Annotated in this window: 52 protein-coding genes (2 of these 52 cut by a window edge); 31 read left to right on the top strand and 21 right to left on the bottom strand. The window is 71.4% G+C overall.

The genetic code is table 11. The features are described 5' to 3' along the window. From MKK55_RS25110 to MKK55_RS25095, 4 genes are all read left to right on the top strand, one after another. On the top strand, nucleotides 1-624 hold the 3' portion of the coding sequence (locus MKK55_RS25110) for a histidine kinase dimerization/phosphoacceptor domain -containing protein (protein ID WP_147729460.1). 498 nt of this gene lie to the left of the window's left edge; only the last 624 of its 1,122 coding nucleotides appear in the window; its start codon lies off the left edge, out of view; the stop codon is at nucleotides 622-624. Further along, on the top strand, nucleotides 621-1,070 hold the full coding sequence (locus MKK55_RS25105) for a response regulator (RefSeq protein ID WP_147729461.1): 450 nt from the start codon (nucleotides 621-623) through the stop codon (nucleotides 1,068-1,070). The genes MKK55_RS25110 and MKK55_RS25105 overlap by 4 nt, the downstream gene beginning before the upstream one ends. A gap of 162 nt (nucleotides 1,071-1,232) precedes the next feature. Continuing rightward, on the top strand, nucleotides 1,233-1,601 hold the full coding sequence (locus tag MKK55_RS25100) for a ComEA family DNA-binding protein (protein WP_243933067.1): 369 nt from the start codon (nucleotides 1,233-1,235) through the stop codon (nucleotides 1,599-1,601). 822 nt (nucleotides 1,602-2,423) lie between these two features. Then, entirely contained in the window at nucleotides 2,424-3,047 is a 624-nt protein-coding gene (locus MKK55_RS25095) for a ribonuclease D (RefSeq protein ID WP_147730061.1), read from the top strand. Between the two features lie 67 nt (nucleotides 3,048-3,114). On the opposite strand, the gene MKK55_RS25090 is transcribed toward MKK55_RS25095, so the two are convergent. From MKK55_RS25090 to MKK55_RS25080, 3 genes are all read right to left on the bottom strand, one after another. Continuing rightward, nucleotides 3,115-3,495, bottom strand: coding sequence for a hypothetical protein (locus MKK55_RS25090; RefSeq protein ID WP_147844773.1), 381 nt, complete (start codon nucleotides 3,493-3,495; stop codon nucleotides 3,115-3,117). A gap of 289 nt (nucleotides 3,496-3,784) precedes the next feature. Next, complete coding sequence (locus tag MKK55_RS25085; RefSeq protein ID WP_243933071.1) at nucleotides 3,785-4,447, bottom strand: response regulator; 663 nt, start codon at nucleotides 4,445-4,447, stop codon at nucleotides 3,785-3,787. Nucleotides 4,448-4,601: 154 nt separating this feature from the next. After that, nucleotides 4,602-6,764: a molybdopterin-dependent oxidoreductase gene (locus MKK55_RS25080; RefSeq protein WP_243938213.1), complete on the bottom strand. Its 2,163-nt coding sequence runs from the start codon at nucleotides 6,762-6,764 to the stop codon at nucleotides 4,602-4,604. Between the two features lie 591 nt (nucleotides 6,765-7,355). Here MKK55_RS25080 and MKK55_RS25075 point away from each other — a divergent pair. From MKK55_RS25075 to MKK55_RS25065, 3 genes are read left to right on the top strand one after another with little or no spacing between them, the layout of a single operon-like run. Then, a complete protein-coding gene (locus tag MKK55_RS25075; protein ID WP_147725363.1) occupies nucleotides 7,356-7,649 on the top strand; it encodes a hypothetical protein in 294 nt (97 codons plus the stop codon). Nucleotides 7,650-7,679: 30 nt separating this feature from the next. Next, complete coding sequence (locus MKK55_RS25070) at nucleotides 7,680-7,934, top strand: hypothetical protein (RefSeq protein WP_243933075.1); 255 nt, start codon at nucleotides 7,680-7,682, stop codon at nucleotides 7,932-7,934. A 38-nt stretch (nucleotides 7,935-7,972) separates the two neighbouring features. Continuing rightward, nucleotides 7,973-10,528 carry a CheR family methyltransferase gene (locus MKK55_RS25065; protein ID WP_243938210.1) on the top strand — a complete coding sequence of 852 codons (2,556 nt, stop codon included), beginning with the start codon at nucleotides 7,973-7,975 and terminating at the stop codon, nucleotides 10,526-10,528. Between the two features lie 235 nt (nucleotides 10,529-10,763). On the opposite strand, the gene MKK55_RS25060 is transcribed toward MKK55_RS25065, so the two are convergent. Continuing rightward, nucleotides 10,764-10,943: a NepR family anti-sigma factor gene (locus MKK55_RS25060; RefSeq protein ID WP_147725361.1), complete on the bottom strand. Its 180-nt coding sequence runs from the start codon at nucleotides 10,941-10,943 to the stop codon at nucleotides 10,764-10,766. Between the two features lie 171 nt (nucleotides 10,944-11,114). Here MKK55_RS25060 and MKK55_RS25055 point away from each other — a divergent pair, with 171 nt between their 5' ends. The 6 genes from MKK55_RS25055 (at nucleotide 11,115) to MKK55_RS25030 (ending at nucleotide 18,048) form a co-directional block, all read left to right on the top strand. After that, entirely contained in the window at nucleotides 11,115-11,456 is a 342-nt protein-coding gene (locus MKK55_RS25055) for a hypothetical protein (protein ID WP_147860203.1), read from the top strand. 202 nt (nucleotides 11,457-11,658) lie between these two features. After that, a complete protein-coding gene (fdnG, locus tag MKK55_RS25050; RefSeq protein ID WP_147728353.1) occupies nucleotides 11,659-14,739 on the top strand; it encodes a formate dehydrogenase-N subunit alpha in 3,081 nt (1,026 codons plus the stop codon). Nucleotides 14,740-14,754: 15 nt separating this feature from the next. Beyond that, nucleotides 14,755-15,690, top strand: coding sequence for a formate dehydrogenase subunit beta (fdxH, locus tag MKK55_RS25045; RefSeq protein ID WP_147728352.1), 936 nt, complete (start codon nucleotides 14,755-14,757; stop codon nucleotides 15,688-15,690). A gap of 183 nt (nucleotides 15,691-15,873) precedes the next feature. Beyond that, complete coding sequence (locus tag MKK55_RS25040; protein WP_147728351.1) at nucleotides 15,874-16,593, top strand: formate dehydrogenase subunit gamma; 720 nt, start codon at nucleotides 15,874-15,876, stop codon at nucleotides 16,591-16,593. Between the two features lie 4 nt (nucleotides 16,594-16,597). Beyond that, on the top strand, nucleotides 16,598-17,605 hold the full coding sequence (gene fdhE, locus MKK55_RS25035) for a formate dehydrogenase accessory protein FdhE (RefSeq protein WP_243938209.1): 1,008 nt from the start codon (nucleotides 16,598-16,600) through the stop codon (nucleotides 17,603-17,605). Between the two features lie 167 nt (nucleotides 17,606-17,772). Further along, nucleotides 17,773-18,048 carry a hypothetical protein gene (locus MKK55_RS25030; RefSeq protein ID WP_147860201.1) on the top strand — a complete coding sequence of 92 codons (276 nt, stop codon included), beginning with the start codon at nucleotides 17,773-17,775 and terminating at the stop codon, nucleotides 18,046-18,048. A gap of 112 nt (nucleotides 18,049-18,160) precedes the next feature. On the opposite strand, the gene MKK55_RS25025 is transcribed toward MKK55_RS25030, so the two are convergent. The 6 genes from MKK55_RS25025 to MKK55_RS29120 all read right to left on the bottom strand — a co-directional run bounded on the left by MKK55_RS25025 (nucleotide 18,161) and on the right by MKK55_RS29120 (nucleotide 23,649). Then, nucleotides 18,161-19,240: a glycosyltransferase family 61 protein gene (locus MKK55_RS25025; protein WP_243938207.1), complete on the bottom strand. Its 1,080-nt coding sequence runs from the start codon at nucleotides 19,238-19,240 to the stop codon at nucleotides 18,161-18,163. Between the two features lie 42 nt (nucleotides 19,241-19,282). Then, nucleotides 19,283-19,612, bottom strand: coding sequence for a hypothetical protein (locus MKK55_RS25020; RefSeq protein ID WP_147860202.1), 330 nt, complete (start codon nucleotides 19,610-19,612; stop codon nucleotides 19,283-19,285). Nucleotides 19,613-19,789: 177 nt separating this feature from the next. Continuing rightward, complete coding sequence (locus tag MKK55_RS25015; RefSeq protein ID WP_147729221.1) at nucleotides 19,790-20,263, bottom strand: SRPBCC family protein; 474 nt, start codon at nucleotides 20,261-20,263, stop codon at nucleotides 19,790-19,792. Between the two features lie 146 nt (nucleotides 20,264-20,409). Next, nucleotides 20,410-21,456, bottom strand: a complete 1,047-nt coding sequence (locus MKK55_RS25010) for an aldo/keto reductase (RefSeq protein ID WP_243938205.1) — start codon at nucleotides 21,454-21,456, stop codon at nucleotides 20,410-20,412. 297 nt (nucleotides 21,457-21,753) lie between these two features. Further along, a complete protein-coding gene (gene argE, locus MKK55_RS25005) occupies nucleotides 21,754-22,920 on the bottom strand; it encodes an acetylornithine deacetylase (RefSeq protein WP_243938203.1) in 1,167 nt (388 codons plus the stop codon). Between the two features lie 102 nt (nucleotides 22,921-23,022). Further along, the gene (locus tag MKK55_RS29120; RefSeq protein ID WP_279596351.1) at nucleotides 23,023-23,649 is read right to left on the bottom strand and encodes a CatB-related O-acetyltransferase; all 627 of its coding nucleotides are present in this window, start codon (nucleotides 23,647-23,649) and stop codon (nucleotides 23,023-23,025) included. A gap of 250 nt (nucleotides 23,650-23,899) precedes the next feature. Between MKK55_RS29120 and MKK55_RS24995 the strand changes: the two genes are divergently transcribed. Continuing rightward, entirely contained in the window at nucleotides 23,900-24,223 is a 324-nt protein-coding gene (locus MKK55_RS24995; RefSeq protein ID WP_243938201.1) for a hypothetical protein, read from the top strand. 72 nt (nucleotides 24,224-24,295) lie between these two features. Here MKK55_RS24995 and MKK55_RS24990 read toward each other — a convergent pair whose 3' ends face one another. Then, a complete protein-coding gene (locus MKK55_RS24990) occupies nucleotides 24,296-24,550 on the bottom strand; it encodes a hypothetical protein (protein ID WP_147729101.1) in 255 nt (84 codons plus the stop codon). A 313-nt stretch (nucleotides 24,551-24,863) separates the two neighbouring features. On the opposite strand from MKK55_RS24990, the gene MKK55_RS24985 reads away from it, so the two are divergent. The 5 genes from MKK55_RS24985 to MKK55_RS24965 all read left to right on the top strand — a co-directional run bounded on the left by MKK55_RS24985 (nucleotide 24,864) and on the right by MKK55_RS24965 (nucleotide 30,923). Beyond that, nucleotides 24,864-26,525, top strand: a complete 1,662-nt coding sequence (locus MKK55_RS24985; RefSeq protein ID WP_243938199.1) for an ABC transporter substrate-binding protein — start codon at nucleotides 24,864-24,866, stop codon at nucleotides 26,523-26,525. Between the two features lie 253 nt (nucleotides 26,526-26,778). Then, nucleotides 26,779-27,753, top strand: a complete 975-nt coding sequence (locus MKK55_RS24980; RefSeq protein WP_243938196.1) for an ABC transporter permease — start codon at nucleotides 26,779-26,781, stop codon at nucleotides 27,751-27,753. Between the two features lie 86 nt (nucleotides 27,754-27,839). Continuing rightward, nucleotides 27,840-28,688: an ABC transporter permease gene (locus MKK55_RS24975; RefSeq protein WP_243938231.1), complete on the top strand. Its 849-nt coding sequence runs from the start codon at nucleotides 27,840-27,842 to the stop codon at nucleotides 28,686-28,688. 238 nt (nucleotides 28,689-28,926) lie between these two features. Further along, nucleotides 28,927-29,907 carry an ABC transporter ATP-binding protein gene (locus MKK55_RS24970; protein WP_243938194.1) on the top strand — a complete coding sequence of 327 codons (981 nt, stop codon included), beginning with the start codon at nucleotides 28,927-28,929 and terminating at the stop codon, nucleotides 29,905-29,907. Then, a complete protein-coding gene (locus MKK55_RS24965; protein WP_243938192.1) occupies nucleotides 29,904-30,923 on the top strand; it encodes an ABC transporter ATP-binding protein in 1,020 nt (339 codons plus the stop codon). The genes MKK55_RS24970 and MKK55_RS24965 overlap by 4 nt, the downstream gene beginning before the upstream one ends. A 486-nt stretch (nucleotides 30,924-31,409) precedes the next feature. On the opposite strand, the gene MKK55_RS24960 is transcribed toward MKK55_RS24965, so the two are convergent. Then, entirely contained in the window at nucleotides 31,410-32,099 is a 690-nt protein-coding gene (locus tag MKK55_RS24960) for a TetR/AcrR family transcriptional regulator (protein ID WP_243938190.1), read from the bottom strand. A 266-nt stretch (nucleotides 32,100-32,365) separates the two neighbouring features. Continuing rightward, nucleotides 32,366-33,955 (bottom strand): glucan biosynthesis protein, encoded by a 1,590-nt coding sequence (locus MKK55_RS24955; RefSeq protein WP_147863031.1) that lies wholly within the window; start codon nucleotides 33,953-33,955, stop codon nucleotides 32,366-32,368. Nucleotides 33,956-34,193: 238 nt separating this feature from the next. Between MKK55_RS24955 and mdoH the strand changes: the two genes are divergently transcribed. Next, nucleotides 34,194-36,155 (top strand): glucans biosynthesis glucosyltransferase MdoH, encoded by a 1,962-nt coding sequence (gene mdoH / locus MKK55_RS24950; RefSeq protein WP_243938188.1) that lies wholly within the window; start codon nucleotides 34,194-34,196, stop codon nucleotides 36,153-36,155. A 36-nt stretch (nucleotides 36,156-36,191) separates the two neighbouring features. Here the strand turns inward: mdoH and MKK55_RS24945 are convergent, their stop codons facing one another. Next, nucleotides 36,192-36,692, bottom strand: coding sequence for a hypothetical protein (locus MKK55_RS24945; protein WP_243937204.1), 501 nt, complete (start codon nucleotides 36,690-36,692; stop codon nucleotides 36,192-36,194). A gap of 141 nt (nucleotides 36,693-36,833) precedes the next feature. Between MKK55_RS24945 and MKK55_RS24940 the strand changes: the two genes are divergently transcribed. Then, nucleotides 36,834-37,061 carry a hypothetical protein gene (locus tag MKK55_RS24940; RefSeq protein WP_147729635.1) on the top strand — a complete coding sequence of 76 codons (228 nt, stop codon included), beginning with the start codon at nucleotides 36,834-36,836 and terminating at the stop codon, nucleotides 37,059-37,061. 197 nt (nucleotides 37,062-37,258) lie between these two features. Further along, complete coding sequence (locus MKK55_RS24935) at nucleotides 37,259-37,789, top strand: hypothetical protein (protein WP_243938186.1); 531 nt, start codon at nucleotides 37,259-37,261, stop codon at nucleotides 37,787-37,789. Between the two features lie 304 nt (nucleotides 37,790-38,093). Here MKK55_RS24935 and MKK55_RS24930 read toward each other — a convergent pair whose 3' ends face one another. Then, the gene (locus tag MKK55_RS24930) at nucleotides 38,094-38,450 is read right to left on the bottom strand and encodes a hypothetical protein (protein WP_243937208.1); all 357 of its coding nucleotides are present in this window, start codon (nucleotides 38,448-38,450) and stop codon (nucleotides 38,094-38,096) included. After that, on the bottom strand, nucleotides 38,447-39,919 hold the full coding sequence (zwf, locus tag MKK55_RS24925; RefSeq protein WP_147844613.1) for a glucose-6-phosphate dehydrogenase: 1,473 nt from the start codon (nucleotides 39,917-39,919) through the stop codon (nucleotides 38,447-38,449). Before zwf ends, MKK55_RS24930 begins: the two co-directional genes overlap by 4 nt. 321 nt (nucleotides 39,920-40,240) lie before the next feature. Between zwf and MKK55_RS24920 the strand changes: the two genes are divergently transcribed. Continuing rightward, nucleotides 40,241-40,525 carry a hypothetical protein gene (locus MKK55_RS24920; protein WP_147860344.1) on the top strand — a complete coding sequence of 95 codons (285 nt, stop codon included), beginning with the start codon at nucleotides 40,241-40,243 and terminating at the stop codon, nucleotides 40,523-40,525. 102 nt (nucleotides 40,526-40,627) lie between these two features. Beyond that, complete coding sequence (locus MKK55_RS24915; protein WP_243938183.1) at nucleotides 40,628-41,035, top strand: hypothetical protein; 408 nt, start codon at nucleotides 40,628-40,630, stop codon at nucleotides 41,033-41,035. Between the two features lie 39 nt (nucleotides 41,036-41,074). On the opposite strand, the gene MKK55_RS24910 is transcribed toward MKK55_RS24915, so the two are convergent. Continuing rightward, entirely contained in the window at nucleotides 41,075-41,536 is a 462-nt protein-coding gene (locus MKK55_RS24910) for an Lrp/AsnC ligand binding domain-containing protein (protein WP_243937212.1), read from the bottom strand. Nucleotides 41,537-41,669: 133 nt separating this feature from the next. Here MKK55_RS24910 and putA point away from each other — a divergent pair, with 133 nt between their 5' ends. Together putA and MKK55_RS24900 are read left to right on the top strand one after the other, a co-directional pair. Beyond that, a complete protein-coding gene (gene putA, locus MKK55_RS24905) occupies nucleotides 41,670-45,437 on the top strand; it encodes a trifunctional transcriptional regulator/proline dehydrogenase/L-glutamate gamma-semialdehyde dehydrogenase (protein ID WP_243938181.1) in 3,768 nt (1,255 codons plus the stop codon). Between the two features lie 244 nt (nucleotides 45,438-45,681). Then, nucleotides 45,682-45,987: a hypothetical protein gene (locus MKK55_RS24900; RefSeq protein WP_243938179.1), complete on the top strand. Its 306-nt coding sequence runs from the start codon at nucleotides 45,682-45,684 to the stop codon at nucleotides 45,985-45,987. An 88-nt stretch (nucleotides 45,988-46,075) separates the two neighbouring features. Here MKK55_RS24900 and MKK55_RS24895 read toward each other — a convergent pair whose 3' ends face one another. Both MKK55_RS24895 and MKK55_RS24890 read right to left on the bottom strand, forming a co-directional pair. Further along, the gene (locus MKK55_RS24895) at nucleotides 46,076-47,452 is read right to left on the bottom strand and encodes a hybrid sensor histidine kinase/response regulator (protein ID WP_243938177.1); all 1,377 of its coding nucleotides are present in this window, start codon (nucleotides 47,450-47,452) and stop codon (nucleotides 46,076-46,078) included. Continuing rightward, entirely contained in the window at nucleotides 47,449-48,657 is a 1,209-nt protein-coding gene (locus MKK55_RS24890) for an FIST N-terminal domain-containing protein (RefSeq protein ID WP_187274884.1), read from the bottom strand. The genes MKK55_RS24895 and MKK55_RS24890 overlap by 4 nt, the downstream gene beginning before the upstream one ends. Nucleotides 48,658-48,861: 204 nt before the next feature. On the opposite strand from MKK55_RS24890, the gene MKK55_RS24885 reads away from it, so the two are divergent. The 3 genes from MKK55_RS24885 to MKK55_RS24875 all read left to right on the top strand — a co-directional run bounded on the left by MKK55_RS24885 (nucleotide 48,862) and on the right by MKK55_RS24875 (nucleotide 53,643). Beyond that, nucleotides 48,862-49,464 (top strand): hypothetical protein, encoded by a 603-nt coding sequence (locus MKK55_RS24885; protein ID WP_243938175.1) that lies wholly within the window; start codon nucleotides 48,862-48,864, stop codon nucleotides 49,462-49,464. 222 nt (nucleotides 49,465-49,686) lie between these two features. After that, nucleotides 49,687-52,101 (top strand): PAS domain S-box protein, encoded by a 2,415-nt coding sequence (locus tag MKK55_RS24880; protein WP_243937234.1) that lies wholly within the window; start codon nucleotides 49,687-49,689, stop codon nucleotides 52,099-52,101. 162 nt (nucleotides 52,102-52,263) lie between these two features. Next, entirely contained in the window at nucleotides 52,264-53,643 is a 1,380-nt protein-coding gene (locus tag MKK55_RS24875) for an HD-GYP domain-containing protein (protein ID WP_243938173.1), read from the top strand. 29 nt (nucleotides 53,644-53,672) lie between these two features. On the opposite strand, the gene MKK55_RS24870 is transcribed toward MKK55_RS24875, so the two are convergent. Together MKK55_RS24870 and MKK55_RS24865 are read right to left on the bottom strand one after the other, a co-directional pair. After that, nucleotides 53,673-53,906: a hypothetical protein gene (locus tag MKK55_RS24870; protein WP_243938171.1), complete on the bottom strand. Its 234-nt coding sequence runs from the start codon at nucleotides 53,904-53,906 to the stop codon at nucleotides 53,673-53,675. 345 nt (nucleotides 53,907-54,251) lie between these two features. Beyond that, entirely contained in the window at nucleotides 54,252-54,668 is a 417-nt protein-coding gene (locus MKK55_RS24865) for a DUF2268 domain-containing putative Zn-dependent protease (RefSeq protein ID WP_409566125.1), read from the bottom strand. A gap of 174 nt (nucleotides 54,669-54,842) precedes the next feature. Between MKK55_RS24865 and MKK55_RS24860 the strand changes: the two genes are divergently transcribed. After that, on the top strand, nucleotides 54,843-55,364 hold the full coding sequence (locus MKK55_RS24860; protein ID WP_243937244.1) for a DUF1993 family protein: 522 nt from the start codon (nucleotides 54,843-54,845) through the stop codon (nucleotides 55,362-55,364). Between the two features lie 162 nt (nucleotides 55,365-55,526). Continuing rightward, on the top strand, nucleotides 55,527-56,283 hold the 5' portion of the coding sequence (locus MKK55_RS24855) for a molybdopterin-dependent oxidoreductase (protein WP_243938167.1). 362 nt of this gene lie beyond the right edge of the window; the window shows 757 of its 1,119 coding nt (coding positions 1-757); it begins with the start codon at nucleotides 55,527-55,529; its stop codon lies off the right edge, out of view.

Raw genomic sequence — 56,283 nt, 5'->3', positions numbered from 1 at the left:
CTCGCGACGCAGACGATGCTGGTCCACGAGGTCGACCACCGGGTCAAGAACAACCTCCAGATGATCGCCGCCCTGCTCGCCATGCAGACCAAGGCGATCACCGACCCGTCGGCGCGCGCGGCGATGGAGATGATGCTGACCCGCGTCGAGGCGCTCGGCACCGTGCACCGGCGGCTGTACCAGTCGAACGACGTCGAGCGCTTCGACGTCGCCGAGTTCGCCCGCGACCTCTCCAACGACCTGGTGCGCGGCTCCGGCCGCGACGGCATCCGCCTGCATCTCGACCTCGAGACGGTGGAGGTGCCGGTCTCCAAGGCGCCGCCGGTGGCGCTGATGATGAACGAGCTCATCACCAACGCGCTCAAGCACGCCTTCCCCGACGAGCGCCCCGGCCGGCTCTCGGTCACGGTCGCGCCGGACGGCAAGTACTTCGCCATCAAGATCGCCGACGACGGCATCGGCATGCCGATCGAGGTGATGGAGAAGCGCTCCTTCGGCAAGCGCCTCATCGGCACCCTGTGCCGGCAGCTGAACGCCAGCATCGCCTGGCAGTCGAACGAGCCGGGGACCACGGTCAACATACGCCTGCCGCGCGAGACGGCGGACAGTTCGGAGACGCCGTGACCGAACCGCTGCGGATCCTGGTGGTGGAGGACGAGGCCCTCATCCTCATGCAGATCGAGATGATGCTCGAGGAGGCCGGGCACCGCGTGGTCGGCACCGCCATGACCGCCGCCGAGGCGATCGCCCAGATCGAGGCGTGCCGGCCCGAGCTGGTGCTGATCGACCTGCGGCTCGCCGACGGCTCGTCCGGGATCGAGGTGGCGCAGGCGATCCGCGACCGCGCCGGCATCACCGCCGCCTTCATGACCGCCAACGCGCGCCAGCTCACCGAGGAGATGGAGGGGGCGACGGCGGTGATCTCGAAGCCGTTCAGCGAGACCGTGCTCGAGGCCGCGCTCGCCTACCTCGAGACCTGCGTGCGCCGCCCGCCGCCGACCGGCCCGGTGCCGAACGGGATGCGGATCTCGCCGCAATGCCTCGCCCGCTTCGCCGCGATGCGCCCCTGACGGCCGCCGGGCCCCGATGACGGAACGGATGCGCGCGCTCGGGATTGGAACCGGCGCCTGGGGCGGCGTGTCGCAGCGTTAAGCCGCGGTTCAAGCGCGCCGGCCCACACCCCAGGCCGTCGGCGCCGGGCACCGGGCCGCCGTTCCTTCGGGAGGACCACCATGGCCACTCAGTTCCTGCGCACCCTCGCCGTTCTCGCCTGCCTCGCCGCCGCGCCGGCGCTGGCGCAGAGCCCCGCCCCCGCGACCCCGACCAAGCCCGCGGCGACCGCGCCCGCCGCCCCGGCCGCGCCGATGAAGCCCTCGGCCCCCGTCGCCGGCGCGCCGAACGCCGCCAAGGGCGCCCTGCTCGACCTCAACAGCGCCTCCGCCGCCGAGCTCGACGCGCTCCCCGGCATCGGCGCCGCCCGCTCGGCCGCGATCATCAAGGGCCGCCCCTACAAGGGCAAGGACGACCTCGTTCAGAAGAAGATCCTCTCGCAGTCGGTCTACGACGGCATCAAGGACAAGGTCATCGCCAAGCAGAAGTGAATTTTTGGGAGTTTGGGCCGGCGCGCGGGGGGTGGCCGCGCGCCGGGAGTGGAGAGTGTTGGCGCTTGACAGAGTTCTATTGACCGCTTTCGACCATTCTCGCGCCCGAGGAAGGTCCGCTCCAGGTTTTGGGTGAGGCAGCGTCGGACGATCGGAATAGGTGGCAAAAGGACTGTAGGAAGGTTCATTCCTGAAACCTCTATCAATTTTCGATCATTAGTTTTGCTAAAACCTAGCGGGACTTCGCTGATGTTTTTTCTTCTCATTGCTATGTCTGGACTATCGTGCCCTTATCCAGCCGATCAATGGGTGCCGATCCCCTTTCGTCGAGACATGCCCAAGGAAGCAGTGATTGCTTTCGGAGAGTTGGCTGACAAAAACGAGCCATTCAATCGAACTGATTTAAAGACATCGCTGCCTTCGCGCCGTTTCGTGAATGCACGGGGTCATGGATGTGAGTTGATACTAACCTATATACGAGGAGGTAGAGGGGAAAGCTTGGAGGAAGCTAAGATGATGTTCGAAGACGGTCATTGGATGGTCGCTAAATATCAATAAATTCTGTTTTTGCAACATGATAAAATCTAATTATTGGATGAAGTAATCAAAGGGCGCGTAACCGGTTTTGCTTTAGGTCGAACGGCGCCTGAGCATCTGAGTAGAGTCGCATGCGGAACGCCCGCTTTCGGACCAAAGGCCGAACTCCGTCCCTCCCATAGCCCTCGTTCAAGCCCGTCGAACCCGCGTCCCCTCAACCTTGTCCCCCACCCCAGCGGATGATACCCGCCCCAAAAACCCCCCACCCCCAAAAGCCCGAAAACCATGCCGAGCCACACCATCCGCCTGCATCGCGGCGACCTGCCGGCCGGGTACGAGCCGGGGGCGGCGATCGCCGTCGACACCGAGACGCTGGGGCTCAACCCGCATCGCGACCGGCTCTGCGTCGTGCAGGTCTCGAAGGGCGACGGCTCGGCCGACGTCGTGCAGATCCTTCGCGATGGGCCGGTGCCCGCGGTGCTGGCGGGCATCCTGGCCGATGCGGGGGTGCGGAAGATCTTCCACTATGCGCGGTTCGACCTCGCGGTGCTGTACCGGGCGCTCGGGGTGATGCCGGCGCCGGTCTACTGCACCAAGATCGCCTCGAAGCTCGCGCGCACCTACACCGACCGGCACGGGCTCAAGGACGTGGTCCGCGAATGCGTCGGGGTCGACCTGTCGAAGGCGCAGCAATCCTCCGACTGGGGCGCCGAGACGCTGACGCCGGCGCAGGTGGAGTACGCCGCCTCCGACGTGCTCCACCTCCACGCCGCGCGCGACCGCCTCGACCGGATGCTGGCGCGCGAGAACCGCACGGATCTCGCCGAGGCCTGCTTCGCCTTCCTGCCGACCCGCGCCCGGCTCGACCTCGACGGCTGGCCCGAGGTCGACATCTTCGCCCACACCTGAGCGGCGCCCGGCCCGCGGCGGCGGCCCGGCGGGGGCGGCCGCCGGGCCGAGGCGGCGTCGGGCCGGATCAGTCGTCGCAGGGCAGCAGGTCGGCGCCGTCGGCGATGAACTGCGCGGTGTCGCGGACGGTCTGCGGCGTGCGCGGATCGTGGGCGACGAGGCCGGCCTCCTCGCGCAGGCGGTCGTTGCAGGCGCAGTGCGGCAGCCGGCCCGAGGCGCGGTCCGGCGTGCAGGCGTCGTGGTGGGCGCAGGCGAGGTCGAGGGCGTCCACCGGCGGGTGCCCCGGCCCGCGGTTGCCCGGGCCGCAGAAGTTGCCGTGGATCAGCAGGGCGTTGTGGGCGCCGTCGATCCGCGGCATCTCCTGCGCGTGGACCAGGGCGGGCAGCGCCACGGCGAGGGCGCCCGCGAGGGCGAGCCCGCGGAAACGGATGGTTCGAAAAACGGTCACGGTCGATCCTGTTCGCTGACGCCGCCCTCGACGGGGAAGATGGGGCGTCGATCCGGCAGGGCAACCGGCGGATCAGCCGCGCGATCCGAGCGTCGTCGCAAAGGTCGCACCGGGGTCGGGAGCCTACAGGGCCGGGCTCCGCCGGCGAAGCACCAGTCGATCGTGCCGGTCCGGTTGACGCATGTTAAGGCCGGACCGGGCCGTTGCTATCATAGGCTGCAAAGATCGCTCGGATCGGCAGGAAACTGCCGGATCTCAAGATCGCGTGTGGTGCGAAGACCGCGCGCGCTCAGCCGGCATGGCCGTCCTGCGGGCGGTCGAAGTCGAGCGACGCGGTGTCGATCACGATCTGCGTCCGGCTGATCACCTCGAGCTTGCGCAGGATCTCGGACACGTGGGCCTTCACGGTCGAGTCGCCGACCTGGAGCGCGTGGGCGATCTGCTTGTTGAGCTTGCCCTGGCGGATCATCAGCAGCACCCGCATCTGCTGCGGGGTGAGCCGGGCGATGCGCTCGGCGAGCGGGGCCTTCCGCGCGGCGCCGCGGGCGGGCGGCCCGGCCTCGGCGAGGCCTTCGGGAATCGCGAGCGCGCCGGCGAGCACGTCCCGGATCGCCCGCGTCAGCGTCGCCTTGTCGACCGCCTTCGGCACGTAGCCGGCCGCCCCGTGGTGCAGCGCCTCGCGCATGATGCGCGGATCCTCGTGCCCCGACACCACCAGGATCGGCACGCGCGGAAACCGGGCGCGGATGGTGACGAGCCCGTCGAAGCCCGACACCCCCCGCATCGACAGGTCGAGCAGCGTCAGCTCGATGCCGCGATGGGCGGCCAGCATCGCGCAGGCCGCCGCGATCCCGTCGGCCTCGTGCAGCACCGCGTCGGGATCGGACAGGCCGATCGTGCTGGCGAGCGCCTCGCGGAACAGCGGGTGGTCGTCGACGATCAGGAGTTCCATGGCCTCCCCCTCCGGGGCTCGGCCGCCCCGCGCGTCCGCCCGCAACCGCCGACGAGGCCTCGCACATCCGCCGCATCCGGCCAAGCCCGGGGCGCCGTCCGCAGGCAGCACGCGCCCCGTGGGGCGCCTGCTGGCCGCACGGCCGGCGACGCCCTCAGTTCGCCCGAACGACCTCGACGAGGTTGTCCGAGAACGAGGGCGCGTGGCCCATGTCGCTGAAGGCGCCCGACGAGATGCTGTTGACCGTGCCCTCGTTGAGCTGGCGCCAGTAGCCCAAAGTCGCGACCACGATGCCGGCCGTCACGTCGTCGGTGATGCGGGCCACGCCCTTGAAAACGCCGCGGTCGTTGGCGACCTGCACCTTGTCGCCGTCGCGAATGCCGCGGGCGTCGGCGTCGGCCTGGCTGATCAGTACGAACTGCTCGCCCTGGCCCTTCTGCTTGTCCTCCATGTTGGCGTAGCAGGAGTTCAGGAAGTAGTGGCTCTTGGGCGAGACGATGTTGAGCGGGAAGCGCCTGGCCAGCTCCGGGTCGTTGGCGTGGGATTCCCTCGGGCCGAGGTAGTCGGGCAGGGGATCGAGCGCCTCGCCGGGCTGGAAGCCCTCGTACATCTGCCGGAACGGCGGCGCGACGAAGTTCGTGGCGCCCTCCACCTTCAGCATGCACTTGCCGGTCGGCGTCGGGAAGTTGCCCTCCCGGTGCGGCGCCCGGTCGTCCGGCGTGCCGACCTTGAGGCGGGCGAAGCCGTGCTCGCGCATGTAGGCGAGGTCGATGCCCTCGCAGGCCGGCGACGACCAGTCGACGTAGTGCTCGAGGCACTCGCTGTCCGACCACGTGAAGTTCTCCTCCGCGTAGCCGAGCCGGGCCGCGAGCCGGCGGAAGATCTCGTTGTTCGGGATCGCCTCGCCGGGCGCGTCCGCGCACTTGGTGTTGTAGGTCAGGTAGAGGTGGCCCCAGGACAGGATCATGTCCTCCATCTCCGCGCCCATCGTGGCGGGCAGCAGGATGTCGGCGTAGGACGCCGTGTCGGAGATGAAGTGCTCGGCCGAGACCATGAACAGGTCCTCGCGCATCAGCCCCTCGACGATCTTGTCGGTCTCGGGCGCCTGCGTGACGGGGTTCGAGTTCCAGCACATCATCGACAGGATCGGCGGGTCGAGCTTCAGCTCGCCGGTGAGCGCGCGCCCGATCTGCAGGTTCGACACGACGCGGGTCCCCTCCGGGATCAGGTCGGGCCGGCACATCACGTCGAACTTGTAGGGATGCTCCCACACGCCGAACTGGGTGACGCCGCCGCCGACGTGACGCCACGCGCCGGTCAGCGCCGGGATGCAGGTGACGGCGCGGATGGTCTGGCCGCCGCCGTAATGCCGCTCCAGCGCCACGCCCATGCGGATGCCGACCGGCTGCTCGGTCGCCATCTCGCGGGCGAGCGTGCGGATGTCCTCGGCCGGGACGCCGGTGATCGCGGCGGCCCATTCCGGCGTGCGGGGCGCGGCCCGCTCCTTCAGCTCCGCGAAGCCGACCGTGTGGTTGTCGACGTAGTCCTGGTCGACGAGGCCCTGCGCGATGATCGAGTTGATCAGCGCCATGGCGAGCGCGCCGTCGGTGCCGGGCTTCGGGGCGATGTGCCAGTCGGCCGCCTTGGCGGTGCGCGAGGCGTAGGTGTCGATGACGACGACCTTGGCGCCCTTCTTCTGGGCGTCCTTGACGATGGCCCAGTGGTGCAGGTTCGTCGAGACCGAGTTGCAGGCCCAGATCACGATGTACTTGGAGTGGATGTAGCTGTCCGGGTCGAGGCCGGCGGTCGGGCCGACGGTGAGCAGCCACGCGGTGCAGGAGCCCTCGCCGCAGAAGGTGCGCTCGGTCACGGTGGCGCCCATGCGGTTGAAGAAGGCGTCGCCGCCGTTCAAGCCGTGCACGAGGCCCTGGTTGCCGAGGTAGCTGTAGGGCGCGATCGCCTCGGGGCCGTGCTGGTCGATGATCGCCTTCCAGCGCGTGACGATGGTGTCGAGCGCCTCGTCCCAGGTGATGCGCGCGAACTGCTTCGCGCCCTTCGGGCCGACGCGCTTCATCGGGTAGAGCAGCCGGTCGGGATGGTAGTGGCGCTTCTCGTAGTCCTTCAGCTTCACGCAGAGGCCGCCGCGGGTCATCGGATGGTCCGGGTTGCCCCGCACGCCGAGCAGCTCCCCGTCCTTCACCTCGAACAGCATCGAGCAGGTGTCCGGGCAATCGTGCGGGCAGCCGCCGAAGAAGGTCTCGGTCAGGCTCTCGGCCTCCGCGACGATCAGGGAGTCCGGCTTGACGATTTCGTTCATGTTTCCTCCACCGTCGGGCGTCCGGCCTTCTTGGCGTTCCGGATGGCGTGCCCGATTCACGCCTAAGGTGCACGAAACTGCAAACCATTCCAAATTCCGGGCGGGCGGAAGGGCCGGATCCGGTGCGATCCCTGGCACCGGCCGTTTCGTCGCGGCCGCGCCGAGCCCGCGTGCCGGCCGGCCACGGTTCCGATGTCGGCTCGGGTCGTACGGCTCCGGGAGGCCGCCGCCGATGAAGGGCGCCCGGTGGACCTGACGCGCGCGCGCAGGTCCACCGGAAGCGGACGTCGCCGTCGCGCCCGCGCACGACCCATGGCAAGGCCGGACGGTCCGCTTCCGGGCCGCGCATGGAGCGACGACTTGGGAACGCGGGACTTGTACTTGCGTCTGCTCGATGGATGCGAAAGCCGACCTGCCCCGCATGCTGACGTTCGGTCCTCCCGATCGCCCTCGAACGCAATCGTCGGATTGCCACATCTATAAATTGCGTGCACGTTCCGATCTGCCGCACGGAAGTCGTCCATGTGCGGGCATGGGACGGAAACCGGAGCGCCGATGATAGACCGCTCACGAGCAGACCGGTGCCTTGAGGTGGCCCGTGAGCTGCGCGCCATGGCCGAGGAGACGCGGCGGACGCTCCAGGCCTCGCGCGCGCTCGTCCTACGCTCCCGGGAGCAGACCGCTGCGGGGCCTCTCGCATCCTGCATGGACGACGCCCCCGGCCCGTCGAACCAATTGGTGGCGTCCCTCATCGAGGCCTACGAGGCCGCGGAAGACGACCCCGACACCCAGACCCGCCTGCTCCTCGGTCACGTGCTCCATCATGTCGGGCGTCGCATCGCCGGCGTGATGGGACCGCGCGTGGCCGGGATCGCCGTGCATTGATCGCCGCGGCGCGGGGATCGGCGGACGGTCATGATGAACGGTGACGACCTGCAGGACGACGACCCCGGTGCGCTGGTCCGCATCGCCCGGTCGCTGGGCGTTCCGGTGGCGACCTTCCTGACCGCCGACCCGGCTCGGGCACCGGACACCGAAACCGCCGTGGCGGGCCTGGATCATCTCCCCGAAGTGGTGGCGCTGCTGCGGCTGTTCGTGCGGCTGAAGAGCCCCGAGGCCCGGGCCCGCTGCCTCGCCTACGTCGTGCAGGAGGCCACGCACGACAGCTGATCCGCACGGCCGTCCTCGACATCGGGCGAGAACGCAGGATGCTGGGACCCGACGAACGGCATTGCATCGATCCGAAGGCTCAGAACATCGTGATGGACCACGACCACTTTCCGATCGTCGGCATCGGCGCGTCCGCGGGCGGCATCGAAGCGATGCAGGGCTTCTTCCGCGGGGTGCCGGAGACGCTCGGGGCAGCCTTCGTCATCGTCACGCATCTCAGCCGGGACCACAAGAGCCTGCTCCCGGACGTCCTGGCCCGGTTCACGCCGCTGGAGGTCGAGACCGCCACCGACGGCGCGCCGGTCCGACCGGGCCGCATCTACGTCATGCCGGGCGGTTTCGTCATGGGCATCGTGGACGGCCGGCTGACGTTGAGGCCGCTCGAGCCGAAGGTCCGCGAGACCAAGCCGGTCGACATCTTCCTGACGGCCCTGGCCCTCGACCAGGGCGAGCGCGCGGTCGGCGTGATCCTGTCCGGCGGCGACGGGGACGGCGCCATCGGCATCAAGGCGATCAAGGAGCACGGCGGCCTGACCTTGGCCCAGACCCTGGACGGCTTCGGGCCCGAGACCCCCGACATGCCGCTCAGCTCGCTGCGGACCGGCTTCGTCGATTTCGGCGAGCCGGCCGAACGGATGGGCGACCGGATCGCCGCGCACAGCACCGCCGCGCGGGAGGCCCAGGCCGACCCGGCCGCGCAGGAGCTCGACGCCGAGCTGCTTGCTGAGATCTTCGTCATCCTCCGCTCGCAGGTCGGGCACGACTTCTCGGGCTACAAGCCCAACACCTTCGTGCGTCGCCTGCAGCGGCGCATCGGCGTGGTCGGGGCGGCCGGGCCGGACGCCTACCTCAAGCGGCTGCGTGCCGACCCGGCGGAAGTCGGGGCGCTGTTCCGGGATCTGCTGATCGGCGTGACGAACTTCTTCCGCGACGCCGCCGCCTTCGAGGCGCTCGCCGCCCACGTCATCCCGAAGCTTCTCGATGCGCGCGCGGCGACCGAGATCGTGCGGGTCTGGGTGCCGGCCTGCTCGACCGGCGAGGAGGTCTACTCCCTGGCCATCCTCCTGCGCGAGCACATGCTCACCCTGGCGGATCCGCCGCGCGTGCAGATCTTCGCCACCGACATCGACGAGCGCTCGCTCACGGTCGCCCGGACCGGCCTCTACCCGAGGACCTACCTGTCCGCCGTCTCGCCCGAGCGGGTCGCGCAGCACTTCGTCGTCGAGGGCGACAGCGCGGTGGTCAAGAAGGCCGTGCGCGACCTGTGCACCTTCGCCCCGCACAGCGTGCTGCGCGACCCGCCGTTCTCGCGCCTCGATCTCGTCTCGTGCCGAAACCTGCTGATCTACCTCGGCGTCGATGCCCAGCAGCAGCTGATGCCGGTGCTGCACTACGCCCTGCGTCCGCGCGGCTACCTGTTCATCGGCATGGCCGAGAACGTGACGCGCTTCGAGGACCTGTTCGAGACGATCGACAAGCGGCACCGCATCTTCCAGGCGCGGGACGCGATCCCGCCGGCCCGGTTGCCGCCGATGTCCGGGCCGGACACGGCGGTCTTCGTGGGGACCGGCCATCCGCACCGGCGCAACGTGAAGACGCACGCGGCCCTGCGGCACACGGTCGAGACGCTGATGCTGTCCGAGTTCACGCCCCCCCACGCGGTCGTGACGCGGACGGGCGAGGCCGTGCATTACTCGTCGCGGATCGGCGATCATCTGGAGGTCGTGCCCGGCCAGCCGACCCGGGAGCTGGCCGCGATGGCGCGCAAGGGCCTGCGGCTGGATCTCCGGACGGCCCTGCGCGAGGCGATCGAGGGCAACACCCGGGTCGTGCGCGACAGCATCGGCGTCGAGCTTCCGGACGGGCGCCTGCAGACGATCACCCTGGTCGTCAAGCCGCTCCACACGCCGAGCGAGACGGAGCCGCTGTTCCTGGTGGTGTTCGACGAGGCCGCCGCCCCCGTCGAGAAGGAGCGGCGGCAGGCTCTGGAAGCCGACGATCGGGACGCGGCGATCCACGGCCTGGAGCGCGAGCTGAGCAGCACGCGCGAGCGGCTCCAATCCGTGATCGAGGAGTACGAGACCTCCCTCGAGGAGCTCAAATCCTCGAACGAGGAGCTGTACTCCGTCAACGAGGAGATGCAGGCCGCCAACGAGGAGCTCGAGGCCGCGAAGGAGGAGACGCAGTCTCTGAACGAAGAGCTTCAGACGATGAACGTCGAGCTGACGTCGAAGATCGAGGCGATCGATCAGCTGAGCGACGACCAGGCCACGCTGTTCGAGGGCATGAACGTTGCCAGCGTGCTCCTCACGCCGGATCTCCACATCCGCATGTTCACCCGTGCCGCGGCGCAGATCTTCGGCTTGCAGCCGAGCGACGTCGGCCGGTCCCTGCGCAACTTCTCGGCGCCGATCGCCCTGACGTGGCTGTCGGACGAGATCCCGACGGTGCTGGCGACGCGCCGGCCCTCCGAGCGGACGATCGAGGGCGCGGACGGCGCCCGCTACCATGTCCGGTTGATGGCCTCGTCCCGGAAGGGCAGCCGGGCGCCCGGCATCGTCGCGAACTTCACGAACCTGCGCGAGCCGGGGTGACCGACCGTCTTGCCCTGCGCGCCCGCGACCTCGGCGACGCCCGCACCGGTGCCCGTGCGCGGGCACCGGCCGTCGGCACGGCTTTGCGGAGCATGGCGCCTTCCGGCTCATGAGCGCGCGGATCGCGGCGCCGGCCCAGGCCGATGGTCGAACGGCAGCTTTTCGGCCGCTCGCCACCCCCAGGCGACCCCCGGAAACCGAGCCGCAGAGCGAAGACCCTCGCGCCGAGGCTTCCTCAGCCCTTCGGGCGGTCCAGCTGCGCGATCAGCGCTTCGAGGCGCTCGCTCACCGGGGCGGAGAGGGTGTCGGCGTAGAGGTTGCGCAGGTTTTGGCCGAGGTGGCGGCGCACGCTCGGGTTCAGCGGCGGCTGGGTCTGGGGCGTCTCGCCCGGCCGGGACGTCTGCGGCTTCGCCATGACCACCGGACCCTCACGCCATTCCGACATCCCGGCAGAATGGCAAAGCTTGGTTAAGGCCTCGTCACCGGCAGGCCGCAGATGTCGCGGAATCGGAACCGTGCGCGGCGGGGGATTGTTGGCCGGTTGAGATCCCGTCGATTCCCCGATCCAGAACCCCGGACCCCGCGCGTGCTCCTCCCCCGCCTCATCTCCGCCGCCGCCGCCCTGGCGATCGCGCTCGCCTGCACCCCCGGGCACGCCCAGACCAAGCCCGGCGAGATCAAGGGCGTCGACGCGATGGGCGACAAGTCCCGCAGCGCCAACGACGGCTGGAGCCAGGCCCCCGTGCCGCGGGAGGAATCGGCGGCCAAGGACGCGCCCAATCCCGGCGGCAACGCGACGGCCGAGAACCGCAACCGCGACGTGCCGGGCGCCTCGACCGGGTCCTCCTCCGGCACCGAGCCGCAGGCGCCGCTCGATCACCGCACCCCGGGCCCCTCGGGCCAGAACCCCGCCTCGCCGTCCAAGTAAGACGTCCTTAAACCAAGTCTTGCTTCGGCCGGGCTCGGGCCCGGCAAAATATTGCAGCCGCCGCGGGATGGATCGGGCCGGCAAATCGTGGCGGCCCCGACGGCGACAGACCGACGATCTGTGTCACGGAACCGCACTTGCCTCGGCGCGCCAATCCTGGGATGCATGCTGGAATAACTCCAGTTCTGATCGGGATGGACGGATGACGATTCAGGTCTCTCGCCGCGGCCTGCTGAAGGGTGGCGCCGTCACCCTCGCGGGCGGCTCGCTCGGCGCCCTCGGCTTCGGCGGCCTCGAGCCGGCGATGGCGGCGGCGGTGCGCCCCTTCAAGCTCGCGCAGATGCGCGAGACCCGCAACACCTGCCCCTACTGCTCGGTCGCCTGCGGCATCATCCTCTACAGCCTCGGCGACAAGTCGAAGAACGCCCGCTCGGCGGTGATGCACGTCGAGGGCGATCCCGATCACCCGATCAACCGCGGCACGCTCTGCCCGAAGGGCTCGGCGCTGCTCGACTTCATCCAGGCCGAGACCCGGACGAAGTACCCGCTGCACCGCGAGGCCGGCGCGAAGGAGTTCAAGCGCGTCTCCTGGGAATTCGCCTTCGAGCGGATCGCCCGGCTGATGAAGGAGGACCGCGACAAGAACTTCGTGGCCAAGAACGGCGACCTCACGGTCAACCGCTGGACCACGATGGGCTTCCTCGGCGCCTCCGCGACCTCCAACGAGACCGCGTGGCTGACCTACAAGACGGTCCGAAGCATGGGGGCCCTGGTCTTCGACAACCAGGCCAGGGTTTGACACGGCCCATCGGTCGCCAGTCTGGCGCCCTCCTTCGGCCGCGGTGCGATGACCAACCTCTGGATGGACATCAAGCACGCGGACGTCATCACCGTCATGGGCGGCAATGCCGCTGAGGCGCATCCCTGCGGCTTCAAGTGGGTGGTCGAGGCCAAGGCCCACAACAACGCCAAGCTGATCGTCGTCGACCCGCGCTTCACGCGCACCGCGTCGGTGGCCGACCTGTACTGCCCGATCCGCCAGGGGACCGACATCGCGTTCCTGTCGGGCGTGGCCAAGTACCTGCTCGACAACGACAAGCTGCAGCACCGCTACGTCGCGGCGTATTCCAACGCCGGCTATGTCGTGCGCGAGGGCTACGACTTCCAGGACGGGCTGTTCTCCGGCTACGATCCGGAGAAGCGCGACTACGACAAGTCGACCTGGGACTACGAGATCGGTCCGGACGGCTACGCGGTCGTCGACGAGACGATGCAGCACCCGCGCTGCGTCATGCAGCTCCTGAAGAAGCACGTCGCGCTCTACACGCCCGAGATGGTGTCGCGGATCTGCGGCTCGCCGCAGGAGACCTTCCTCAAGGTCTGCGAGCTCATTGCCACGACCTCGACACCCGACCGGACGATGGCCTCGCTCTACGCGCTCGGCTGGACCCACCACTCGAAGGGCTCGCAGAACATCCGCTCGATGTGCATCGTGCAGACCCTGCTCGGCAACATCGGGATGCTGGGCGGCGGCATGCAGGCGCTGCGCGGCCACTCCAACATCCAGGGGCTGACCGACATCGGGCTGATGTCGAACCTCATCCCCGGCTACCTGAACATCCCGATCGAGAAGGAGCCGACCTACCAGTCCTACGCCGAGAAGCGGCAGTTCAAGCCGCTGCGCCCGGGCCAGACCAGCTACTGGTCGAACTACAACAAGTTCTTCGTCTCGTTCCAGAAGGCGATGTGGGGCGAGAAGGCGACCAAGGAGAACGACTGGGCCTACGACTACCTGCCCAAGCTCGACGTGCCGACCTACGACGTGCTGCGCGGCTTCGAGCTGGCGAAGCAAGGCAAGATGACCGGGTACATCATCCAGGGCTTCAACCCCCTGCTGTCGTTCCCCAATCGCGCCAAGATGACGGAAGCCTTCTCCAAGATGAAGTTCATCGTGGTGATGGATCCGCTCAAGACCGAGACCGCGCGGTTCTGGGAGAACCACGGCGAGTACAACGACGTCGACACCGCCTCGATCCAGACCGAGGTGTTCGAGCTGCCGACGACGCTGTTCGCCGAGGAGGAGGGCTCGCTCTCCAACTCCAGCCGCTGGCTGCAATGGCACTGGCAGGCCCAGGACGCGCCGGGCGAGTGCAAGCCCGACATCGACATCATGGCGGGCATCTTCCTGCGCATGAAGGAGATGTACCAGAAGGAGGGCGGCGCCTTCCCGGACGCGATGCTCAACCTGACCTGGAACTACGCGATCGCCCACGAGCCGACCCCGGTCGAGCTCGCGCGCGAGCTGAACGGCTACACGCTCGCCCCGACGCCGGGCCTCGACGGGCAGACCCTGCCGGCCGGGCGCCAGGTCGACGGCTTCGCCCAGCTCAAGGACGACGGCACCACGGCCTGCGGCTGCTGGGTCTACTCGGGCTGCTACACGGAGAAGGGCAACACCATGGCCCGCCGGGACAACACCGATCCTGGCGACCGCGGCATCGCGCCGAACTGGGCCTTCGCCTGGCCGGCCAACCGCCGCGTGCTCTACAACCGCGCCTCGTGCGACCCGGAAGGGAAGCCGTGGTCGGAGAAGAAGAAGCTCATCGAGTGGAACGGCAAGCAGTGGGTCGGCTTCGACGTGCCGGATTACGGCGTCACCGTCGCCCCCGATAAGGGCGTCGGCCCGTTCATCCTCAACCAGGAGGGCGTCGCCCGCCTGTGGACCCGCGGCCTGATGCGCGACGGGCCGTTCCCGACGCACTACGAGCCGTTCGAGTCGCCGATGGCCAACATCCCGTTCCCGCGGGTGAAGGGCAACCCGGCGTCGCGGATCTTCAAGGACGACCTGGCCGATCTCGGCACCTCGGAGGAGTTCCCCTACGCGGCGACGAGCTACCGGCTGACCGAGCACTTCCACGGCTGGACCAAGCACGCCCGGATCAACGCGATCCTCCAGCCGGAGGCCTTCGTCGAGATCTCCGAGCAGCTCGCGAAGGAGAAGGGCATCGTCAAGGGCGGCTGGGTCCGGGTCTGGTCCAAGCGCGGCTCACTCAAGGCCAAGGCGGTCGTCACCAAGCGCATCAAGCCGCTGATGTGCGACGGGAAGGCCGTCCACGTGGTCGGCATCCCGCAGCATTGGGGCTTCATGGGCCAGACGAAGAAAGGATGGCACCCGAACTCGCTCACCCCGGTGGTCGGCGACGCCAACACCGAGACGCCCGAGTTCAAGGCGTGGCTCGTCAACATCGAGGCGACGACGCCTCCTGCTGACGCCGTCGCGTAAGGGGAGCATCAGACCATGGCCGATTACAGCTCCCTCGACATCCGGCAGCGCTCCGCCTCCACGGAGACGCCGCCGGCCATCCGCTCGCACATGGAGGTCGCCAAGCTCATCGACGTGTCGAAGTGCATCGGCTGCAAGGCCTGCCAGTCGGCCTGCGAGGAGTGGAACGACCTGCGCGACGACGTCGGCGTCAACGTCGGCGTCTACGACAACCCGCACGACCTCACGCCCAAGACGTGGACCCTGATGCGGTTCACCGAGTACGAGAACGAGGCGACCAACAACCTCGAATGGCTGATCCGCAAGGACGGCTGCATGCACTGCACCGATCCGGGCTGCCTCAAGGCGTGCCCGTCCCCCGGCGCGATCGTGCAGTACTCCAACGGCATCGTCGACTTCATCGAGGAGAACTGCATCGGCTGCGGCTACTGCGTGAAGGGCTGCCCGTTCAACATCCCGCGCATCTCCGAGAAGGACCACAAGGCGTACAAGTGCACGCTGTGCTCGGACCGCGTCGCCGTCGGCCAGGCGCCCGCCTGCGCCAAGGCGTGCCCGACCGGCTCGATCATGTTCGGCACCAAGGCCGCGATGATCGAGCAGGCGCACGACCGGGTCGAGGACCTCAAGTCGCGCGGCTTCGAGCATGCCGGCCTGTACGACCCGGCCGGCGTCGGCGGCACGCACGTGATGTATGTGCTTCACCACGCCGACAAGCCGCAGCTCTATGCCGGCCTGCCGCTCGACCCGAAGATCTCGCCGCTGGTCGCCTTCTGGAAGGGCGGCGCCAAGGTGTTCGGGCTCGCCGCGATGGGCTTCGCGGCGGTCGCCGGGTTCTTCCACTACGTCACGGCGGGGCCGAACGAGGTCGTCGCCGAGGAGGAGGAAGAGGCGATCGAGTACGACCACGAGAAGCGCCGCGACGCCGAGAGCGGTGAGGCCCGGCCGCACTGACGGGCACGGGAGGCCGGCGCCGAAGGCGCGCCGGCCTCCCGGCTCTCGTTCGGGGCCACGGGCGCATCGATCGCGCGCGGTGGATTCCGGCGCGCGAGGACGACGCGGCCCTACGATAAGCGCGAGCCTTGTCCGCGATCGGGAGATCGTGGACGATGCTCCAGGTCGAGAGAAGCAGACCCGATGACCGTTCACACCGACATCCGAGACGGCGATGCCCGCCCCTTGCGCGAGGTGCACGAGGCGCCGGAGATCCTGTACGTTCCCCGCTACACCGGCCTGCAGCGCGTCAACCACTGGATCACCGCGATCCTGTTCACCCTGCTGACCCTCTCCGGCCTGGCGATGTTCACGCCGTACCTGTTCTCGCTCACCGGCATCTTCGGCGGGGGCCAGGCGACGCGGGCGATCCACCCGTGGTTCGGCGTGGCGCTGGCGGTCAGCTTCGCGCTGCTGTTCCTCCGCTTCTGGAAGCTCAACATCCCCAACAAGGACGACGTCGCCTGGTCGATGAAGATCGGCGACGTGGTCACCAACCGCGAGGACCGGCTGCCCGAGCTCGGCAAGTACAATGCCGGCCAGAAGGGCGTGTTCTGGGGCCAGACCGCGCTGATCGGGATCATGTTCGTCACCGGGCTGGTGATCTGGGACCAGTACTTCTACCAGTACACCGTCATCGAGACGAAGCGCTGGGCGCTGCTGGCGCACTCGCTCGCCGCGGTCGTCGCCATCGCGATCATCGTCGTGCACATCTACGCCGGCATCTGGGTGCGCGGCACCGGCCGGGCGATGGTGCGCGGCACCGTCACCGGCGGCTGGGCCTATCGCCACCACCGAAAGTGGTTCCGGCAGATCGCCGGCGGCAAGCGCCAGCGCGGCTCCACCGACAAGCGCGGGCACTGACGCCTTGGCCCGTTTCTTCAAGCGCACCCCCGCGGCCGAGCCCGCGGGGCAAGATCCCGCCGACACCGCCGGTAAAACCCCAAAACGCCAGAAGCTGCACGAGCTGCAGCCCGATCCCGACCGGATCGGCATCGCCGGCTCGGTGCCCTTCGTCCAGCTCCCCGTCCCGGCCGACCTGTTCGCGAACCGCGCCCTGCGGCTGCAGCGCCTCGCCCCCGACCATCCGATGGGCGGCTACCTCGACCTGCTCGCCCGCATCGCCACGGCGCAGGCCTCGGTTCAGACCGCGCGCGCCGGACAGGTGCCGCAGCCCGAGACCGAGCCGAATGCCGACCGCGCCCTGCGGCTCGAGCACGGCATGCCGCCGCTCTCGCGCCACAGCCTGGAGGCGCCGGGCGCCTTCCTGGCCTGCCTGGACGGGCTGCTCGCCGCCCTCGACCTCGGGCTAGCGCCGCAGGCCGCCCACGAGGCGGCGGCGGCGCTGCGATCCGCAACGCCGGAGGATCGCCTCGATCTCGGCGTGCAGGTGTTCGAGGGCGCTTTCCCGGTCGAGCGCATGGCCGAATGCGTGTTCGTCGCGGCCGCGCTCCAGCTCTGCCTGTCGGAGGCCGCCGCCCGCCTCGACCGGTCGGCGCTGAAGCCGGTGGCCGACGGCGTCTGCCCGGCCTGCGGCGGCGCTCCCGTGGCGAGCCTGATCGTCGCCTGGACCCCGGCCGACAAGGCGCGCTACCTCGCCTGCTCGCTCTGCGGCAGCCAGTGGAATCACGTCCGCATCCGCTGCACCGCCTGCGGCTCGGGCGAGGCGATCACCTACCAGAGCCTCGACGAGCTCTCGAAGGACATCCAGGTCGAGACCTGCGGCACCTGCCACAGCTACATCAAGCACCTGCACCAGCACCGCGACCCGGCGCTCGACCCCGTCGCCGACGACGTCGCCTCCTACGGCCTCGACCTGAAGATCGCCGAGGACGGCTTCCACAAGGCCGGGCTGAACCCGCTGTTCGTGACCTGAGCGCCGCTCCGCCGCCGGAGGCGAGGCGCCGGCGGCGCGGTTCCCCCCTTCCGCACCGGGCGGCGACATAACATCCATCGCGCGCGCGCATGGACCGATTGCGCGCAATCGACGTTGTCCGGGCTCAGGCGCTCGATGCGCCGTCCCCTCGTCCAGGCCCCACCCCCATGATCAAGCTCACCCTCGCCGCCGCCCTCGCGCTCGGCGTCGCCGCCCCCGCCGTCGCCCAGGTCATCGAGACGCCGACCGGCACCACCGTCGTCGTGCCGCCGGGCGCGCCGGGCGTGGTCACGCGCCAGACCAACTCGACCGGCGAGGAAGGCGCCGCCACCTACTCGCCGACCGGCCGCGCCGCCGACGGCATCGCCACCGACTCGGCCGCCTCCGGCAACGAGGGCCAGCCCTCGCGCATCGGCTCGACCGGCAGCGGCGGCGGCCGCTGAGCTTCCGTCCCATCGGCTGACGGCGGCCCCGTCGAAATCGGTGACTGCAGGCGCGTTCCAGTGCGGATGTGCCTGCTTCGGTTATCCGCGGTTCGGCGATGCGGCGCCACCTTCAGCCGGGTTTCCATCGCGCCAGCAGGCTCCGGCGCAACCGGCGCAGGCGTCCGGTGAGGCTTTGCCCGCGGCGCTCCGCCTCGGCCTCGACCTCGACATCGTAGCGCTCGATCCAGTCGATGTTCTCGGCGCGACGTGCCATCTGCTCGGCGACGCGACCAGGGTCGGGGATCTTCCAGCCGACCCCAAACCCATTCTCCGCGAAGGTCGTCGTGCCAGGTGTGAAGTAGTAGTGCGCGTGGTTCCTGTTGATGGCATCGAACAGGATGTAGTTTGCGTGCAGGTGCAGCATCCCCGACAAGGCGATGGTCCGCCGCGCCGGCGCCGAGAACGGCGCGGTATGGAAGGCCGAGCCAGTCAGCCCCATGACGACCCGTCTCTGGGCGAAGAGCTTGACCTGCTCGGCGAAGCTCATCGTCTCAGGGTACAAGATATCGACGCCCTGGCGCTCCAGCGCGGCCACAAGGTTGCTCTCGTTCACGAGGCGTTGAACCCCAGTCGGCAGGCGCGATTTCGACAAATAGGCCGGTCGCGTGACCGTATCGACCTCGGCTTCGGTCCAATGGCGACGCCCGATGGTGCGACACAGGTCGCCGAACACCGCGTGGGCGCTCTGCAAGCTCCGGAAGCTCGGCTCCGGGATTGCCACCCGCGGCAGCATGACGGGATCTGAGAAGCTCACCACCGCGTCGAGGGTCAAGTCGAGGCCGTCGAGCATCTCGGCGAGGAACGGGGGGCGCTCCCAGTACGACCGGCCATGCTCAGGCTGGCAGACGAGCCAAACCGGGCCCGGCTCCCGGCCGACCAGCGGCCACAGGCGCGAGAGGACGTCAACGATGAAATGCCCGTAATGTCCGGTCATTCCATCGATGAGGATGTACAATCCGTCCGACGCTGCTGGAAGCGTCCCGCCGCCATCTTCGTCGACCGCAGGGTCGTCGACCGCGACGACCCGGTGCGGCGACCCGCCGACGGCGGGGCGGTAGGTCATGGGCGCCAGCATGCGGAGGCTCGGATTCGCCGCAATCCGCTCGGTCTCGCCCCATATTGCGTTGATGCGTTGAATACGGGTCGCCATCGCCCGTTACATCCCCCGTCGCACCAATCATGTGCTTAGATCCTACGGGTAGCCGTAGCGGCTCTTGGCGGCGGCGAGCAGGTGCAGCGCCTCGCCGTCGCGGCCGGCGGCGCAGGCTGCCGAGGCATGGGCGAGGTCCGCGCTGAACCGGTCGCCGACCGGCTTGTTGAGGTTACCGGTGGCGACGTCGCTGTCGACCACGGCCTGGGTCCGGCCGATCGCCGGGCCGCAGCCGGAGCCCTGCGGCAGCACCACGGGGGCCGGCGCCGCCGCGACGGCGACGGCGGGCGCCGCGGCCTTCTGCTGGCAGCCGCCGAGCGCGGCGGCGGCGAGGAGGGCGGCGAGCGAAAATCCGGAAATCTTGGTCGGCACGGGCGGCTTTCCCTGACACGGCGCAGCTTGCGCCGGACGGTTTTTGACCCCGCGCCGCCGGGCGGTCAATCGTAGGCTTCGATTGCGGTGCTCGATCTGCGATCGCCGTTCGCGTGATCGCGGTTTCCCTCCCCCGCAGAGGGGGGAGGGAACAGCTCGTTCGTCGACCGAACCGGCCTACTTCGCCTTGTCGGCGATGGCCTTCAGGCCCGACTCGTAGATGCCGGAGATCGCGTCGGTGGCGACGGTGTCCGGGGCGCCCTTGGCGTTGAAGGTCCCGGTCCAGCTCAGCTTCGAGCCGGTGCCGTCCGGCGCCACCGAGAGCGTCGACTTGTAGTCGGAGACCGGCAGCGGGCCGGACAGGATCGTGTAGGTGTAGCTCATCACCTTGTCGTCGCGGGAGACCTGCTCCTCGACGAGGGTGCCGCCGCCCTTGAGCGAGAGGGTGCGGACCTTCATGCCGTCCTTCTCGGACAGCGCGCACTTCTCCACCGCCGGGTGCCAGTCGCCGATGCCGCAGAAGTCGCCGATGGCCTGCCAGACCTTGGCGGGCGGGGCAGCGACCGTGGCGGTCTTGGCGACGTCGATGGCGTAGCCCGGCACCGTGCCGGCGACGAGCGCGAGGACGGGCAGAGCGAGGGTCCGGATCATGATGGGCGTCTCCGACGATAGGCGGCGCGCGCCGGTATTCCCGGCGCCGGCCCTCTCAGGGGGCCCGCACGAGCTAGGCCTCGACCCCCGCCGTGGCAATGGCGGCCGGGATGCGGAGATCGCCGGCCGGCACCCATCGGTTCTCGCTAGCGCGCATTCCTGCGCCCGGCCTCGGCCAGCTGCTTGGCCCGCGCCCCCTGCGTTTCGAACATCCAGCCCGGGTATTCGCGCGGCAGCACGCTGACCGCGTCGAGGGCGTCGAGCTCGGGTTCGCTCAGCTCGATCTGCGTCGCGGCGATGTTGTCGTCGAGCTGGTCGAGGCGCTTGGCGCCGACGATGACGCTCGACACCACGCGCCGGTGCAGCAGCCACGCCAGCGCGATCTGCGCGATCGAGACGTTGCGGGCGGCCGCCATCGGCCGCATCGCGTCGATGCAGGATTCGGCGCGGCCGCGCTCCACCGGCGGGAAGTCGAAGGCGGCGCGCCGGCCCTCGCCGGCGGCGTCGCCGGAATACTTGCCCGAGAGCAGGCCGCCGGCGAGCGGGCTCCAGACCATCAGGCCGAGGCGCTCGCTCCGGAGCATCGGCACGATCTCGCGCTCGAGGTCGCGGCCGGCCAGCGTGTAGTAGGCCTGCAGGCTCTCGAAGCGGGCCAGCCCCTCGCGCTCGGAGATGCCGAGCGCCTTCACGATCTGCCAGGCCGCCCAGTTCGAGACGCCGACGTAGCGGACGTGGCCGTGCTGGACGAGGATGTCGAGCGCCCGCACCGTCTCCTCGATCGGGGTCGCCGGGTCGAAGCCGTGGATCTGGTAGAGGTCGATGTGGTCGAGCTGCAGCCGCTTCAGGCTGGCCTTCACCGCGTCGAGCAGATGCACCCGCGAGGCCCCGCGGCTGTTCGCGCCCGGCCCCGTCGGGCCGTAGGCCTTGGTCGCGACGACCACGTTCTCGCGCGGCACCTTGAGGGCCTTCAACGCCTGGCCGGTGATCTGCTCGGACAGGCCCTCGGCGTAGACGTCGGCGGTGTCGACGACATTGATCCCGGCATCGATCGCGCGGCCGACGAGGCGCTCGGCCTCCGCCTGGTCGAGCGCACCGATCTGCCGCCACATCCCTTCCCCGCCGCCGAAGGTCATCGTGCCGAGGCAGAGTTCCGAGACGAAGAGGCCGGTCCGGCCGAGCTTGTTCTGGCGCATGGGGGTGAATCCTATGAGGGGCGTGCCCTTCCCTCCCCCCTCTGCGGGGGAGGGTGGCCCGCGAAGCGGGTCGGGAGAGGGGAGCGACGATGCCTGAAAGGGCGCTCCCCTCTCCCGACCCTCGCTGACGCGAGGCCCACCCTCCCCCGTACCCAAGTCGGGCCTGCCCGACTTGGGCATACGGGGTGCGGATCTCGGGCAAGCCCGAGATCCGTCGGGGGGAGGGAAGGCGCGGCGGGCAAGGGACGGCGCATCGCTCGTCAGATAGGGCCGCCGCAGGCCGGGGCGAGCGGGCCGTCAGCCCTCGCAGCTCTCCGCGATCAGCCGGCGCACGAAGGCGGCGCAGGCGTCGAGCTCGGCGAGCGTGATGAATTCGTCGGCCTTGTGGGCGCGGGCGATCGAGCCCGGGCCGACCACCACCGCCGGCACGTCGCCGAGCGCCTGGAACAGCCCGCCCTCGGTGCCGAACGAGACCTTGGCGTGGCCGTTGCGGCCGGCGAGCCGCTTGGCCAGCGTCACCAGCGCGGAATCGGCCGCGGTCTCGAGGCCGGGATAATCGATCAGCGGGGCGACCGCGACGCCGCAGGCGGGATCGCGCGCGGCCATCTCCGCGGCGAGGGTCTCGGTTGCGAAGGCGATCGCGCGCCGGGCCAGCGCACCGGCATCGTCCGCGCCGATGGCCCGGAACTCGAAGTCGACGCTGCAGCGGTCCGGCACGATGTTGAGGGCGGTGCCGCCGTGGACGACGCTGCTGAGCCCGGTGGTGTGGGGCACGTCGTAGAGCGGATCGCGCGCGCCGGACGCCGCCAGCGCGTCGGCCATCTGCCTGACGTGGAGGATGAAGCGCGCGGCGTACTCGACCGCGTTGACGCCGGCCGGCGCCAGCGCCGAGTGGCAGGCCTTGCCGCGGAAGGTGACGCGGGCGGCGTGCTTGCCCTTGTGCCCGGTGACGACCGCCATCCCGGTCGGTTCGCCGACGAAGCATCCCAGCGGCGCGAGGCCCATCGCCCGCATCCGCGCGATCAGCGGGCGCACGCCGAGGCAGCCGACCTCCTCGTCGTAGGACAGGGCCAGGTGGAGCGGCCGGACGAGGGGCGCCGCCGCCATCTCCGGCAGGAGCGCGAGGCAGACGGCGACGAACCCCTTCATGTCCGAGGTGCCGCGCCCGTAGAGCCGGCCGTCGGCCTCGGTCAGCCGGAACGGGTCGTGGCTCCAGTCCTGGCCGGCCACCGGCACCACGTCGCTGTGCCCGGAGAGCACGTAGCCCGGCACGCCGGCCGGCCCGACCGTGATCCACAGGGCGGCCTTCTCCCCCGTCTCGTCCATCACCCGCTCGACCGCGGCGCCGTGCGTCTCCGCGAAATCCTGGACCCAGTCGACCAGCGGCAGGTTCGTCAGCGCGCTGGTGGTGTCGAACGCCACCAGCGTGGCGAGGATGTCCGTGGGCGTCGGTGCGGCTTGCATTCGGTCCTTCGTGCCGGGCTGCGGCGGCCGGGGGTGGTGCCGGGAGGGATAGCGAGAACCGGCCCCCGCGCGCAACGGCGCGGCTCGCACGCCGGCCGGCGCTCATCCGGCGGGTTTCGGCTTTCGCGGCCGGCGCGGGCGCTTCGGCGCGGCCTCGGCCCGGGCCAGGAACGCCGCGATGTCGGCGCCGAGGATCAGCGGCAGGTGGTCCGCGATCCGGGCGTCGTCCCAGGCCCACCAGCACACCTCCAGCAGGCGCGCGATGGTCTCCGGATCGAAGCGGTAGCGCAGGACGGTCGCCGGGTTCCCGGTGACGAGGGCGTAGGGCGGCACGTCGCGGCGCACCACCGCGCCCGCGCCGACCACGGCGCCGCTGCCGATGGTGACGCCCGACAGGATCGTGCTATTGGCCCCGAGCCAGACCTCGTCGCCGAGGACGACGTCGCCGCGGGTGGCGTGGTCGTGCGCGCCGGCCGCCGCGTTCGGCCAGAAGGCGGCGAGCGCCTGGAACGGGTAGGTGGTGACGAGGTCGGTGCGGTGGTTGCCGAGCGCGATGGTGACGTTCGGCCCGATCGAGCAGAACCGGCCGATGTGGAGCCGGGCCGATTCCGGCTCCAGCACCCGCGGATTGCCGTAGCTGTGCGCCCCCACGGTCCAGCCCCAGCGCGCGATGCCGCGGGCGAGGTGGAAGGCGGTGAGGTCGTCGAAGACCGGTTTGGGCTCGATCATGCGGCGGGGCTCCCCGTCGGCGCCGGCGGGTCGCGCCATGCCTTTCCCGTGCCTGCGATGCCTTTCTACCGTGTCCGCGATGCCTTCCCCCGTGTCAAAGCGCCGGGCGGCACGGGGGAGGATGGAAGGGGCGATCAGGGCCGCCGTGCGAGGCCGCCGGGGGCGGCCCGAACCTGCGGCTGCAGCGATCGATATTGAACAAGCCGGCCGCGACACCGTTGCTCCCGTATAGAAACCAGGAGGAAACTTGATGTCGTACAAGATTCTCGCGCTCGCCACCTGCCTGATCCTGCCGCTCGGCGGCACCGCCTTCGCCCAGACCGGCAGCCCGGGCGCCGGGCCCAGCGCGGGCGGCACCGTGAATTCGGGCAGCGGCGCGGGCACGGCGGGATCGACCGGCGGCACCATGAGCGGTTCGGGCACCATGGGCGGCTCGGGCACCATGGCCCCGGGCGCCAGTGCGCCGCCCCCCGGCGCCAGCGGCGGCCCCTCGACCAGCACCGCGGGCTCGCCCGCCGGCAGCGGCAGCGGAAACGGCACCACCGGCAGCGGTGCGGCGCCCAGCGGCCGCTGAAGGCCGCGCGGACCCTGATGGAGGCGGAGCGGGCCGGGCGGCCCGCTCCGCCTTTCGCGTTTCCGGCGCCATTCAGCCGCCCTGCAGGCTCTCCGCGAAGTCCTCGGGCACCTCGCCGAAGCTCGCCAGGATCGTCGCGCTTTCCAGCTCGCCGGTCTCGTCGTCGGCCACCACCTTCAGCGCCGCGGTGCCGGGCATCCGCCCGGACATGGCTTCCGCCTTCTTCAGCGCCCCGCTCTCGGTCGGCGCCACCTCGCGGTCGCCGGGCACCAGGCGCTTGCGCTTGACCACGAAGGTCTGGACCACGAACGTCGTCTTCATACCCATTGCGCGTGTCCTTGACCGGTGTGGCGCGAGCCTGGCCCACGATCCTCGGATCGCGAAACCGGGTCGCACGTCTTGTGGGGTCGCATCGTCACACGCGAGACGGCATCCGCCCCGCCTGAAAACGCTCCGACCCGAGGATTGGCACGATTGACGCTAGAGCCTGTCCCGTGATCGATGGATCACGAAACAGGCTCTATCCAGGGTGCGGGATCGCATTGTCTTCACGCGAGCCGGACGCCGCCTCGCTCGAAAATGCTCTCGCGCCGTCGATGCGCCACCCTCGCGTGCCCGCTCCTTCTACACGGAACCGTCGATGATCGAGACGCGCCGCCGTCCGTGCCGGACCTTGTCGCGCGCCGTCCTGTGCGGATGGGCGCTGGCATCCGCGGGCGGGCCGCTGGGCGCCGCGGCGCGCGACCTGCGCATCGGCCTCGCCGCGGAAGCCACGTCGATCGACCCGCATTTCCACAACCTCGGCCCCAACAACGCGCTGCGGCGCCACATCTTCGAGGGCCTGGTCACCACCGACCCCGCGATGACGGTGCTGCCCGCGCTGGCGCTCGCCTGGACGGCCGACGACGCGCATACCTGGACGTTCAGGCTGCGCCCGAACGTCACCTTCTCGGACGGCACGCCGTTCACCGCCAACGACGTGATCTACACCTTCTGCCGCATCCCGCTGGTGGAGAACTCGCCCTCCTCCTTCGCCACCTTCGTCCGGCCGTTCGAGAGCGTCACCGCGCCCGATCCGCTCACCGTGGTGATCAGGACCGCCGAGCCGCTGCCGCTGCTGCCGACCAACATCACCGCGCTCGGCATGCTCAGCGCCAAGGCCTCGGGCGCGCCCGGCCCGGTCACCTTCGCCAAGGGCGGGTGCGCCGGCATGGGCACGCCGCCGAAATCCACCGATTTCGGCAACCCCAAGGTCGCCGTCGGCACCGGCCCCTATGCGCTCAAGGAGTACGTGCGCGGCACCCAGGTCGTGCTGGCCCGGAACCCGACCTACTGGGGCGCGGCGCCCGCCTTCGACACGGTGACGATGAAGCCGATCGTCTCCACCGGCCCGCGGGTGGCGGCGCTGCTCGCCGGCGACGCGGACCTGATCGAGAACCCGGCGATCCAGGACCTGCCGCGGATCGAGGCGGCGGGCTTCACCGTCGCCAAGGGCCTGTCGAACCGCATCATCTACATCCACCTCGACCAGTTCGACGGCCCGGGCTGGAAGACGCCGACGATCCGCGGCACCGACAAGGCTGCGCCGCCGGACAAGAACCCGCTGCTCGACCGGCGCGTGCGCGAGGCTTTGTCCAAGGCGATCGACCGCAAGGCCGTCGTCGAGCGGGTGATGGGCGGGGTGGCGCAGGGCGCGGGCGAGCTGCTGCCGTTCCCGCTGGCCGGCACGACCAAGGACTTCCCCGTCGTCGCCTACGATCCGAAGGCGGCTAAGGACCTTCTGGCCCAGGCCGGCTACCCGAACGGCTTCGAGATCACGCTCGGCACGCCGAACGACCGCTACATCAACGACGAGAAGATCGCGCAGGCGGTGGCCCAGATGTGGAGCCGGATCGGCGTGAAGACGAGCCTCGACGCCGCGACCGCGTCGACCTTCTTCACCCGGCGCAACACCTTCTCGTTCTCGGCCTACCTCGCCGGCTGGGGCGCCGATTCCGGCGAGATGTCGAACTCGCTGAATTCGCTGCTGCTGTGCTTCGATCCCGAATCCGGCCGCGGCTTCACCAACCGTGGCCGCTACTGCAACCGCGAGGTCGATCGCCTCACCATCGAGGCGATGCGCACCTTCGACGAGAATGAGCGCTCCGCCCTGCTGCGCCGGGCCTCCGCGCTCGCCATGGCGGACTACCCGCTGATCCCGCTCCACTTCGAGGTCACCCCCTGGGCCACGGTGAAGGGCCTGCGCTACACGCCGCGGATCGACCAGTACACGCTGGCGATGGACGTCGCGGTGGTGAAGTGAGGGATCGGGATTTCCAGGCACCGGGCATCCCCTCTCCCCGCACGCGGGGAGAGGGCCGCGAGGACCGCGTCGTCGGCGCGGCGAGGCGGCAGCCGACGGTGAGGGGGCTTCGACGGCGGAGCCTCGTCGGTTCGCGTCCCCTCACCATCGCTCCGGCTTCGCCTGCGCTTCCCGGCTGCACGACGGGGTGCAGCCGGGCCTCTCCCCGCGTGCGGGGAGAGGGGACTCGCGCCCCGTTCGGCGGCGTACCTGCATGCTGACCTACCTGATCCAGCGCTTCGGCCAGGCGCTCGTCACCGTCGCGGCGATGGCGACGCTGGTGTTCGTCGGCGTCTACGCCATCGCCGATCCGATCGACATGCTGGCCGCGCCCGACGCGACGCCGGACGAGCGCGCCGCCATCGGTGCCCGGCTCGGGCTCGACCGGTCGCTGCCGGTGCAGTTCGGCACCTTCGCCTGGCGCGCGCTGCACGGGGATCTCGGGCGCTCGTTCGTCTACAACGAGCCCGCCCTATCGGTGATCCTGCAGCGCCTGCCGGCGACGCTGGAGCTGGCGCTCACCGCCCTGGTGCTCGCGGTCGCGGTCGGCCTGCCGCTCGGGCTCTGGGCCGGCCTCAAGCCGAGCTCGGGCACCGGCCGAACGATCATGACCGGCTCGATCCTGGCGTTCTCGCTGCCGAGCTTCTGGCAGGGCCTGATGCTGGTGCTGGTCTTCGCCGTGACGCTCGGCTGGTTTCCGGCCGGCGGCCGCGGCGAGACCGTCAACGTGCTCGGCATCGAGACCGGGCTCCTGACGCTCGACGGCCTGCGCCACCTCGTGCTGCCGGCGGTGAACCTGGCGCTGTTCAAGCTCGCGGTGGTGATCCGGCTGGCGCGCGCCGGCACCCGCGAGGCGATGCTGCAGGACTACGTGCGCTTCGCCCGCGCCAAGGGGCTGTCGCCGGCCCGCATCGTCGGCGTGCACGTCCTGAAGAACATCCTGCTTCCGGTGATCACCGTGATCGGCCTCGAGCTCGGCTCGATGATCGCCTTCGCCGTCGTCACCGAGACGGTGTTCGCCTGGCCCAGCATCGGCAAGCTCCTGATCGACTCGATCAACCGGCTCGATCGCCCGGTCATCGTCGCCTACCTGATGCTGACCGTGTGCCTGTTCGTGGTCATCAACCTGATCGTCGACCTGATCTACGCCGCCCTCGACCCGCGGGTCCGCCTGTCGGAGGCCGCGTGAGCACGGGCGAGACGCTCCCAACGGCCGGCGGGCCGCCCGCCGCGCGGCCGGTCGCCGCCGCGGCCGAGCCGGTCTGGCGGGCGCACGTGCGTGCGTTCGTCCGCAGCCCCGGCGCGGCGCTCGGCTTGGCGGCCCTGGTGCTGACGGTCCTCGCCGCCTGCCTCGCCCCCTGGATCGCGCCGCAGGACCCCTACGACCTCGCCAACCTCGACGTGATGGACGGCACCCTGCCCCCCGGCAGCCGCAGCGTCTCCGGGATGCTGTACGCGCTCGGCACCGACGCGCAGGGGCGCGACATGCTCTCGGCCATCCTCTACGGCCTGCGCGTCTCCCTCGTCGTCAGCCTCTCGGCGACCCTGGTCGCGGCGACGCTCGGCTCCACGATCGGCGTGCTCGCGGCCAACGCCGGCGGCCGGGTCGATGCCGTGCTGATGCGGCTCGCCGACCTGCAGCTCTCGTTCCCGGCGATCCTGATCGCGCTGGTGCTGCTCGCCGCCTTCGGCCGCGGCGTGGACAAGGTGGTGATCGCCCTGATCGCCGTGCAATGGGCCTACTACGCCCGCGCCATCCGGGCGACCGCCCTGGTCGAGCGCCGGCGCGAGTACATGGAGGCCGCCCGCGCGCTCGCGCTGCCGCGCCGCAGCCTGATCTTCCGCCACCTGCTGCCGAACTGCTCGGCCCCGGTGATCGTGGTGGCGACGATGCAGGTGGCGCACGCCATCGCGCTCGAGGCGACCTTGTCCTTCCTCGGCGTCGGCGTGCCGGTGACCGAGCCCTCCCTCGGGCTGCTGATCAAGAACGGCTACGACTACCTGCTCTCGGGCAAGTACTGGATCTCGACCTTCCCCGGCCTGGCGCTGGTGGCGGTCATCGTCGCGATCAACCTCGTCGGCGACCGGCTGCGCGACGTGCTGAATCCGAGGTTTTCGGATTGATGGCCTCCGGGACCGGCCGAAGAAATCCGTCCGTGCACATCCCTTCCGGCCCCGGCGGGCGATCGCGGTCACATGTTTCGCCACGCATTCCCGAGGTGGCGCGGGTTCCCTCTTCCGTTCGGGAGAGGGGGCCGCGTGGTGCTTCGCGCAATCCGTCCGTCTGCCGACGCGCGGGCATGCGCGCCTCCGCAAGCCCGCAGAGGGGGGAGGCAAGCGGCGTCGGGCAGGGGAATGCGCCATGACCGCCCCCGTCCTCGCCCTCGAAGACCTCAGCGTGAGCTTCAAGGCCGGCGGGCGCGAGCACGTCGCCGTCGACCGGGTGAGCCTCACCGTGGGCCGCGGCGAGGTGCTGGGGCTCGTCGGCGAATCCGGCTCGGGCAAGTCGGTGACCGGGCTCGCGCTGATGGGGCTGATCGAGGCGCCCGGCCGGGTCTCGGGCGGCCGGATCCTGCTCGAGGGCCGCGACATCGCCGGTCTGCCGGAGGCCGAGCTCCGGCCGCTGCGCGGCAGGCGGATGGCGATGATCTTCCAGGACCCGATGACCACCCTGAACCCGGTGCTGCGGGTCGAGACCCAGGTGGTCGAGGCGATCCGCGCGCACGAGCGCGTCGGGGCGGCGGCCGCCCGGGCGCGGGCGCGCGAGGCCCTGGTCAAGGTCGGGATCCCGGCACCCGACGCGCGCCTGCGCGCCTATCCGCACCAGCTCTCGGGCGGGATGCGCCAGCGCATCGCCATCGCCATCGCGCTGCTGCACGCGCCGGCCCTGCTCATCGCCGACGAGCCGACGACGGCCCTCGACGTGACGATCCAGGCGCAGATCCTGGCCGAGGCGCAGGCGCTCTGCGCCGAGATGGGCACCGCCCTGATCTGGATCACCCACGACCTCGCGGTGGTGGCCGGGCTCGGCGACAGGCTCTGCGTGATGTATGCCGGCCGCATCGTCGAGGCCGGGCCGGTGGCCGACGTCATCGAGGCGCCGCTGCATCCCTACAGCGCCGGGCTGGTCGCCTCCGCCCCGAGCCGCAACGCCCGCGGCGTGCCGCTGGCGCAGATCCCCGGCATGGCGCCCGCGCTGACGGACCGCCCGCCGGGCTGCGCCTTCGCCCCGCGCTGCGCCTGCGCCACGCCGGACTGCGCCGCGCCGCCGCCGACCGCGCGCGCCGAGCCGTCGCGGTTCGCCCTCTGCCGCCATCCCCTCCAGCCGGCGCGTTTCACGTGAAACCTTTGGTCAGCCTCGAGGGCGTCTCGAAGCGGTTCGGGTCGAGCCCGTCGCTGGCCGCCCGGCTCGCCGGGTTGCTGGGCGAGCGCCGGCCGCCGAGCGCGGTGCAGGCGGTGACCGAGGTCGACCTCGCGATCGGGGCCGGCGAGGTGGTCGGGCTCGTCGGCGAATCCGGCTGCGGGAAATCCACCCTGGCCCGGCTCGCGGCCGGCCTCCACGCCCCGAGCCGGGGCCGGGTGCTGCGGGACGGGCGCGACCTTGCCGGGTCGAGCGCCGCGGAGCGCCGCGCGGCCGCGCTGTCCGTCCAGATGATCTTCCAGGACGCCACCGCGTCCCTCAACCCGCGCCTGCGGGTGCTCGACATCGTCGGCGAGGCCCCCGTCGCCCACGGCCTCGTCGCGGCCCGCGACAAGCGCGCCTACGTGGCCGACCAGCTCGCCCGGGTCAGCCTCGGGGCCGACGCGATGGCGCGCTACCCGCACCAGTTCTCCGGCGGCCAGCGCGCCCGCATCGGCATCGCGCGGGCTCTGGCGGTGAAGCCGCGGATGCTGGTCTGCGACGAGTCGGTGGCGGCGCTCGACGTCTCGATCCAGGCGCAGGTGCTGAACCTGTTCCTGGAGCTGCGCCGCGACCTCGGCCTGACCTACCTGTTCGTCAGCCACGACCTCGGGGTGATCGCCCACGTCGCCTCGCGCGTGGCGGTGATGTATCTCGGCCGCCTCGTCGAGGTGGCGCCGGCCGAGACCCTGTTCTGCGCCCCCGCCCACCCCTACACGATCAGCCTGCTCGCCCAGACGCCGAAGCTGGTGCCGGGCAAGCGCCGGTTCCAGGCGCTCCCCGGGGAGCCGCCGTCCCCGCTCGCGCCCCCGCCCGGCTGCCCGTTCCACCCGCGCTGCCCGGCCGCGATCGCCGTCTGCCGCACCGAGCTTCCGCTGCGCCGCTCGGTGGGGCCGGAGCATGAGGTGGCGTGCCACCGGGACCGCGGCGAGCTCGGGGCGGGCGACCGCACGGCGTGAGATGTCGGCGGATGGCCTTCATGACGATGGCCTGCATCCGGCCCATGCCGCGCCTGCGGACGGCCGTCGATGTCCCCCGAGAGCGGTCGTCCATCGGCCGCCCGGCACCTTCGCCTCGGGGCCGCGTCCACACCCCGGCCACGAGGTTCGGACCCTACGGTTCTGTTGTGCCGGTTTCGAGGAAACCCGCACAACGCATGCCGGCCGATGAGAGCGCGACCCAGTCACGTGCAAATTGCCTTCGCCGATCTGATCGCGAAGGCATTCGATGCGGAGTTCGACGCCGCGTATCCGGAGAATGGACGCTTCGCGAAGCGCGCGCGCCGTGACCGGGCGGCGTTCCGATAGGGACGATGCGATCGCGCCGCTTCGCCAGCGTGGTCGGGTTCGCGGATCCCCGCTTCAGCCGGAGGCGGCGCGGGTCCCCTCGTCCCGTTCGGGAGAGGGGGCCGAGTCGGCGATGCGAACGATCCGTTCGAACCTGTGTCAGCCCGGCTCCGCCGACCCGCGCAGCGCTGCCGCGTGGATCGCCCGGAACAGCGTCGGCGCGCCGCGCATGAACACGAGCACGTCGTCGGCGAGGATCGGGCCGACGTCGTCGGGGGTCGGCAGGTTGTACACGTACTTGCGCACCGCGATGTAGAACACCTTGCCGTGCAGCGCCCAGACCGCCTCGATCTCGCGCTCCTGGAACGGCAGCACCTCGGGCGGCGCGAGGCCGAATTCGACCCGCAACTCGGCGCAGACGGGCAGGATCAGCGCCTCGCGCAGGATGGCGAGGTAGCGCGGGGTGATGTCGACCGAGCGCAGGCCGGCGAACACGAAGATCCGCACCCACTCGTAGTCGAAGATCCGGGCGGCGTATTCCTGGTAGAACCGCACCAGCCGCGCCTCCAACGGAAGGCGGCGGTCCCGCACCATCGGGCCCCAATCCGGGTTCCAGCGCGCGACGAAGACCCGGTCGTAGACCCGCTCGATCAGCGCCTCCTTGGTTGGGAAGTAGCGGAAGATCGCCGAGTGGGTGATGCCCATCCGCGCGGCGAGCTCGCGGGTCTGGCCGCCGAAGCCCTGCTCGGCGAAGAAGCGGGTCGCCGCCTCGACGATCTGCCGCTCGCGCTCGGCACCCGGCAGGTGGCGGCGGCGGCGCGGCGGCCCTTCGGAATCGTCCCCGTCCACGCTGGCTCCGCCCTTCCTCCCCCGCGTCGGTCCCCATCCGCCGAACGTTGTCGCGACGAGACGTCAAGGTTTGACGGGTCGGCGCGCCGAGGGCAACCTGGGGTGAACACCGATGCCGAGGCGCAGGCGGCCGCGCCTCCCCCCGGCCCCGCACGGATCCGGGGCCTGCCCGCGCTCCGGGCGCGCCCGCCGAGGTCGGGAGGGCCCGCCTCCGGTGAAGCGAGGGCGAAGGGAGGCCTTTCCGGGGTTCGCCCGCCCGCGCGCGCCTACGCCGCCGCGTCCCAGGTCTCGCTGATGCGGCGTCCGGCCCGGGTGAGGTGGGCACGCAGCACCACGTCGCCCGGGGGCATCGCGGCGGGGGGGCGCCACTCGACGTAGATGCGCCAGCCCCCGGTCTGCGGCACCGGCGCGGCGACGGGATCGTGCATCGTGCCGGCGCTGGCCGAGACGATCGCGGCGACGCCCGCCCCCTCGGCGTCGAGGGCGCCCTGCGGCAGGTCCGGCCCCGCGAAGTCGATGCAGTACAGCCGCCGGCCGGGGATCGGCGGGTCGACCGGGCGCAGGCGGTCGGGCGAGCCGATGCGGGTCGAGATCACGCGGGCGAGGGTGCCGGGCAGCGCCGGCACCGGCTCGGCTCCCACCGTGGTGAGCCCGTAGGCGAGCGCGATCGGGTGGCCGGGGCGGACGGGCGCGTCCGGCACGAAGGCCGCCACGATGTTGTCCATGTACTCCTCGACCGAGGGGATCTCGAACAGCTGCACCTGGCCGGCCGCGAACGCGTCGCCGGCCCGCGGCGAGGCGCCGGCCGCGACCATCTCGGGCTTCGTCGCGGGGGCGGCGGGCTCGACCCACAGGCCGGGCCGGGCCTCCTGCCGCGCCTCGACGTCGAGGTAGGCGGCAAAGGTCCGCTCGCGCTGCATCAGCCCGAAGCCGGAGAGCGGCGCCGCGCGGAAGGCGGAGATCTGCGGGCTCGGGCGGCCGTTGACCAGCGGGCGCCACAGCCGGTCGGCGCCGGAGCGCACCACCAGCCCGTCGGAATCGTGCACCTGCGGCCGGAAGTCGTCGAAGGGCCTGGCGCCGCGCGCGCCCGGCCCGTTCTGGCCGTGCAGGAACATGCTGGTGAGCGGGGCCAGCCCGAGCTGGGGAATGTCCTTCCGCGGGTGGAGCGCGGCGGTGACCTGGATGTGCGCCGGGTCGCCCGGCGCGATCTCGAAGCGGTAGGCGCCGGACAGGCTCGGGCTGTCGAGGAGCGAGAGCACGGTGATCGTCTTCGCATCGTCCTCCGGCTCGCAGATCCAGTGGGCGGTGAAGTCGGGAAACTCCTCGCCCGCGGCCGAGCCGGTGCCGATCGCCGCGCCGCGCGCCGAGAGCCCGTATTCCTGGCCCTCGCCGCGCAGGCGGAAGTACGACGCGCCGAGGAACACCAGGAACTCCTCCTGGAAGCCGCGCGGGCGGCCGGGCGGGGTCTCGGTGGCGGCGAAGTGCAGTCGGAAGCCGGCAAAGCCGAGCGTCGTCGGGAAGCTCTGGCCGTCGAGCGCCCGGCCCAGCTCGAACAGGCCGGGCTCGTAGGCGACGGCCTGGGCCGGCCCGGCCTTCGGCTGCAGGTACAGCGCGCAACGCTTGCGCTGCAGGAAGCCGCGGTGGAACAGCTGCGCGCTGAAGTGCCGCCCGAGGCGCAGGGCCGCCGCCGGGCGGAAGACGATGGCGCGGTACTGGTCGTAGGTCAGCCCGGCGAGGGCGCCCGGCAGGTCCTCGGGCGGCGCGACGTAGGGCGCGCCGGCCAGCCGCTCGGCCATCGCGGACACCGTGGCGAAGGTGGTCGGCCCGTCCGTCACCGCTTGCCGCTCCTGCGCCATCGTTCGGGCCTCATTCAGATCGATGACGCTAGGAACGACGCTGCCGACCATCGCGGTCAGGGCCGTGCGGAGAACGCGGCGGCGGGAGGGGGACAAGCTGGCGGCCGATCGCGGGGAGGCCTCGGGGCTTCCTCGCGCCGGCAGGCCCGGCCCCGGCCCGTCGCCCCGGCCCTCGCCGGCGCCGCGCTGCGGCCCCGCCTCCGGCGGGTGGTCCTCACCTTCGAGTTCGATGCGCTCCATGCCCGCCACGCGCCCCATTCCGTCCACGAAAGTGCCGGCCTCCCACGCCGACGGGCGCCCTGTCGAGAGGTGCGCGGCCGAAACCTGGCAGCGCGCCGGGCGCATCGGCTCGCTGGGCGGGCGGCGGCTGGCGCTCGCGGTGCCGTCGCTCGCCACCGGCGCGGCGCTCGCGTGGCTGGCGGCCGTCGCCTACCCGGTCCCGGCCGACCCGACCGGCGCCTGGCTCGCCCGCACCGTGCTGGTCCTGTTCGCGGTGGTGATGACCTGGCAGTCGTTCGTGGCGTGGCAGTACCTCTACGGCCTGATCGCCGCCGGCCTCGGCGCGCGGGCGAAATCCGCCCTGGAGCGCCGCTCGGAGACGGTGCCGGCGCAGGCGTCGGGCCTGTCGCGCACGGCGGCCGTGGTGGCGATCCATGCCGAGGACCCGGTGGCGGTGTTCGCGGCGCTGCGGGTGATGGCGCGCTCGCTCGCCCGCGACGCCGCGCGGGACGGTGCCCAGGACGAGTCCCTCGGCGGCGACATCGACCTCTTCGTCCTCTCCGACACCCGCGACGGCGCGATCGCGGCGGTGGAGGAGCACGAGTTCGCCCGGATCCAGGCCTGGCGCGAGACCGCCGGCCCCGGCATCCCGCGGATTCGCTATCGCCGCCGCACCGAGAACATCGGGCGCAAGGCCGGCAACATCGCCGAGTTCACCAGGACCTACGGCGACCAGTACGACTTCATGATCGTGCTCGACGCCGACAGCCTGATGACCGGCGCCACGATGCGCCGCCTCGCCCGGCTGATGGAGGAGAGCCCGGCGACCGGCCTGATCCAGACCGTGTCCTACGCCGCCGGCCGCGACACGCTGTTCGCCCGCATCCAGCAGTTCGCGGTGCGGCTCTACGCGCCGCTGGCCCTGCGCTGCCTCGAGACCTGGCAGGGGCCGGACGGGAGCTACTGGGGCCACAACGCGATCCTGCGGATCGCGGCGTTCGCCGACCACGCCCAGTTGCCGGTGCTGCCGGGCAGGGCGCCCCTGGGCGGCGAGATCCTGTGCCACGACATCGTCGAGGGCGGGATGCTGGCCCGTGCCGGCTGGGAGGTCCGCCTGCTGCCGGAGATGGACGGCACCTGGGAGGAGATGCCGACGAACCTCGTCGACCTCCTCGGGCGCGAGCGCCGCTGGTGCCAGGGCAACATGCAGCACCTGCGCGTCCTGCCCTGGCCGGGCCTGCGCGCGGCGAGCCGCTGGCACCTCGCCGTCGGCATCGTCTCCTACGGGGTGCTGCCCCTGTGGATCGCCTACCTCGTCGCGGGGGCATGGCTGGCCGCGCGCACCGGCGAGCTCGGCCTGCTCGGCTACGGGCTGACCGGCACCGGCGCCGCCGCGCACGGGCTCGCCGCGCTCACCCTCACGGTGCTGGCCCTGCCGAAGCTCCTGAGCCTCGGCCACGTGCTCGCCTCCAAGGCGCGGCGCGACGCCTTCGGCGGCACCCGCTCGCTGCTGGCGAGCGCGGCGCTCGAGCAGGGCATCTGGGTGCTGCTCTGGCCGGTGATGACGCTGTTCACCGCCGGCGCGGTGATCTCGACCTTCTTCGGCCGGGTGGTGCGCTGGGACGCCCAGGCCCGCGACGACCGCAAGGTGAGCTGGGCGGAAGCCTGCCGCCTGCAGGCCGACGCCCTCGTGGTCGGCGCGCTCGCCGGCCTCGCGCTGGCGCTGGTCGGCGACCCGTGGCTCGCCCTGTGGCTGTCGCCGGTGGTGATCGCGCTGCTGACGAGCCCGGCCCAGAGCGTGCTGACCAGCCGGGCCGATCTCGGCCGGGCGGCCCGCGCCCGCGGCCTGTTCCTCACCGTCGACGACACCGCCCAGGCGCCCGAGCTCGCCGACCTCGCCGGGAGCCGCGCCCTGCCGCCGCCCAAGCGCGCCCCCGTGCTGCGCGGGCCGCTCTGGGTCCCGGCCGCCGACGAGGCGTGACGCCGGACGGGGGCCGGGGCGGGCGTGCTGCGGACCCTATCCGCGCGCCGCCGTCTGCCCGACGGGCGCCCGCCGCATCAGCCGCGGGCGCCAGACGCCGAGCACCACGTTGGCGGTGGCGACGACCAGCAGCAGCCACAGGGTGTTGCGCTCCGGCCCGAGCGTCTGGGCCAGCGTCGCCGGGTCGAGGCGGCCGGCCAAGGCCTCGGCGCTCAAGTCGGCCTCCTGCCGCATCGGCCCCTGGACGTAGACGAGGCCGCCCTCGAACATCAGCACGCCGGTGGCGAGCTTCGCCCAGGCCCAGGCCGCCCGGTGGAAGGCGCGCTGCGCCAGGGCGAGGAGGCCGGCCAGCAGCGTCAGCGCCAGCGCGGGCAGGAAGATCCAGGTGGCGACCGCGCCCATCGCGCCGCGCATCAGCGCGTATCCGGCCCGGTCGGCTGGCGGCGGCACGAACGCGAACAGCACGAGCAGGCAGGCCAACGCCCCCATCAGCCCGACCGCGCCCATCGTGTGCAGGAACTTCAGGAGGCGTCGCACGGCGTTCCATCCTCCCTCGGGGCCGAGGCTCATGAGCCGCGGCGGCGACAGGGTAGACCGGGAATCGGGATCGCGCACGCGACACGCCGTCCCGGCCCCCGGCGGCAGGCAACGGACGGCCCGCTCACGGGTTGGCCCGGCATGACGAGCATCGCCATCATGATCGGAACGCCGACGGGCTCGAAGCTCCTGGCCGCGGCGAGCGAGCGGCAGGCCGCCCTGTCGGCCGAGCGGATCATCCTGCGCTGCCCGCGTGCCGCCCTGCCGGTGCCGCTCTGGGTCCAGTGCGCCGACCCGGCGATCTCAGCCCGGCTCACCACCTATCTCGGCGGCCTCCAGGCCGAGTTGATCGGCGTCCCGGCGGCCTGACGCCGGGCGGCGGGGCGGATCGAGATCCGGTTCGCGCACGCGACGGTGCCGCGAACCGGTGCGGCGATCTCCGCCAGGCTCTTGCGTTTCCCGATTCGCTCGGGCCGGTGGCCATGACGGGTTCGGTGGCGAGCCTTGCGGCATGCAAGCCTTGCCGGTTGCGCGGCCTCGGCCCGAAGACCTATCCGGAATGGGCCATGGCCTATTTCGACCACGTGATCGATGGCGTGAGGCTCGACCTTGCCCAGCTGGAGCCACGCCGTCTGACGTTCTTCGTCGACAAGATCGGCCGTGCGCTGTCGATCGAGGTACGCTTCTCGAATCACTGCTTCACCGTCGGTTTCGACGACGAACGTCACGACCGCCAGCACCCGATCTGGGACCATCGGAGCCGTCGCGCATACGATCCCGCGCGGCACGAACTCTCCCGCCGATTGCCGGCCATCGTCGACGCTTTGCCGGGTGCCTCGGTCTACAAGACGCCGACGGATCGGAACTACGTCTATCTCGCCAACGTCGTGCTGGCCGATGGCGCGTGCTATCCGATGTACTTCAGCCTCCGCCGGGCGGCGGCCGGGCATCGGCAGCAACTGCTCATCGTCGTCGAGAGCGCGTACCCGGTGCAGGATCGGCGGCGGGTGCTGGCCGGCACGACCAAGATCAGCTTCGCGGTCCTGTGCGCGAAGGTGTACCAGGGTGATCGGGTGCGGCCCCGGGCGCGGCGCTGAGGCATTCTCAAGCGCGGTGGAGCCCGGCTCGCATGAGGAAGATGCGATCTCACGACAGGACCGCGCCCTTTCCGGCGGGCCGGCATCCACGGTTCGGGACGGCTCCGGACGTGAAAGGCCCCTCGCTCACGGGGAGGAGGGGCCATCACTCGCCGGGACACTTGGCTATCTCGCGTTGCGCGTGGACCGACTGCGGTTGCCCGTCGTCGGCGGCCTGGGGCTATCGCGGCAAGCCGCTCAGGCGATCCGTCCCCAGGCACGGAATAAGGCACGCGCAGGCCGGAATTTCAAGGTTTCCTCCCCCTCAAGGTCCCTCGCGGCCCTCCTGCAGCCGCTCGACGCAACGGTAGCCGACGAAGCATTGCCGCTCGTCGCGGGTGGCCTCGTAATCGGGCCGCGTCGTCTCCTCGATGGTGCAGAAGCCGCCGTCGCGCACGATCCGCAGGTAGGTGATCGGGCCGGTGCTCATCACCACGGCGCCTGCGCGGGCGACGAGGCCCGCGGCGGCGGCGCAGGTGAGCGCGCGGGTGTCGGGCCGTCCCCCGCCCCCGCTCGGCGCATCATCCTGCCCCGTCGCCGGCCCCTGCGCCCGGGCCGGGTGGGCGAGGCAGGCGAGCGTCAGGGCGAGGGCGAGCCGGCGCCGGGCGGCGGGTGCGGTCACCGCAGCTCCTCGTGCCAGGTGCGCCCGTCGCGCTCGATCAGGGCAATGGCGGCGGTGGGGCCCCAGCTGCCGGCCGGGTAGGCGCGCGGCGGCTCGCGGCGGTCGGCCCAGGCCTTGAGCAGGCTGTCGGCCCAGGCCCAGGCGACCTCGACCTCGTCGCGGCGCATGAACAGGGTGGCGTTGCCGCGCACCACGTCCATCAGCAGGCGCTCGTAGGCGTCGGGATAGCGCTGCTTGAAGGTCTCCTCGAACGAGATGTCGAGGTTGGTCGGCCGCAGGCGCATGCCGCCGGGGCCGGGATCCTTGGTCATCACCTCGAGCTTCATGCCCTCCTGCGGCTGCAGGCGGATGACGAGGCGGTTGGGCTCGCGCCCGAACGATTCCTCCGGGAAGATCGAGAACGGCGCGGCGCGGAACTGCACCACGATCTCGGACAGCTTCTGCGGCAGCCGCTTGCCGGTGCGCAGGTAGAACGGCACGCCGGCCCAGCGCCAGGACTGGACCTCGACCTTGCAGGCGACGAAGGTCTCGGTGCGGCTGTCGTGCCCGAGCTCGTTGAGGTAGCCCTCCACCGGCTTGCCGTCGACGGCGCCCTGGACGTACTGGCCGCGCACCGTCACGTGCTGCACGTCGCCCGCGGTGATCGGCTTGAGGGCGCGCAGCACCTTCAGCTTCTCGTCGCGCACCGAGTTGGCGTCGAGGTTGAGCGGGCTCTCCATCGCGGTGAGGCAGAGCAGCTGCAGGATGTGGTTCTGCAGCATGTCGCGCAGGGCGCCGGACGTGTCGTAGTAGCCGGCCCGGCCCTCGACCCCGACGGTCTCGGCCACCGTGATCTGGACGTGGTCGATCACGTCGGCCGTCCAGAGCCGGTCGAAGATCGTGTTGGCGAAGCGCAGCGCCAGCAGGTTCTGCACCGTCTCCTTGCCGAGGTAGTGGTCGATCCGGAAGATCTGCTCCTCGGGAAACACCTCGCCGACCGCGTCGTTGATCGCGCGGGCCGAGGTCAGGTCCTTGCCGATCGGCTTCTCGAGCACGACGCGGGATTTCGGGCCGACGAGGCCGAACTTGGCGAGGTTCCGGCAGATCGAGCCGTAGAGGTCGGGCGAGGTGGCGAGGTAGAACGGGCGCACCTGGTCCGGCCGCTCGTCGAGCTTGGCCACGAGCTCGGTCCAGCCGTCGTCGCCGGCGCCGTCGACCGCGACGTAGTCGAGATGGTCGAGGAAGGCGGCGAGCGTCTCCGGGTCGAGGTCGTCGGGGGCCACGAAGCGCTTCAGCGCGTCCTGCGTGCGGGCGCGGAACGCCTCGACCGCGAGCTCGGAGCGCGAGGCGCCGATGATCCGCGAGGTGGCCGGGATCTGGCCGTCCTTGTAGCGGTGGTACAGGGCCGGCAGCAGCTTGCGGGTGGTGAGGTCGCCGGTCGCGCCGAACACGACGTAGTCGAAGGAGGCGACGGGAATGATGGTGGCCAAGGGCTGCTCCCGGTTCGATGCGGCGGCGTGGCGGTCCGCCGGCGGGCGGCTCGCGCCGCCGGCCCGATCACACCCCGCGGCTTAGGCCTTTGCAATTGCTTCGCCAAGGTTCGCGACGGCTTCGCCGAGGAGCGGCCGAGAGGAGCGGCCGAGAGGGGCGGCCGAGAAGGGCGGCGAAGCGGCGGGCGAGGACGGATGCGGCGGGTCCGGTGCCGTTAAGCACGTCGCTTAGCGAGATCTTCAAATGGGACCATCATCCTCACGATGTCGCCGCCGGTCTTCGCGCGGTCGCACGCGGGTCTCCGGGAGGTCGGTCCGGCCATGCAGCAGGGTTACGAGCGGTTCGATCGCGACGCGGACTGGGAGGACGCGCGGCCCCGCCGCCGGAGCGCGATCGGGCGGGTGTTCGGGCTGCTCAAGCTCGTGCTGTTCCTCGCCCCGATCGCGCTGTTCGCGGCGAGCTACCTCGTGACCGATTGCGGGTCGCGCTCGGGCGGCGGCCTCGGCCAGCTGCTCAAGGCCGGCGCCTGCGCCCGCAACGAGATGCTGAACCGCGCCCTGTCCCTGCCGGACGACCTCGGCACCCTGCGCCGCGCGATGAACTGACCGCGCGCCGCGCACGGGACGGCCTCGGACGAGGCGACGCCCCCCGAGACACCCGCCCCGACGACGCGACCCGCGCCGCCCGCCCTTTCGAACGAGCCGACCATGCACGCCCCGCCCCCCGGAACCGACGCGCAGCCCACCCTCACCGAGGCGGAGGCGGCCCGCGCCCGCCTCGACCGGATCGCCCGCACCGCGCAGGAGCCGGTGCGCCCGACGCCCGAGGGGGCCCGCGCCGCGGACGCCCTGCGCCGGCGCCGGCACGGCGCGGGCCGGCGCGAGGGCTTCCGCCTCGGCTGGGGCGGCTGGCTCGTGGTCGAGCTCGTGGCCATCGCCGCCATCGCCGGCATCTACCTGGCCTGGCCGCCGACCGCCGCCTGCCGCGAGCAGGAGGCGACGTTGGGCTTCTTCGCCGGCGACACCCTCGGCAAATGCATCCGCCGCGGCGTCGCCGCCCGCATCGACGACGTCGACCAGCGCCTCAAGATGGCGGTGCGCCATTCGGGGCATTGACGCGCCCGAGGCTCCGCCTTCGCGGCACCCGGTCGCGGCTCACACGGGCAGCGGGCTGTCCGTCTTGACCTCCTCCATCACCGCGTAGGTGCGCGTCTCCTTCACGCCGGGCAGGTCGACCATGACCTGCCCGAGGAAGCGGCGGTAGGCGGCCATGTCCTTCACCCGGGCCTTGAGCAGGTAGTCGAAGCCGCCGGCCACCATGTGGCATTCCAGGATCTCCGGCACGCGGCGGACCTCCTGCGAGAAGCGGTCGAACACCGCGCCGGTGGTCTTGTCGAGCAGCACCTCGATGAACACCAGCAATCCCAGATCGAGCATCGCCGGATCGAGGCGGGCACCGTAGCCGGTGATGTAGCCCGCGCGGGTCAGCCGCTTCAGGCGCTCGGCCGTGGCGGTGGGCGAGAGCCTGAGCCGCTCGGCGAGGTCGACGGTGGCGATGCGCCCGTCCTGCTGCAGGATGCGCAGGATGGCGGCATCGGTAGAATCGGTGGTCTTCACGCGCAGAACGCCATTCCGATGGGGAATCCGCCGGTCTTCGACGCGACCCACGGATTTTAGCACCGCGCCGCCGCGGCTACAAAATGGTCCGTGCCCGGCCGGCGGCCGGCGGCGGAGGGAGGCGGGGTCTGCCATGTCGATCGTGTCGTCGTCGATCGTGTCTTCCCCTCGGCCCGTCGTGCCCGCCCGCCCGTCCTTCGCGGATCTCGCCGACGACCTGCCCGCGTCGTCGCCGCTGCGCGCGGCGATCGTCGCGGCGCACCGGCGCCCGGAGGCGGCGTGCCTGGCGCCGCTCCTCGACCGCGCGCAGCTTCCGCCCGAGGCGGCGTCGCGCGTCGCGGCGACGGCGCGCAGCCTGGTCGCGGGCCTGCGGCGGACGGCGAAGCGGGGCGGCGTCGAGGGCCTGATCCACGAATACGACCTGTCGAGCCAGGAGGGCGTCGCCCTGATGTGCCTCGCCGAGGCCCTGCTGCGCATCCCGGACGCGGCGACCCGCGACGCGCTGATCCGCGACAAGATCGCCCCCGGCGACTGGCGGGCCCATCTCGGCCACAGCCCCTCGCCGTTCGTCAACGCGGCGACCTGGGGCCTGCTGGTGACCGGCAAGCTCACCGCGACGACGCGCGAGCGCGGCCTGTCCGCGGCCCTGACGCGCCTGATCGGGCGGGGCGGGGAGCCGTTGATCCGCCGGGGCGTGGACCTCGCCATGCGGTTGATGGGCGAGCAGTTCGTGATGGGCGAGACCATCGCCGAGGCCCTGCGCCGGGCGCGCCCCAACGAGGCGAAGGGGTTCGCCTATTCCTACGACATGCTCGGGGAGGCCGCGGCCACGGAAGCGGATGCCGCCCGCTACCAGGCCGCCTACGCGGCGGCGATCCATGCCATCGGGCGGGAATCGGCCGGGCGGGGCGTCATCGGGGGGCCGGGCATCTCGATCAAGCTCTCGGCGCTGCACCCGCGCTACACGCGGACGAAGCGCGCCCGCGTGCTCGCCGAGCTGATCCCCCGGGCGAAGGCGCTGGCCGTGCTGGCCAGGGGGTACGGCATCGGCCTGAACATCGACGCCGAGGAGGCCGACCGGCTCGACCTCTCCCTCGACATCCTCGAGGCGCTGGCCACCGACCCGGACCTCGCGGCCTGGGACGGGCTCGGCTTCGTGATCCAGGCCTACGGCCGGCGCTGCCCCTTCGTCGTCGACTGGCTCGTCGACCTCGCCCGCCGGAGCGGCCGCCGCCTGATGGTCCGGCTGGTGAAGGGCGCCTACTGGGACGGCGAGATCAAGCGGGCGCAGGTCGAGGGGCTCTCCGACTTCCCGGTCTTCACCCGCAAGGCCCACACCGACGTGTCCTACCTCGCCTGCGCCCGGATGCTGCTGGCCGCGCCGGACGCGGTGTTCCCGCAATTCGCGACCCACAACGCGCAGACCGTGGCCAGCATCCTGGAGATGGCCGGCCCCGGCTTCCGGCCCGGCGACTACGAGTTCCAGTGCCTGCACGGAATGGGCGAGCCGCTCTACGCGGCGGTGGTCGGCCCGGGCGGGCTCGACCGGCCGTGCCGGATCTACGCCCCCGTCGGCACCCACGAGACCCTGCTCGCCTACCTCGTCCGCCGGCTCCTGGAGAACGGCGCGAACGCTTCCTTCGTCAACCGCATCGCCGACGCCTCCGTCTCGCTCGACGACCTCGTCGCCGATCCGGTCGCGACGGTGCGGGCGATGCGCCCGCCGGGGGCGCCGCACCCGCGGATCGCGACCCCGCGCGACCTGTTCGGCGCCGGGCGGCCGAACGCGGCCGGGCTCGACCTGAACGACGAGGCCGTGCTCGCCCGGCTCGCCACCGACCTGCCGGCGAGTGCCGCCGCGGATTGGGCCGCCGTCCCGTCCGGGCGCTCCGCCGCGGAGGCCCGCGACCCGGTCCTCAACCCTGCCGATCGCACCGACGTGGTGGGCCGCGTGCGCGCGGCGGAGCCCGCCGACATCGCCCGCGCCCTGGCGGCCGCAGCGGCGGCGGCCCCGGGCTGGGCGGCGACGGCGCCGGCCCTCCGCGCCGGCCTGCTCCGCGCCGCCGCGGACGCCTTCGAGGCGCGGATGCCGGTCCTGCTCGGCCTGATCGTGCGGGAGGCGGGCAAGTCCCTGGCGAACGCCGTCGCCGAGGTGCGGGAGGCGGTGGACTTCCTGCGCTACTATGCCGGCGAGGCCGAACGGGTCTGCGGCCCGGAGGCACGGCCCCTCGGCCCGGTCGCCTGCATCGCCCCCTGGAACTTCCCCCTCGCGATCTTCACCGGGCAGGTCGCGGCCGCCCTCGCGGCCGGCAACCCCGTGCTCGCCAAGCCGGCCGAGGAGACCCCGCTCGTCGCGGCCGAGGCGGTGCGGCTGCTGGGCGAGGCCGGGATCCCGGCGGGGGTGCTGCATCTCCTGCCCGGTGCGGGCGCGGTCGGCGCGGCGCTCGTCGGCGATGCCCGGGTCCAGGGCGTGATGTTCACCGGCTCGACCGCCGTCGCCCGCCTGATCCAGCGGACGCTGGCGGGCCGCCTGACCGCGGACGGGCGGCCGGTGCCGCTCGTCGCCGAGACCGGGGGGCAGAACGCGATGATCGTGGATTCCTCCGCCCTGCCCGAGCAGGTGGTGGCGGACGTCCTCGCCTCCGCCTTCGATTCGGCCGGCCAGCGCTGCTCGGCCCTGCGCATCCTGTGCCTGCAGGAGGAGATCGCCGAGCGGACGCTCGCCATGCTGCACGGGGCCCTGCGCGAGCTCGCGGTGGGCGATCCCCGGCGCCTGTCCGTCGACGTCGGCCCGGTGATCACCGCCGAGGCGGCCGAAGGGATCTTCCGCCACATCGAGACGATGCGGAGCCGGGGCCACGCGATCGCGCAAGGGGGCGAGAGCACGCAAGGGAGCGAGAACCCGCAAGGGCGGAAGGATCCGGCCCTGGACGCGGGCAGCTTCGTGCCCCCGACGGTGATCGCGATCGACCGGGTCTCGGACGTGGAGGCCGAGGTGTTCGGGCCGGTTCTCCACGTGCTCCGCTACCGGCGGGACGACCTCGATGCCCTCGTCGACGCCATCGACGCCACCGGCTACGGGCTGACCTTCGGCCTGCACACCCGCATCGAGGAGACGGTGACGCGCGTCCTCGACCGGATCGGGGCGGGCAACGTCTACGTCAACCGCAACACCATCGGCGCCGTCGTCGGCGTGCAGCCGTTCGGCGGCACGGGCCTGTCCGGCACGGGGCCGAAGGCCGGCGGGCCGCGCTACCTCCGCCGGCTGATGACGCGCCCGGCCCCGTCCTGGGCCGATGCCCCCGCCGACGCGGCCCGGTCCCCGGCCGAGGCGGTCGTCGATCCGGTCGCTCGGGCCTACATCGGCTGGCTCCGGCAGCGGGGCCACGCCGAGGTCGCGTCCCGGGTCGAGCGCGATCTCGCCCGGATGCCCGCGCTGACCGAATCGGTGCTGCCGGGCCCGGTCGGCGAGCGCAACAGCTACGGCCTCCGCCCGCGCGGCCCGATCGCGGCGCTCGCCTCGGACGAGGCGGGAATCCTGCGCCAGCTCGGCGCGATCCTGGCCACCGGCCAGCGCGCGGTGATCGCGGCGGAGCGGGCGTCGTCGGGCCTGCTCGACGGCCTGCCCGCGGCGGTCCTGCGGAGGATCGTCCCCGCCGAGGATCCCGCGGGCGCCCCCGGCCTCGGCGGGGTGCTGCATGCGGGCGAGCGGGCCGATCTCGCGGGGCTGGTCCGCCGGATCGCCGAGCGCGACGGGCCGATCCTCACGATCCTGTCGATCCCCACGGCCTCCGATCCGGAAACGGGTTACGAGCTCTCGGACCTGTTCGCGGAACGCACGGTGTCGGTCAACACGGCGGCGGCGGGCGGCAACGCCAGCCTGATGGCGCTCGACGCATGATCCCGTGCGATTCGGCAGCACCCGTGCCGGGATCGGCGCCGACGAAAAAGGCGCGCCTCTTGGCAGAGGTGCGCCCTGAGTTGGTTCCGGTCTCGTGAAGGAACCCGGGTGGGATACGGGGTCGGCGCGGCGCGGGCAAGGTCTGGTCGGCGATATGCCAGCAGTGTGGCCGTGTCATCGAAATGTAACTTGGGTTAAGCTGGAGCCGGAGCGCGGGCGGCCCGTCGCATGAAGGAACGAACCCATGGCATCGATGCAGGAGATCGCGGCGACGATGCGCAGCGTCGTCACGCCCGGGATGATGCCGAAGGCGATCCGCGCGGCCATCCGGGAGAAGCACCCGGAGGCGAGCAAGAAGGAGATCGTCCGCGCCGCGTTCTACGCCCTTGCCGAGGCCCCGGCCGCGGACGGGGACGCGTCGGCGGACCTGCACGGCTTCGCCCTGTCCGAGCGCGGCGCCGACGAGGAGGCCGACGCGGTCGTGACGGTGCGCAAGCGCAAGCGGAAGAAGCACGCGCCCGCCGCGGCCGCGATCGCGCCGGCGCATTGAGGCCGAGGGCTGCGGGCCCTCCGAGGGGCGGGACCGTCGGGCCGACACGCGGTCTCGCGACGACGATGCGGCGCCGGCTCGCCCGTCCTCACGTCAGCATGGAGGTCAGCAGCGCGCGCAGCTGCGCCGGCTTGATCGGCTTGTGCACCAGCTCGGCGCCGAGGGCCGCCGCCTCGGCCGCGATCTCGGGGGCGTGGTCGGCGGTGGTGACGATGACGGGCAGCGGCGCGGTGCGCCCTTCCCGGAGCAGGGCGGCGACGTCGAGCCCGCGGGCGCCGTCGTCGAGGTGGTAGTCGAGGATCAGGATGTCGGGCGCGAGCCCGCCCGCACGCAGGGCGGCCGCGACGCCGGCGGGATCGCGGAAGGTGGCGACGCGCGCATCCCAGTTCCCGAGCAGCCGCTCGAGCGCGTCGGCGGTGGCGGCGTCGTTCTCGACCACGACGACGCGGGCGCCCGAGAGCCGCGTCGCCACCGGCCCGGGCCGCGCCGCGGGCTCGGACGCGGCCGGCACGGCGCTCGGGGGCAGGGTGAGCGACACCCGCGTGCCGCGCCCCGGGCGGGAGGCCAGCGCCAGCGGGTGGTCGAGCGCCAGCGCCAGGCGCCGCACGATCGAGAGCCCGAGGCCGAGGCCGGGCCCGTCGCCCTCGGCGGCGCGCGGCGGCGTCCCGGCGCCGTTCGCGCTGCCGCGGTAGAACTCGTCGAACACCAGCGCGTGCTCGTCGGCGGCGATGCCGCAGCCGGTATCGATCACGTCGACCCGGACCGTGCCGGCGCGGCGGCGCGCGACCAGGGCGACGCCGCCGGACGCGGTGTAGCGGATCGCGTTGGAGAGCAGGTTCTGCAGGATGCGCCGCAGCAGGATGCCGTCGCTCGACACCGCCAGCTCCGGGCTGCGCACCACCAGGCGCAGGCCCCTGCGCGCGGCGAACGGCGCGAAGCTCGCCGCCAGCCCCGCCAGCAGGTCGGGCAGCGGCACGGGCCGCACCTGCGGGTGGACGATGCCGGCATCGAGCTTGGAGATGTCGAGCAGGGTCTTGATCAGGTCCTCGATCGTCTGCAGGCCGCGCTCGACCTGGGCGCCGATCAGGCTCGCCTCGGGCCCGAGCGGCAGGTCGGCGAGCGCCGAGATCGAGAGGCGGGCGGCGTTCAGCGGCTGCAGCAGGTCGTGGCTGGCGGCGGCCAGGAACCGGGTCTTGGAGCGGTTGGCGGTCTCGGCCTCCTCCTTGGCCGCCACCAGCGCCTCGTTCGAGCGCTCGAGGCGGTGCATCAGCGCCGTCAGCTCCTCGGTGCGGGTGCGGACGCGGCCCTCCAGGGTGATCGCGGTCTGGAACAAAGCATAGGCGCCGCCGCGCTGGTCGGTGCTGCGCTCCACATGCGCCATCAGCGCGGCGTTGATCCGCTCGAGCTTGGCGATGCGCCGGCGCAGGGACGCCTCGCCCTCCAGACCGGCGTCGTGCAGGGTCACGGGAGCGCCGGCGGGGCGGGCGTCGCCTCCGCAGGCCCTTCGCTCGCAAGCCTCTCGTCCGCGGGCCTTTTGCCGATGGCGATGCCGGTCAACGTCTGGTTGAGGTGCATCGCCCGGTACTGCTCGCCGTAGGTCTCGAAGCCGACCATGTCGTAGCGCCGGTAGAGGTCGGCGATGCCCTGGCGCACCTGCCGGCTCTCGGCGTCGAGCCGGCGCAGCACGCATTCGAAGCCGATGATCAGGTCGACGCCGCCGAGCGCCCGGTCGAGCCGGGCGAGCTCCGCCCGGGTCGAGGCGACGATGTCGCGCGGCTCGGCCAGCGTCAGGACCACGCCCTCGTCGATGGCGCAGAAGAAGCTGAGGGAGCCGTCGGCGTTGAGCCGCCGGATCGAGCGGCAGAAGTATTCGCCGCCGACCTTCACCGCGAGCGGGTAGGCGGCGAAGCTCATCGGCGTCAGCCGCTCGGGGTCGAGCCCCACCGCCATGGCGTATTCGCGCGCGGCCGGCTCGGCGTTGAGCTCGTAGACGGTGCGCGACTCGCCGTCAGAGGCGGTCACCACGAACTTCACGTCGGTCGGCTCGAAGTTGTCGCTCTTGAAGATCTGCACCGGAAAGTCGCTCTCGACGAGGAGCAGCACGGCGGCGTTGCGGTGGATCGCGCCGCCGTGCAGCAGCACCGCGTCGCGGAAGGTGAGGTCGTCGCCGGCCGAGCCGCCGACCAGCGGGATGCCCTCCAGCGCCCAGGCGATGGCCGAGACCACGGTCTCCTCGGCGTTGGCGAGCCCATCGATCAGCGAGAGCGCGAAGCAGCGGGTCGGCTGGGCGTGGTCGGGCCCGTGCGGCTCGAGCCGGCGGCGCAGCGCCCGCACCGCGCCCGCGGTGCGCTCGACGTCGAGGTGGTCGATTGCGTCGAGCACCGTCGAGACGATGCGGAAGCCGTCCGCCGGGAACGCGATCGCCACCAGGCCGCGGTCGAGCCCGCCGGCCGGGGCGATCCCGCCCGACATGGTGCAGCCGGAAATCTCGGCCCGCGGAAACGCCTCGGCCAGCCGCCGGCTCAGGTTTTCGGGGTCGTAGTCGGGGGAGAAGAACACTAGGAGCTGGGCCGCGTCGGCGCCGACCGCCCGCGCGATCTCGGCGACGGCCTCCCCGGCGGAGCCGCGCTCCGTCCACGCCGTCCTGATGCCGCACAGATGCGTGCGCATCTGCGTTCCCTGTGCCACGCCCCGCCCCCGATCGCCGTCGGCCCCCGGGTTGGTCCGCAGGCGGCACGCGCGAGTATGTGGCGGGCAACCGAAACGTGCAACCGGTGGCGAGAGTGGGGGCGTGGGTCAGTGCGAAATACGTCCTCGAAGGGGTAAGCTTCATATTCTCGCCACTCCAGACCTGACAGCCCAACAAGGAACAGCATGACCAAGCGTCAGCTCCGCAACAACGTGATATGCGCTATCATCGCTTTGGTCACAATTTTTCTAGCTGCAATAACTTCAAGGCTTTTATTGCACGACGAGCAAGTATATGTTGTTATTAAGGTTTTTTCTACAACTTTTATCGCAGTCATCGGCGCATATTTAGCTTACTGCTTCCAGCGGAGGCAGGCGTTTCTTGCATCCCTTCGCGAGCTATGGAAAGAAATAACCGATGCAAAAATCGAGATCAATTTCTATGTCAATCAGTCCTCTAGAAAAAATGAGGACTATATAAAGGCCTATAGGGCGTTGTCGCGCGCGATGGACATAGTGCGTGGTGTATACAAGAACGTAGGAGAGACAGCCACTGAGGTTGGTTATTATCCATTTCAGCCACTTCACGACGTACGCAAATCCCTTGAGCGTATCGAGAGCGCTCCATCCAATGTGGAGACGTTACAAACTGAGCGTGACCGTATAGCTGAGGCTTGGAATGCGTTGCGATGGAGCTTCTTGACCGAATTTGTACGAGTTGAGCCCGAGCGGCCGATTACGAAGAACCTCGCGAGCGATCCAAGGCGCAAACGAAAATATCCAAACTGATCTAAGACCCGAAATCACGGTGGGTGCAGACGCGACTCGCGTAGCCAGATACGGGGATACGCGTCGTGCGGCGCCCTGGGGCTCAAACCGCGACGTGGCTTGCCCCGAAGCTCGTGCGATACGCGCCAAATTCCACCCGCAAAAGGGTCGCTCCGCAACCGACGCGCCGGCGTGGCCGGGCGGCTACATAAATCGCGCGGCGGATGCGGCTAAACCGGGGCCATGCCCGGACGCCACCGCCTTCAGAACGTCATCGAGAGCGCCATCGACTTCGCCGTCATCGTCACCGACCCGGAGGGGGCGGTGACGGAGTGGAACGCGGGGGCGGAGACCATCTTCGGCTGGCCCCGCGAGGCGGTCGTCGGCGGGTCGTCGGCGCGCATCTTCACCGCGGAGGACCGGGCCGCGGGCTGCGTCGAGCGGGAGATGCGCGCCGCCCTCGCCGAGGGCCAGGCGAGCGACGAGCGCTGGCACCTGCGCCGGGACGGCAGCCGGTTCTGGGCCTCCGGCGCGCTGATGCCGCTGCGCGACGAGGACGGCGTCCACCAGGGATACGTCAAGATCGTCCGCGACCGCACCCAGCAGCACGAGGCCGGCGAGCGCCTGCGCGCGACACAGGACCGCTTCAGCACGCTCCTGGAGACCATCGAGACCGCCTTCGCCATCGTCGAGGTGCGGTTCGAGGGCGAGCGCCCGGTCGATTACCGCTTCATCGAGGCGAACCCGGCCTTCGAGCGCCAGGCCGGGGTGAACCTGCGCGGCAAGTGGGTCACCGAGTTCGCGCCCGACCTGGAGCGGTTCTGGTTCGAGACCTACGGCCGCGTCGCCTGGACCGGGGAGCCGGCGACGTTCGAGAGCTATGCGGAGGCGTTCGCGCGCTGGTTCGACGTGCGCGCCGTGCGGGTCGGGGATCCGGCCGAGCGGCAGATCGCGATCTTCTTCAACGACGTCACCGAGCGCAAGCGCGCGGAGGAGCGCCTGCGCGTCAGCGAGACCCTGGCGCGCGAGAATGCCGAGCGGGTGCAGCTCGCCCTCGAGGCCGGCGCGATCATCGGGACCTGGCACTGGGACCTGCCGACCGACCGGTTCACCGTTGACGAGGCCTTCGCCCGCAGCTTCGGCCTCGACCCGGCGCTCGGCCGCACCGGCATCCCGCTCGCCCAGATCGTCGCCACCGTCCACCCCGACGACCAGGTCGGCCTGGCCGCGGCGATCGACGCGGCGATCCGGAAGGGCGGCGCCTACGCGCACCAGTACCGCGTGCGCCGGACGGACGGGCGCTACTACTGGATCGAGGCCAACGGCCGGGTCGAGTGGGCCGAGGACGGCACCCCGTCGAGCTTCCCCGGCGTTCTGATCGACGTCGAGGAGCGCCGCGCCGTGCAGGCGGAGCGCGACCGGGCGGCGGCGGCGCTGCGCGCCCTCAACGAGACCCTGGAGCAGCGCGTCGCCGAGCGGACGGCCGAGCTGATGCAGACCGAGGCGGCCTTGCGGCAATCGCAGAAGATGGAGGCGGTGGGCCAGCTCACCGGCGGCCTGGCGCACGACTTCAACAACCTGCTGGCCGGCATCTCCGGCGCGCTGGAGCTGATGCAGAGCCGGATCGGCCAGGGCCGGTTCGACGACCTCGAGCGCTACATGGGCGTGGCGCAGGGGGCGGCCCGCCGCGCGGCCGCGCTGACCCACCGCCTGCTCGCCTTCTCGCGCCGGCAGACGCTGACGCCGAAGCCGACCGACGTGAACGGGCTGATCGGCGGGATGGAGGAGCTGATCCGCCGGACCATCGGCCCCGAGATCGCGCTGGAGCGGGTCGGCGCGGCGGACCTGTGGCCGGCGCTGATCGATCCGGGCCAGCTCGAGAACGCGCTGCTGAACCTCTGCATCAACGCCCGCGACGCGATGCCGAACGGCGGCCGCATCACCATCGAGACCGCCAACTCCCGGCTGGACCGGGCGGCCGCGACCGCGCACGACATCCCCGAGGGCGAGTATCTCGCGGTGTGCGTGACCGACACCGGCACCGGCATGCCGCCCGAGGTGGTGGCCCGGGTGTTCGAGCCGTTCTTCACCACGAAGCCGATGGGCCAGGGGACGGGCCTCGGCCTGTCGATGATCCACGGCTTCGCCCGGCAATCGGGCGGGCAGGTGCGGATCCGGTCCGAGCCCGGCCGGGGCACCGCCGTCTGCCTGTACATGCCGCGCCACCACGGCGAGGCCGACGGCGACGACGGGGCGCCCGTCCCCGCCGAGGCCGCCCGGGCCGAGCAGGGCGAGACGGTGCTGATCGTCGACGACGAGCCCTCGGTGCGCATGCTGGTCACCGAGGTGCTGGAGGATCTCGGCTACACCGCGATCGAGGCGGCCGACGGCGTCGCCGGCCTGGCGGTGCTGCAATCGGACATGCGCATCGACCTGCTCGTCACCGACGTCGGCCTGCCCGGCGGCATGAACGGCCGCCAGATGGCGGACGCGGCCCGCGTCGGCCGGCCCGACCTCAAGGTGCTGTTCATCACCGGCTACGCCGAGACCGCGATCCTCGGCCACGGCCACCTCGACCCCGGCATGGAGGTGCTGACCAAGCCCTTCCCGATGGACGCCCTCGCCACCCGCCTCAAGGCGCTGATCGCCGGGCGGTAGGGGCTCTGCCGGCGATCCGAGGGGCTGCGACCCTTTGCGGACGCTGGAAAGGTCCGCTCGGGGCGGATCGGCGCGCGCAAGGCAACGCAACGCTTTGATCAGGTTCTTGAGGCAGTCTTGCCGCCTATCGAGACCGATAAGCCAAGAGGCCGGACGAGAACGATGCGGATTGTATCAGGCGGCGACGAGGAAGCCAGGACGATCCAGCTGTCGGAAGTGCTGGGTGCCTTGAGCCACGCCCTCGACCTGACGGAAGGTCAGCCCGTCGGGCATTGCGTGCGCGCGACCTGGATCGGCTTCCACATCGGCCGCGAGATGGGCCTCCCGGACTTGCAGCTCTGGGAACTCTACCACACGGTGATGCTGAAGGATCTCGGGTGCTCCAGCAACGCCGCGCGCATCTGCGAGCTCTATCTGTCCGACGATCTCAGCTTCAAACGCGACTTCAAGACGGTGAGCGACAGCCTGCCGAAGGTGCTCGGCTTCGTCTTCTCTCATACCGGCCTCAAGGCCGGCCTCGCCGAACGCTTCCGTGCCGTGCTCAACATCCTGCAGAACGGCGGAGCGATCACCGACGAACTGATCCAAACCCGCTGCCAGCGCGGTGCCCAGATCGCCCGGCAGCTTCGCTTCCCCGCGAGCGTTTGCGAGGCCATCCACGCGCTGGACGAGCACTGGAACGGCGGCGGCAGACCGGACCGCCTGGTCGGCCCGGGGATCCCGCTCTACGCACGGATGGCGTTGCTCGCTCAGGTCGTGGACGTGTTCCACACCGCAGCCGGCCCCGCGGCCGCGATGGCCGAGGTGCGGGCGCGCTCGGGCACATGGTTCGATCCTCAGATCGTCGCCTGCTTCGAAGCGGCCGCATCCGAGCCCGGCTTCTGGGATACCCTGGCCTCGGATGAGGTCGAGGAGGCGGTGTTCGCGTTGGCACCGGTCAGCCCGATCGTCGTTGATGAGGACTACCTCGACGACATCGCCCGTGCCTTCGCGCAGATCATCGACGCCAAGAGCCCGTTCACCTCCGGCCATTCGGAGCGGGTTGCCGTCTACGCCGACATGATCGCGGCCGAGCTTGGCTACACGTCGGAGCGCCGCCGCTGGCTGAAGCGGGCTGCGCTGCTTCACGACGTCGGCAAGCTCGGGGTCTCGAACGCGATCCTCGACAAGAACGGCAAGCTGGATGACGCGGAGTGGCGGGACATGCGCAATCACGCGTCCCTCTCCGAGACCATCCTGACCCGCGCGGCCGTGTTCCATGAGATGGCCCGCATCGGTGGCGGACACCACGAACGGCTGGACGGGAAGGGCTATCCGCGCGGCTTGAGCGGCGACGCGATCGAGCCCGAGACCCGCATCGTCTCGGTCGCCGACGTGTTCGACGCGCTGACAGCCAACCGGCCCTACCGGGCGGCCATGTCGCTCGAGAAGGCGCTCGGCATCATGCGCGCGGATCTCGGCACTGCGTTCGACCCGATCTGCTTCGCGGCGCTGGAGCGCGCGCTCGCCTCGATCGAGGGCGATCTTGCGCGGGCGGCTTGAGCCGAGCCGCCTCTCGGCGAACCCTCCGACTACCGGATCAGGATCATCTTGGAGGCCCTGCCGTCGGCACGAGGTGATGCGTCTCCCGACGTCGAGACGATGACCGTGCGCACCACCCAACCGCAGGCGGGCGAACGCAAGGCCCGGAGGAAAAGCGAATTGAGGCCGCGGGTCAGCATGATCTGAGCTTTCTGATGTTGGCTTGCGCTGAAGGCGTCGGCTGAAAAATCTGGCACCCGCCCTGTGAGTTCATCATGCAGCATCCGGCAGGACAGGGTGATAGCAAAGTCGATCGCATTTGATGCAACCGGAAGTACAACTTCTAGGAGTGCAAGTCTTCGATCGCGCTGACCGTCCGGAACGCCGCCTTCGTCGGCTTTCGAAAACCACCGACATCGGCGTCGAGGGCGTGGTCGGGTCCGACTCCGGACGTCTGCTTCCGGGGAAAACGCCAGGGGCCGCTTTCCGCCCGATCCGGTCGCAGAGCGGACCGGCCGATCTCGGCCCGTGCCGGCCGTGCGGACAAGCATCCGCCGGTGTCGGAAGCCGCCGTCATCGACCGGCTTGGCCATTCCGCCTCGGGGCTGGGAGGCGGCCCGGGCCGGCGGTCAGAGGTTCGGCAGCGTGCGCCCGCGCGCCGCCGCGATGACGTCCGGCGCGGGGATGTCGACCCATGCGCCACCGCCGGTGTCGGCGCCCGCTTCGGGCCAGTCGCCCACGATCCGGTAGCCGAGGGTGTAGCCGAGCCAGCGCGGATACCGTCCTCCCCCGAAGAACCAGGCGCGGTGGTCGTGCCCGGCGCCCGCGAGCGTCGCGTCGTCGGGCAGGTTGGCCGCGAGTTCCGCGTCGGTCACCGCGCATTCCCACGGCTCGGGCGGCGAATCGAACAGGCGGCCGACGAACCGCCCCGCCAAGCCCTCGCTCACGAGGGCCTCGCCCAGCGTCCAGCCGTAGCCGGGCCCGGCCATGCGCATGCCGTGGTGCGCCTCGTGCGCGACGGTCCGGCGCAGATCCCCGTCACGCAGCGCGCGGGCGAAGTTGGGGTTGCCGTGGTCGAGGGTGAGGGAGAACAGGCCGGCGCCCGGACCGCACGGTCCCGACGCGACCCGCCGGCCGTGCGGCCCCGTCGCCCGGCGTGCCCGCGCGCGGTGTGCGCCCCGTCACCGCGTCGTCCCGGGCTGCCGCCTAAGCCAGGCCGGATGAGCATCAGCATCCACGACGTCAGCGTCCCGGTCTTCGTCCACGCGCTTGGCAACATGAGCGCGTGGCTCGACAAGGCGGCGGCGGAGAAGCCGGAGGCCGACCTGCTCGGCCGGCGGCTGGCTCCGGACATGAAGCCGTTGCCGGCCCAGTATCAGATGGCGTCCGACAGCGCGAAGAACGCGGTGGCCCGGCTCGCCGGGATCGCGGCGCCCGCGATGCCCGACGTCGAGGCGAGCTTCGCCGAGCTCAAGGCGCGCTGCGCCCGGACGATCGCCTTCGTCGAGGGCGTCGATCCGGCGGCTCTGGCCCTCGGCGCGGAGCGCGCGGTGGAGCTGACGTTCCCGAACGGCATGGGATACCGCTTCAGCGGGCAGGGCTACCTCACCGGCTTCGCGCTTCCGAACTTCTTCTTTCACGTCACCACGGCCTACGGCATCCTGCGGGCCGCCGGGGTGAGCCTCGGCAAGCCGGATTTCCTGCAGCATCTCGGGCCGCCGACCCTCCACGCCGCGAAGTAGCCGCGCGGGCTCCCCGGCCCGGACCCGATCCCCGGGATCGGGGGCGCGCGGGATCGCGCCAACGCCTGTGACGATGTCGCCCGGGCCGTTTCGGGGCGGCGCGTGAGCCTTCGCGCCGCCGGCGCGTTCACGGCCCGTGTCCGCATCCGAACGGGAGCCCCGATGTCGAGCCTGGCCGAGCGAAAGGCACGCCTGATCGTCCACGGCGATCGGCCCTACAACGCCGAGCCGCCGCTCGCCCGGTTGCGGGCCGCCTACCGGACCCCGGCGGAGGACTTCTACGTCCGCTCGCACGGCGACCTGCCGGACCTCGACCCCGACACCTGGCGCCTCGCCGTCGAGGGCGGAGACGGTGCCGCGCGGGCGCTTTCGCTGCACGACCTGCGGACCCGCTTCCCGCAGGTCACGGTCACGGCGACGCTGCAGTGCGCCGGCAACCGGCGCGCCGACATGCGGGCGGTCGCCCCGGTCTCGGGCGACCCGTGGGATGCCGGGGCGATCGGCACGGCCGCGTGGACGGGCGTGCGCCTCGGCGACCTCCTGCGCGCGGCGGGCGTCACCGAGGGCGCCGATCTCCACGTGGCCTTCGAGAGCCACGACCGGGTGGACGGCCGCCCGTACGGCGCCTCGATCCCGCTCGCCAAGGCGATGGCGCCCGAGACCCTGCTCGCCTACGCCATGAACGGGGAAGCCCTGCTGCCCGAGCACGGCTTCCCGGTCCGCGCGGTGGTGCCGGGATTCGCCGGCGTGCGCAGCCCCAAATGGCTCCGGCGCCTCGCCGTGCAGGATCGCCCGTCCGACAACCCGATCCAGGCCGAGGATTACAAGCTGTACCCGCCCGACGTCGGCGCCGAGACGGCGGACCCGGCCCGGGGGCACACCATCGACACGATGCCGCTGAACGCCGCGATCTGCGAGC

Source organism: Methylobacterium sp. J-059 (genome assembly GCF_022829485.1).
Classification (GTDB): Bacteria; Pseudomonadota; Alphaproteobacteria; order Rhizobiales; family Beijerinckiaceae; genus Methylobacterium.
This window is presented reverse-complemented; position numbering and strand designations above follow the sequence as displayed.

What these genes read in the sequence shown, in the direction of transcription:
- MKK55_RS25015 (WP_147729221.1), bottom strand. Translation starts at nt 20,263, where the DNA reads ATGATCCGGACCCTCGCTCTGCCCGTCCTCGCGCTCGTCGCCGGCACG.
- MKK55_RS24880 (WP_243937234.1), top strand. Translation starts at nt 49,687, where the DNA reads ATGCCCGGACGCCACCGCCTTCAGAACGTCATCGAGAGCGCCATCGAC.
- MKK55_RS25080 (WP_243938213.1), bottom strand. Translation starts at nt 6,764, where the DNA reads ATGAACGAAATCGTCAAGCCGGACTCCCTGATCGTCGCGGAGGCCGAG.
- mdoH (WP_243938188.1), top strand. Translation starts at nt 34,194, where the DNA reads ATGCCCGCCACGCGCCCCATTCCGTCCACGAAAGTGCCGGCCTCCCAC.
- MKK55_RS25085 (WP_243933071.1), bottom strand. Translation starts at nt 4,447, where the DNA reads ATGGAACTCCTGATCGTCGACGACCACCCGCTGTTCCGCGAGGCGCTC.
- argE (WP_243938203.1), bottom strand. Translation starts at nt 22,920, where the DNA reads ATGCAAGCCGCACCGACGCCCACGGACATCCTCGCCACGCTGGTGGCG.
- MKK55_RS25010 (WP_243938205.1), bottom strand. Translation starts at nt 21,456, where the DNA reads ATGCGCCAGAACAAGCTCGGCCGGACCGGCCTCTTCGTCTCGGAACTC.
- MKK55_RS25040 (WP_147728351.1), top strand. Translation starts at nt 15,874, where the DNA reads ATGACCGTTCACACCGACATCCGAGACGGCGATGCCCGCCCCTTGCGC.
- MKK55_RS24970 (WP_243938194.1), top strand. Translation starts at nt 28,927, where the DNA reads ATGACCGCCCCCGTCCTCGCCCTCGAAGACCTCAGCGTGAGCTTCAAG.
- MKK55_RS24860 (WP_243937244.1), top strand. Translation starts at nt 54,843, where the DNA reads ATGAGCATCAGCATCCACGACGTCAGCGTCCCGGTCTTCGTCCACGCG.
- MKK55_RS24885 (WP_243938175.1), top strand. Translation starts at nt 48,862, where the DNA reads ATGACCAAGCGTCAGCTCCGCAACAACGTGATATGCGCTATCATCGCT.
- MKK55_RS24980 (WP_243938196.1), top strand. Translation starts at nt 26,779, where the DNA reads ATGCTGACCTACCTGATCCAGCGCTTCGGCCAGGCGCTCGTCACCGTC.
- MKK55_RS24940 (WP_147729635.1), top strand. Translation starts at nt 36,834, where the DNA reads ATGACGAGCATCGCCATCATGATCGGAACGCCGACGGGCTCGAAGCTC.
- MKK55_RS24990 (WP_147729101.1), bottom strand. Translation starts at nt 24,550, where the DNA reads ATGGGTATGAAGACGACGTTCGTGGTCCAGACCTTCGTGGTCAAGCGC.
- MKK55_RS24915 (WP_243938183.1), top strand. Translation starts at nt 40,628, where the DNA reads ATGCACGCCCCGCCCCCCGGAACCGACGCGCAGCCCACCCTCACCGAG.
- MKK55_RS29120 (WP_279596351.1), bottom strand. Translation starts at nt 23,649, where the DNA reads ATGATCGAGCCCAAACCGGTCTTCGACGACCTCACCGCCTTCCACCTC.
- MKK55_RS24890 (WP_187274884.1), bottom strand. Translation starts at nt 48,657, where the DNA reads ATGCGCACGCATCTGTGCGGCATCAGGACGGCGTGGACGGAGCGCGGC.
- MKK55_RS25030 (WP_147860201.1), top strand. Translation starts at nt 17,773, where the DNA reads ATGATCAAGCTCACCCTCGCCGCCGCCCTCGCGCTCGGCGTCGCCGCC.
- MKK55_RS24920 (WP_147860344.1), top strand. Translation starts at nt 40,241, where the DNA reads ATGCAGCAGGGTTACGAGCGGTTCGATCGCGACGCGGACTGGGAGGAC.
- MKK55_RS25065 (WP_243938210.1), top strand. Translation starts at nt 7,973, where the DNA reads ATGCTGGGACCCGACGAACGGCATTGCATCGATCCGAAGGCTCAGAAC.
- MKK55_RS25025 (WP_243938207.1), bottom strand. Translation starts at nt 19,240, where the DNA reads ATGGCGACCCGTATTCAACGCATCAACGCAATATGGGGCGAGACCGAG.
- MKK55_RS25070 (WP_243933075.1), top strand. Translation starts at nt 7,680, where the DNA reads ATGATGAACGGTGACGACCTGCAGGACGACGACCCCGGTGCGCTGGTC.
- fdxH (WP_147728352.1), top strand. Translation starts at nt 14,755, where the DNA reads ATGGCCGATTACAGCTCCCTCGACATCCGGCAGCGCTCCGCCTCCACG.
- putA (WP_243938181.1), top strand. Translation starts at nt 41,670, where the DNA reads ATGTCGATCGTGTCGTCGTCGATCGTGTCTTCCCCTCGGCCCGTCGTG.
- MKK55_RS24875 (WP_243938173.1), top strand. Translation starts at nt 52,264, where the DNA reads ATGCGGATTGTATCAGGCGGCGACGAGGAAGCCAGGACGATCCAGCTG.
- MKK55_RS24935 (WP_243938186.1), top strand. Translation starts at nt 37,259, where the DNA reads ATGGCCTATTTCGACCACGTGATCGATGGCGTGAGGCTCGACCTTGCC.
- MKK55_RS24985 (WP_243938199.1), top strand. Translation starts at nt 24,864, where the DNA reads ATGATCGAGACGCGCCGCCGTCCGTGCCGGACCTTGTCGCGCGCCGTC.
- MKK55_RS24955 (WP_147863031.1), bottom strand. Translation starts at nt 33,955, where the DNA reads ATGGCGCAGGAGCGGCAAGCGGTGACGGACGGGCCGACCACCTTCGCC.
- MKK55_RS24900 (WP_243938179.1), top strand. Translation starts at nt 45,682, where the DNA reads ATGGCATCGATGCAGGAGATCGCGGCGACGATGCGCAGCGTCGTCACG.
- MKK55_RS25095 (WP_147730061.1), top strand. Translation starts at nt 2,424, where the DNA reads ATGCCGAGCCACACCATCCGCCTGCATCGCGGCGACCTGCCGGCCGGG.
- MKK55_RS24870 (WP_243938171.1), bottom strand. Translation starts at nt 53,906, where the DNA reads ATGCTGCATGATGAACTCACAGGGCGGGTGCCAGATTTTTCAGCCGAC.
- MKK55_RS25060 (WP_147725361.1), bottom strand. Translation starts at nt 10,943, where the DNA reads ATGGCGAAGCCGCAGACGTCCCGGCCGGGCGAGACGCCCCAGACCCAG.
- MKK55_RS24995 (WP_243938201.1), top strand. Translation starts at nt 23,900, where the DNA reads ATGTCGTACAAGATTCTCGCGCTCGCCACCTGCCTGATCCTGCCGCTC.
- MKK55_RS25100 (WP_243933067.1), top strand. Translation starts at nt 1,233, where the DNA reads ATGGCCACTCAGTTCCTGCGCACCCTCGCCGTTCTCGCCTGCCTCGCC.